This window comes from Streptomyces sp. PA03-1a, from assembly GCF_033792805.1.
Lineage (GTDB): Bacteria > Actinomycetota > Actinomycetes > Streptomycetales > Streptomycetaceae > Actinacidiphila.
Genome location: NZ_JARAVO010000052.1, coordinates 1 through 43162, shown reverse-complemented (window position 1 = coordinate 43162; position 43162 = coordinate 1). Strand labels below are relative to the sequence as shown.

Annotated in this window: 43 protein-coding genes and 2 pseudogenes; 25 read left to right on the top strand and 20 right to left on the bottom strand. The window is 73.3% G+C overall.

What is annotated here, in order from left to right; all coding sequences use genetic code 11:
- The first annotated feature begins 34 nt into the window (after nt 1-34).
- The 3 genes from PV341_RS14390 (at nt 35) to PV341_RS14380 (ending at nt 6664) form a co-directional block, all read left to right on the top strand.
- Nucleotides 35-1129: a twin-arginine translocation signal domain-containing protein gene (locus tag PV341_RS14390; protein ID WP_500357963.1), complete on the top strand. Its 1095-nt coding sequence runs from the start codon at nt 35-37 to the stop codon at nt 1127-1129.
- Between the two features lie 548 nt (nt 1130-1677).
- A complete protein-coding gene (locus PV341_RS14385) occupies nt 1678-3324 on the top strand; it encodes a glycosylhydrolase-like jelly roll fold domain-containing protein (RefSeq protein WP_500357967.1) in 1647 nt (548 codons plus the stop codon).
- 67 nt (nt 3325-3391) lie between these two features.
- On the top strand, nt 3392-6664 hold the full coding sequence (locus PV341_RS14380) for a family 78 glycoside hydrolase catalytic domain (RefSeq protein WP_500357961.1): 3273 nt from the start codon (nt 3392-3394) through the stop codon (nt 6662-6664).
- Nucleotides 6665-6730: 66 nt separating this feature from the next.
- On the opposite strand, the gene PV341_RS14375 is transcribed toward PV341_RS14380, so the two are convergent.
- Genes PV341_RS14375 through PV341_RS14365 form a run of 3 tightly spaced genes read right to left on the bottom strand, consistent with a single transcriptional unit; the run spans nt 6731 to nt 9098 of the window.
- Nucleotides 6731-7060, bottom strand: coding sequence for a hypothetical protein (locus tag PV341_RS14375; RefSeq protein ID WP_500357960.1), 330 nt, complete (start codon nt 7058-7060; stop codon nt 6731-6733).
- A gap of 20 nt (nt 7061-7080) precedes the next feature.
- Nucleotides 7081-8460 carry an MFS transporter gene (locus PV341_RS14370; RefSeq protein WP_500357958.1) on the bottom strand — a complete coding sequence of 460 codons (1380 nt, stop codon included), beginning with the start codon at nt 8458-8460 and terminating at the stop codon, nt 7081-7083.
- On the bottom strand, nt 8457-9098 hold the full coding sequence (locus PV341_RS14365; protein ID WP_500357957.1) for a TetR/AcrR family transcriptional regulator: 642 nt from the start codon (nt 9096-9098) through the stop codon (nt 8457-8459). Before PV341_RS14365 ends, PV341_RS14370 begins: the two co-directional genes overlap by 4 nt.
- A 112-nt stretch (nt 9099-9210) precedes the next feature.
- Here PV341_RS14365 and PV341_RS14360 point away from each other — a divergent pair, with 112 nt between their 5' ends.
- Nucleotides 9211-10017 carry a DUF6461 domain-containing protein gene (locus PV341_RS14360; protein WP_500328849.1) on the top strand — a complete coding sequence of 269 codons (807 nt, stop codon included), beginning with the start codon at nt 9211-9213 and terminating at the stop codon, nt 10015-10017.
- Nucleotides 10018-10097: 80 nt separating this feature from the next.
- Here the strand turns inward: PV341_RS14360 and PV341_RS14355 are convergent, their stop codons facing one another.
- Nucleotides 10098-11297: a CaiB/BaiF CoA transferase family protein gene (locus PV341_RS14355; protein ID WP_500328848.1), complete on the bottom strand. Its 1200-nt coding sequence runs from the start codon at nt 11295-11297 to the stop codon at nt 10098-10100.
- Nucleotides 11298-11480: 183 nt separating this feature from the next.
- Here PV341_RS14355 and PV341_RS14350 point away from each other — a divergent pair.
- Nucleotides 11481-12835: pseudogene (locus tag PV341_RS14350) on the top strand (RNA-guided endonuclease InsQ/TnpB family protein).
- Here PV341_RS14350 and PV341_RS14345 read toward each other — a convergent pair.
- Complete coding sequence (locus PV341_RS14345; RefSeq protein WP_500357955.1) at nt 12738-13688, bottom strand: ornithine cyclodeaminase family protein; 951 nt, start codon at nt 13686-13688, stop codon at nt 12738-12740. The pseudogene PV341_RS14350 and the gene PV341_RS14345 sit on opposite strands and share 98 nt — an antisense overlap.
- Entirely contained in the window at nt 13685-14443 is a 759-nt protein-coding gene (locus PV341_RS14340; protein WP_500357954.1) for an IclR family transcriptional regulator, read from the bottom strand. The genes PV341_RS14345 and PV341_RS14340 overlap by 4 nt, the downstream gene beginning before the upstream one ends.
- A gap of 99 nt (nt 14444-14542) precedes the next feature.
- Here PV341_RS14340 and PV341_RS14335 point away from each other — a divergent pair, with 99 nt between their 5' ends.
- The 5 genes and pseudogenes from PV341_RS14335 to PV341_RS14315 all read left to right on the top strand — a co-directional run bounded on the left by PV341_RS14335 (nt 14543) and on the right by PV341_RS14315 (nt 18571).
- Complete coding sequence (locus tag PV341_RS14335) at nt 14543-15850, top strand: amidohydrolase family protein (RefSeq protein WP_500357953.1); 1308 nt, start codon at nt 14543-14545, stop codon at nt 15848-15850.
- A 179-nt stretch (nt 15851-16029) separates the two neighbouring features.
- A pseudogene (locus tag PV341_RS14330) lies at nt 16030-16428 on the top strand (membrane dipeptidase); the annotation flags it as partial.
- A gap of 104 nt (nt 16429-16532) precedes the next feature.
- A complete protein-coding gene (locus PV341_RS14325) occupies nt 16533-16910 on the top strand; it encodes a membrane dipeptidase (RefSeq protein ID WP_500357951.1) in 378 nt (125 codons plus the stop codon).
- A 44-nt stretch (nt 16911-16954) separates the two neighbouring features.
- Nucleotides 16955-17698 carry a hypothetical protein gene (locus tag PV341_RS14320; protein WP_500357949.1) on the top strand — a complete coding sequence of 248 codons (744 nt, stop codon included), beginning with the start codon at nt 16955-16957 and terminating at the stop codon, nt 17696-17698.
- A gap of 162 nt (nt 17699-17860) precedes the next feature.
- Nucleotides 17861-18571 (top strand): hemerythrin domain-containing protein, encoded by a 711-nt coding sequence (locus PV341_RS14315; protein ID WP_500357948.1) that lies wholly within the window; start codon nt 17861-17863, stop codon nt 18569-18571.
- A 27-nt stretch (nt 18572-18598) separates the two neighbouring features.
- On the opposite strand, the gene PV341_RS14310 is transcribed toward PV341_RS14315, so the two are convergent.
- Complete coding sequence (locus PV341_RS14310) at nt 18599-19054, bottom strand: GNAT family N-acetyltransferase (protein WP_500328841.1); 456 nt, start codon at nt 19052-19054, stop codon at nt 18599-18601.
- 46 nt (nt 19055-19100) lie between these two features.
- Between PV341_RS14310 and PV341_RS14305 the strand changes: the two genes are divergently transcribed.
- Nucleotides 19101-19961 carry a phosphotransferase gene (locus PV341_RS14305; protein ID WP_500328840.1) on the top strand — a complete coding sequence of 287 codons (861 nt, stop codon included), beginning with the start codon at nt 19101-19103 and terminating at the stop codon, nt 19959-19961.
- Nucleotides 19962-19985: 24 nt separating this feature from the next.
- On the opposite strand, the gene PV341_RS14300 is transcribed toward PV341_RS14305, so the two are convergent.
- The 3 genes from PV341_RS14300 to PV341_RS14290 form a co-directional block, all read right to left on the bottom strand.
- A complete protein-coding gene (locus PV341_RS14300) occupies nt 19986-20780 on the bottom strand; it encodes an SDR family NAD(P)-dependent oxidoreductase (protein WP_500357946.1) in 795 nt (264 codons plus the stop codon).
- 101 nt (nt 20781-20881) lie between these two features.
- Nucleotides 20882-21460 (bottom strand): hypothetical protein, encoded by a 579-nt coding sequence (locus PV341_RS14295; RefSeq protein WP_500328838.1) that lies wholly within the window; start codon nt 21458-21460, stop codon nt 20882-20884.
- 75 nt (nt 21461-21535) lie between these two features.
- A complete protein-coding gene (locus tag PV341_RS14290) occupies nt 21536-22201 on the bottom strand; it encodes a maltokinase N-terminal cap-like domain-containing protein (RefSeq protein WP_500328837.1) in 666 nt (221 codons plus the stop codon).
- A 126-nt stretch (nt 22202-22327) separates the two neighbouring features.
- Between PV341_RS14290 and PV341_RS14285 the strand changes: the two genes are divergently transcribed.
- From PV341_RS14285 to PV341_RS14275, 3 genes are all read left to right on the top strand, one after another.
- Nucleotides 22328-22612 carry a ribbon-helix-helix domain-containing protein gene (locus PV341_RS14285; protein WP_499509169.1) on the top strand — a complete coding sequence of 95 codons (285 nt, stop codon included), beginning with the start codon at nt 22328-22330 and terminating at the stop codon, nt 22610-22612.
- The gene (locus PV341_RS14280) at nt 22609-22998 is read left to right on the top strand and encodes a hypothetical protein (RefSeq protein ID WP_500328836.1); all 390 of its coding nucleotides are present in this window, start codon (nt 22609-22611) and stop codon (nt 22996-22998) included. Before PV341_RS14285 ends, PV341_RS14280 begins: the two co-directional genes overlap by 4 nt.
- A gap of 141 nt (nt 22999-23139) precedes the next feature.
- Nucleotides 23140-23610, top strand: coding sequence for an SPW repeat protein (locus PV341_RS14275; protein WP_500328835.1), 471 nt, complete (start codon nt 23140-23142; stop codon nt 23608-23610).
- Between the two features lie 100 nt (nt 23611-23710).
- Here the strand turns inward: PV341_RS14275 and PV341_RS14270 are convergent, their stop codons facing one another.
- The gene (locus PV341_RS14270; protein WP_500328834.1) at nt 23711-24934 is read right to left on the bottom strand and encodes a cytochrome P450 family protein; all 1224 of its coding nucleotides are present in this window, start codon (nt 24932-24934) and stop codon (nt 23711-23713) included.
- 114 nt (nt 24935-25048) lie between these two features.
- Between PV341_RS14270 and PV341_RS14265 the strand changes: the two genes are divergently transcribed.
- On the top strand, nt 25049-26290 hold the full coding sequence (locus PV341_RS14265) for an FAD-dependent oxidoreductase (RefSeq protein ID WP_500328833.1): 1242 nt from the start codon (nt 25049-25051) through the stop codon (nt 26288-26290).
- Between the two features lie 73 nt (nt 26291-26363).
- Here PV341_RS14265 and PV341_RS14260 read toward each other — a convergent pair whose 3' ends face one another.
- Complete coding sequence (locus PV341_RS14260; RefSeq protein WP_500328832.1) at nt 26364-27248, bottom strand: alpha/beta fold hydrolase; 885 nt, start codon at nt 27246-27248, stop codon at nt 26364-26366.
- A 215-nt stretch (nt 27249-27463) separates the two neighbouring features.
- Between PV341_RS14260 and PV341_RS14255 the strand changes: the two genes are divergently transcribed.
- Nucleotides 27464-28132: a TetR/AcrR family transcriptional regulator gene (locus PV341_RS14255; protein ID WP_500328831.1), complete on the top strand. Its 669-nt coding sequence runs from the start codon at nt 27464-27466 to the stop codon at nt 28130-28132.
- Nucleotides 28133-28289: 157 nt separating this feature from the next.
- Nucleotides 28290-28946, top strand: a complete 657-nt coding sequence (locus tag PV341_RS14250; protein WP_500357945.1) for a nitroreductase family protein — start codon at nt 28290-28292, stop codon at nt 28944-28946.
- Between the two features lie 21 nt (nt 28947-28967).
- Here PV341_RS14250 and PV341_RS14245 read toward each other — a convergent pair whose 3' ends face one another.
- Nucleotides 28968-30131, bottom strand: coding sequence for a PP2C family protein-serine/threonine phosphatase (locus PV341_RS14245; protein ID WP_500357944.1), 1164 nt, complete (start codon nt 30129-30131; stop codon nt 28968-28970).
- A gap of 210 nt (nt 30132-30341) precedes the next feature.
- Between PV341_RS14245 and PV341_RS14240 the strand changes: the two genes are divergently transcribed.
- Nucleotides 30342-30854 carry a 4-hydroxylaminobenzoate lyase gene (locus tag PV341_RS14240; protein WP_500357942.1) on the top strand — a complete coding sequence of 171 codons (513 nt, stop codon included), beginning with the start codon at nt 30342-30344 and terminating at the stop codon, nt 30852-30854.
- Nucleotides 30855-31010: 156 nt separating this feature from the next.
- Here the strand turns inward: PV341_RS14240 and PV341_RS14235 are convergent, their stop codons facing one another.
- Nucleotides 31011-31787, bottom strand: coding sequence for an SDR family oxidoreductase (locus PV341_RS14235; RefSeq protein WP_500328826.1), 777 nt, complete (start codon nt 31785-31787; stop codon nt 31011-31013).
- A 133-nt stretch (nt 31788-31920) separates the two neighbouring features.
- On the opposite strand from PV341_RS14235, the gene PV341_RS14230 reads away from it, so the two are divergent.
- From PV341_RS14230 to PV341_RS14215, 4 genes are all read left to right on the top strand, one after another.
- Nucleotides 31921-32055 carry a hypothetical protein gene (locus tag PV341_RS14230; protein WP_500328825.1) on the top strand — a complete coding sequence of 45 codons (135 nt, stop codon included), beginning with the start codon at nt 31921-31923 and terminating at the stop codon, nt 32053-32055.
- Between the two features lie 119 nt (nt 32056-32174).
- Nucleotides 32175-33038, top strand: a complete 864-nt coding sequence (locus tag PV341_RS14225) for an acyl-CoA thioesterase (RefSeq protein WP_500357940.1) — start codon at nt 32175-32177, stop codon at nt 33036-33038.
- Between the two features lie 30 nt (nt 33039-33068).
- Nucleotides 33069-34448 (top strand): CoA transferase, encoded by a 1380-nt coding sequence (locus tag PV341_RS14220; RefSeq protein ID WP_500357938.1) that lies wholly within the window; start codon nt 33069-33071, stop codon nt 34446-34448.
- A gap of 118 nt (nt 34449-34566) precedes the next feature.
- On the top strand, nt 34567-35850 hold the full coding sequence (locus PV341_RS14215) for a M48 family metallopeptidase (protein ID WP_500357936.1): 1284 nt from the start codon (nt 34567-34569) through the stop codon (nt 35848-35850).
- A 13-nt stretch (nt 35851-35863) separates the two neighbouring features.
- Here PV341_RS14215 and PV341_RS14210 read toward each other — a convergent pair whose 3' ends face one another.
- Together PV341_RS14210 and PV341_RS14205 are read right to left on the bottom strand one after the other, a co-directional pair.
- Complete coding sequence (locus PV341_RS14210; protein ID WP_500328821.1) at nt 35864-36685, bottom strand: DUF1684 domain-containing protein; 822 nt, start codon at nt 36683-36685, stop codon at nt 35864-35866.
- A 309-nt stretch (nt 36686-36994) separates the two neighbouring features.
- The gene (locus PV341_RS14205; RefSeq protein WP_500328820.1) at nt 36995-37555 is read right to left on the bottom strand and encodes a TetR family transcriptional regulator; all 561 of its coding nucleotides are present in this window, start codon (nt 37553-37555) and stop codon (nt 36995-36997) included.
- 42 nt (nt 37556-37597) lie between these two features.
- Here PV341_RS14205 and PV341_RS14200 point away from each other — a divergent pair, with 42 nt between their 5' ends.
- Nucleotides 37598-38110 carry a class I SAM-dependent methyltransferase gene (locus PV341_RS14200; RefSeq protein ID WP_500357965.1) on the top strand — a complete coding sequence of 171 codons (513 nt, stop codon included), beginning with the start codon at nt 37598-37600 and terminating at the stop codon, nt 38108-38110.
- A 2-nt stretch (nt 38111-38112) separates the two neighbouring features.
- Here the strand turns inward: PV341_RS14200 and PV341_RS14195 are convergent, their stop codons facing one another.
- From PV341_RS14195 to PV341_RS14185, 3 genes are all read right to left on the bottom strand, one after another.
- Nucleotides 38113-38727, bottom strand: a complete 615-nt coding sequence (locus PV341_RS14195; protein WP_500357935.1) for a hypothetical protein — start codon at nt 38725-38727, stop codon at nt 38113-38115.
- A 134-nt stretch (nt 38728-38861) separates the two neighbouring features.
- The gene (locus PV341_RS14190; protein WP_500357934.1) at nt 38862-39524 is read right to left on the bottom strand and encodes an MBL fold metallo-hydrolase; all 663 of its coding nucleotides are present in this window, start codon (nt 39522-39524) and stop codon (nt 38862-38864) included.
- A 39-nt stretch (nt 39525-39563) separates the two neighbouring features.
- Nucleotides 39564-40511 carry an alpha/beta hydrolase gene (locus tag PV341_RS14185; protein WP_500328814.1) on the bottom strand — a complete coding sequence of 316 codons (948 nt, stop codon included), beginning with the start codon at nt 40509-40511 and terminating at the stop codon, nt 39564-39566.
- Nucleotides 40512-40693: 182 nt separating this feature from the next.
- On the opposite strand from PV341_RS14185, the gene PV341_RS14180 reads away from it, so the two are divergent.
- Nucleotides 40694-41611 carry a helix-turn-helix domain-containing protein gene (locus tag PV341_RS14180; RefSeq protein ID WP_500357933.1) on the top strand — a complete coding sequence of 306 codons (918 nt, stop codon included), beginning with the start codon at nt 40694-40696 and terminating at the stop codon, nt 41609-41611.
- Between the two features lie 7 nt (nt 41612-41618).
- On the opposite strand, the gene PV341_RS14175 is transcribed toward PV341_RS14180, so the two are convergent.
- The gene (locus PV341_RS14175; protein WP_500357932.1) at nt 41619-42020 is read right to left on the bottom strand and encodes a DUF1330 domain-containing protein; all 402 of its coding nucleotides are present in this window, start codon (nt 42018-42020) and stop codon (nt 41619-41621) included.
- A gap of 245 nt (nt 42021-42265) precedes the next feature.
- On the opposite strand from PV341_RS14175, the gene PV341_RS14170 reads away from it, so the two are divergent.
- Entirely contained in the window at nt 42266-43138 is an 873-nt protein-coding gene (locus PV341_RS14170; RefSeq protein ID WP_500357931.1) for an oxidoreductase, read from the top strand.
- Nucleotides 43139-43162: the final 24 nt, after the last annotated feature.

Sequence of the window (43162 nt, the reverse complement as noted above, 5' to 3'; positions counted from 1 at the left end):
GCTTGCACCCGCCCTCACCTCACGGAGTACCGCCATGCCTGAACTCCCCCTGTCCAGACGCCGTTTCGTGGCCGCCGCAGGGATGACCGGAGCCGCGCTCGCCTCCGGCCTGCCGCTCCCCGCGTACGCCGCGCAGCAGCACCACGGTGCGACGGGGACGACCTGGTCGCCCGCCCGCTTCGCCGACCCCGCCAGGGACAGCCGCCCGACGGTCTACTGGTACTGGAACGGCCCCGTCACCCCGGAGCTCGTCGACGCCCAGATGGCGGACCTGCGGGACAAGGGGATGTACGAGGTCGTGCTCTTCCCGTTCGACAACGCGGAGATGCAGCCGGTCTTCTTCAGCGAGGAATGGTTCGCGATCGTCGGCCACGTCCTGCGGACCGCCGAGAAGACCGGCATGCGGGTGTGGATCTTCAACGACGACCACTTCCCCAGCGGACGATCCGGCGAGTACATCGTCAAGGGCGGCCAGGTCGGCTCACGCACCTACGAGCCCCGCCCCGACCTGCGGCTGAAGGCCCTGTGGCGGTCCAGCACCGTCGTCTCCGGACCCGCCACCATCGACCTGCGCACCACCACCGGCGTCGGCGTGGACACCACCTCGCTGGTCGCCGACGCCGCGGTCCTGGGCGGCGCGGCCGTGCTGCGCGGGGGAGATGAGTGGCGCGACTACACCGTCACCGGCAGCGCCCGGGCCGACCAGGTGTCCGCCGGGCTCGTCGTACGCGCCGCCGCCGACGGCACCGCGGGCTACGCCGTCGAGTTCGACCAGACCGGCGTGGTCACCGTGTCGCTCCTCGCGGAGGACCGGGACCCCGTCGAGCTCGCCCGCTCCATGCGCACCGACGGCTTCAACAAGACCAAGTTCCACACCCTCGCCGTGACCGTCAGCGGCTCCACCCTGACCGTGACCCTCGACGGCAAGGCCAAGGGCACCGTCACCGACACCACGCACCCCGCCGGCGGCGTCGGCGTCCGTGCCACCGGGACGCAGCGCGCCCTGTGGGCGAGCCTGGTCGTGACCGCGGCCGCCCGGTCGGCGCCACCTCCAGCGACCAGGTCGTCGAACTCACCGGGGAACTCGGTGAAGGCCGCACCTGGCGCGTCCCCGAGGGCGACTGGCTGATCGACGTGTTCGGCGGCACCCCGCTGGTCGACGACTCCCAGGGCTACAGCCGCAGCTACGTCGACCTCCTCGACGACGAGCCGGTGGAGCTGTTCCTCGACATCGTGCCCGGCGAGTACCACCGCAGGTTCGCCCGCTACTTCGGCAACGTCATCCCCGGCTTCTGGGACGACGAGCCGTTCTTCGCCTCCGCCGAGGCGCACTTCAAGCGCCTCCCGTGGTCGCCCACCCTGGCCGCGGCCCTGCGGAAGGCCGGCACCGAGCCCGGCACCGCCTACGCGACGGCCTTCGACGACCTCGGCCGTACCGGCCGCATCACCCGGGGCCGCTACTGGCAGGCCGTCTCGGACCGCTTCGCCGGCTACTTCCGCAAGCAGTCCCAGTGGTACGCCGGGCGCGGCGTCGCACTCATCACCAACCCGCTGTACGACGAGACCTCGCCCTCCAAGCGGATCGTCTCCACCGGCGACCTGCACAAGGTCCACCAGTGGGCGCAGGTGCCCGGCGGCGACATCATCACCGCCGAGTACGTGGCGGGACAGCCCACCATGATCCCCCGCAACCCGGTCAGCGTCGCCCACCAGATGGGCCGCGACCGGGCCCTGCTGGAGTGCTTCGGCAACATGGGCTGGCAGGTCGCGCCCGACTTCGTACGGGCCCTGGTCGGCGCGAACGCCGCCCGCGGCGTCAACCTCACCGTGCTGCACGCCCTGTGGACCGACGAGCAACGTGTCTTCTTCCCGCCGCCGTTCGGGCCGCGCGCACCCTGGTGGTGGGCGATGGAGCCGATCGCCGACTGGATCGGCCGCGTCATGGAGGTCGCCCGCGGCACCTCCGGCGCCCGCACCGCCCTGATCCAGCCGCAGCGGGCCGCCGAGCAGTGGCGCGGCACCACCCGCCAGGGCGAGGTCGACGGCGCCTTCACCGACGCCGCGTACGCACTGGAGAGCGCCCAGGTCGACTTCGACCTCGTCCACGAGGGCGCCCTCTCCGGGGACCCGGAGCTGCTCGCCCACGCCCGCGTCCACCAGGGACGGCTCGTCGTCGGCGAGGCCGGCTACGACCTGGCCGTCCTCCCCGTCACCCCGACCCTCGACGCCGCCGCCGTCACCCGCCTCGAGGCCTTCGCCCGGCAGGGCGGCACCGTCGTCGCCGTCGGCACCCTGCCCCAGGAGGACGCCGGCGGGCGCGACCGCAGCCTGGAGCGCGCGCTGAACGGCCTCTTCGGCGACACCGTCCCCGGCAGCCACCGCGTCGGCGCGGGAACCGCCGTCCGCGTCGCGGACTCCGCCGCCCTCGGGGACGCGGCACGGGAGGCGGGAGTCGCCGCGGCCGTCCTCGAACCGCGGGCGCCGGCCGTACGGGTGCTGCGCACCACGCGCGGCAAGGACGTCGCCTTCCTCCTCAACAACGAGAGCGCCGCGCAGGTCGACACCGTCGCCGTGCTCCCCGCCACCGGCGCCCCCGAACTCTGGGACCCCGTCACCGGCACCGTGCGCCCCGCGCCCGTCCACCGGGAGCAGAAGCACGGTGGCATCCGCCTGCCGCTTCGGCTCGCCCCGTACGAGACCCTCGCCGTCGTCGTGCGCGCCGGCGCGAAGGAAGCTCCGCACCTCACGGACAGCACCCTGCCCGCAGCGTCCATCGCCTCCGTCAAGGCCGCCGGCCAGACCCTGCGCGTCACCGCCGTCCTCGACGCGCCCGGCGACCACGTCCTCACCGGCACCGACGGCGGCCGCACCTACCGGGGCACGGTACGCGTCACCGACCCGCTCGCCCCGCTCCCCGTGGCCGGCGACTGGACGCTCACCCTGCAGCGCGCCGGAGCCACGCCGGTCACGGGCCCGCTCGGCAGCTGGACGACCGTGGAACCGCTGTTCTCCGGCAGCGGCACCTACACCACCGAACTCGTCCTCGACGCCGGGACGCTCGACGGCCGGGGCTTCCGCCTCGACCTCGGCCAGGTCAGGGAGGCCGCCTCGGTCGCCGTCAACGGAACCGAACTGCCCCCGCTGCCATGGGCCCCGTACACCACCGACGTGACGGAGCTGCTGCGCCCGGGCCGGAACACCCTCACGGTGCGGGTGTCCAACACCCTGTCGAACGAGCGCAACAAGCCCCTGCCGTCCGGACTCCTCGGCCCGGTGACCCTGCGCCCGTACCGCGAGGTCACCACCACCCTGCGCCGGATCTGACGTGCCGTCCCCCGCAGCGACGGACCCGCAGCCCCCGCCCACAGCACCGCCGTCAAGGAGCACCCGCATGCCCCGACCCCCGCGCGCAGGCACCAGGCGTACCCCGGCCCTCGCCCTCGCGACCGGTCTCACCGCGCTCGTCACGATCCTGCCCACCGCCGTCACCGCGGAGGCCGGCGCCCCCGCGTCGCTGACCGCGACCGCCCTGCGCACCCAGAAGCTCACCCAGGCCCTGGGCATCGACGACACCACCCCCGAACTGAGCTGGGCCCTCACCGGCCGCTCACCGGGGCTCGTCCAGACCGCCTACCGGGTCCAGGCCGCCACCTCGCCCACCAGGCTCCGGCAGGGCCGCCCCGACCTGTGGGACTCCGGCAAGGTCGCCTCCGCCGTCCCGCAGACCGTCTACGCCGGCAAGCAGCTCGGCTCCCGCACCCGGGTCTACTGGCGCGTCATGCTCTGGTCCGCCACGGGCTCGCACGGCGCGGACCACACCGCCGACTGGAGCACGCCCGCGTCCTTCGAGACGGGCCTGACCAAGAGCGGCGACTGGCAGGCCGACTGGATCACCAACGCCGACTGGCAGCTCGGCAAACGCGACGTCACCCCCGTGGTCGTCACACTGCCCCGCACCACGGCCCGCTACCTCCGCCTCGACGTCACCCGCCTCGGCCTGCCCCTGCAGGAGGACTTCCCCGGCCGCACCTGGCGCCTGCAGCTCGGCGAGATCGACGTCCGCGACGCGGCCTCCGGCACCACGGGTCTCGCCAAGGGTGCCGCCGTCACCGCGTCCGAGTCCACCACCCTCCGCAAGACCTGGGAACCGGCCCTCGCCGTGGACGGCCTGCCCAACAGCGGCCTCCAGACCGCCGCCGGCTACTCCAGCGCGGCGCACACCGGACCGGACGTCTCCCAGCAGCCCGTCACGCTCACCCTCGACCTGAAGTCCGCGAAGACCTTCGATCAGGTCGCCCTCTACCCCCGCGCCGACGTCCTCACCGACGACGGCCGCGTCCCCGGCTTCCCCACCGACTACACCCTCGCCACCGCCGACACCCCCACCGGGCCCTTCACCCAGGCCGCGGCCGTCACCGGACGGCAGCCGCCGAAGCCCTGGCTGCCGTCCGGACTGCCCCTGTTCACCAAGGACTTCGCCCTGCCGAAGCACGTGCGCAGCGCCCGCCTGTACGTATCGGGCCTCGGCGTCTACGACGCCACCATCAACGGCAGGCAGGTCGGCGACGCCGTCCTCGAACCCGCCAACACCACCTTCACCAAGCGCGTCCAGTACGCCACCTACGACGTCACCGACCTGCTGCGCACCGGCGGCAACACCGTCGGCGTCTCCGTCGGCAACGGCATCTCGAACGTCGTCAGCACCGCGGACCGCTACCGCAAGCTCTACGGCAACATCAGCGACCCCAAGCTGATCGCCCAGTTGGAGGTCACCCTCGCCGACGGCACCGTCCGCCGCATCGGCAGCGGCGACGACTGGCGCACCACGCTCGGCCCCACCACGTCCTCCAACTGGTACGGCGGCGAGGACTACGACGCGCGCCGCGCCGTTCCGCACTGGGACGAACCCCGCGGCAGCCGCGCCGGCTGGGACAAGGCCGTGACCGTCGCCGGTCCCGGCACCGCGGACGCGCCCGCCCTGCTCAGCGCCCGCGAGACCGAGCCGATCCGGGTCGTCGAGACCCTCACCGGCAAGGAGGTGCCCGGCGCCGAGGGCAGCCGGGTCTTCGACCTGGGCCGCAACATCGCCGGCTGGCCCGAGATCACGGTGCGGGCACCCGCCGGCACCACCGTCCGCATCGTGCCCGCCGAGAGCCTGAAGGACGGTCACGCCTTCCAGTCCATCAGCAACGTCGGCGGGCCCCTGTGGGACAGCTACACCACGAGCGGCTCCGGTGCCGAGACCTGGCACCCCGAGTACGGCTACCACGGCTTCCGCTACCTGGAGCTGAAGGGCCTGCCCGCCGGGGCGACGGTGACCGTCCGCGGCAAGGTGCTGCACACCGACAACACCTCGGCCGGTGACTTCACCAGTTCCAACGACCTGGTCAACGGCATCCACTCCCTCATCCGCCGCTCCATCGAGGGCAACATGATGAGCGTCCTCACCGACTGCCCGAGCCGCGAGAAGCTCGGCTGGCTGGAGCAGGACCAGCTCGTCTTCCCCACCCTCGCCGCGAACTACGACATGGAGTCCCAGCTCCGCAAGATCGTCCGCGACATGGCCGACGGCCAGACCCCCGAGGGCCTGATCACCTCCACCACCCCGGAGTACACGGCCCTGCCCGGCGGCTACCGCAACGACTCCAACTGGGGCGGTGCCTTCGTCCTGGTGCCGTGGCAGCTCTACACCACCTACGGCGACCAGGAGACCCTCGCCACCTACTACCCGCAGATGCGGAAGTACGTGACCTTCCTGGAGGAGAAGGTCTCCGGCGGCATCCTCGACTACGGCCTCGGCGACTGGTTCACCCCGGACACCACCTTCCCCCGCGCGGTGGCCGGCACCTACGGCTACTGGCGCGTCGTCGACGCCATGAGCCGCATCGCCGCGCTCCTGGGCGACCAGGACGCCGCGGCCGGGTACCGCGCCAAGGCCGACGCGAGCGCCAAAGCCCTCGCGGACAAGTACTACGACCCCGCGCAGGGCACCTTCGGCGGCGGCGGGCACGGCGCGGAGGCGCTCGCCCTCGACATGGGAGCCGTCCCGGCCGACCAGCGCGACCGGCTGCTCGGCCACTTCGTCGCGAGCGTCGAGGCGGCGGACTTCCACCTGAACCTGGGGGAGATCTCGCTGCCCGCCGCCTTCCGGGTGCTCTCGGAGTCCGGGCACGACGACGTCGTCGGCCGGATCGCCACCCAGACCACCAGCCCCAGCTACGGCTACCAGGTGCTGCACGGCAACACCACGCTCGGCGAGAGCTGGGACGGCGGCCCCGGCCAGTCCCAGAACCACTTCATGCTGGGCGCCATCGACGCCTGGTTCACCGCCCGCCTCGCGGGCATCCAGCAGGCACCCGGCTCCATCGGCTACCGCGAACTCCTCGTCGACCCGGCCCTCGTCGCCGGCCTCACCTCCGCCTCCGGCTCGTACCGCACCCCGTACGGCACCGCCGGCACCTCCTGGCGCCTGGACGGGGACGCGTACCAGCTGCGGCTCACCGTACCCGCGGGCACCACGGCCGAGGTGCACGTGCCGGTGACCTCCGGTGACGTGGCCGCGCCCAAGGGCGCCCGCTTCGTCCGCTCCGCCGACGGGGAGCGGATCTACGAAGTCGGTTCCGGCGACTGGACGTTCACCTCGACCTACCGCGCCGGCGCCTGACCCCGGCCGGTACGACCCGCCCCGGCCGGCCGCACCTCCCCGTGCGGCCGGCCGGGGCGGCGGCGTTCAGTGGTCCTCAACGTAGACCATGCGGCGGCCCGCCCCGGTCCGGAACTCATGGGCCAGGTAGCGGCCGGTCGCCCAGGTCCCGCCGGGGCCCTTGTAAGCGCCCTTGACCAGGCTCCACAGCCCGGGACGTTCGGCCGCGGTGGTCGGACGGGGGCCGATGCCGCCCATGTCCCCCCAGACGAGGGGGATCGCCGCACCCCCGACGAGCCGGCGGACGGCGCGCAGATCCAGGCGCTTGCGGTGGAGCACCCAGCAGGTCCCCTCTTCGTCGACGAGCGTCACGGGGTCGTTCTTGAGGCTGTCGGGGTTCGAGGGGAAGTGCCGCATAGGCCAGGTCTCCCAGCCGGTCAGCCGGCTGGCGAGGCCGATGCCCGTGCGGGCCGGGGCAGCAGCGACGCCGGGAGCAGGCCGAGCGCGGCGAGCCCGGCGAGGAGGACGAGGGTGGTGCTCATCGTCGCGCCCGGCACCCCGGCCGTACCCGTGGTGCCGGCCGCGACCGCGATGCCGAGGGTGGGGCCGACGTTCATCGCCGTCTGCTTCAGGCCCCCGACGACCCCGGCGTACCCGGGCGGCGCGTCGCCGACCACGGAAGCGGTGGCGGTCACCATGACGGTGGCGAAGCCCGCGCCGAGCACGGCGAACGCGGCGGCCATGGCGGCCCACGCGCTGCCCGGCCCGGACCGCGAGAGCAGCGTGATGCCCAGGACGACCAGGAGCGTGCCGCACAGGGCGGTACGGCGCGGGCCGTAGCGGCGCAGCGCGGCACTCGCGACGGGTGCGCCGAGCACCATGAGCGCCGTCAGCGGGAGCACCCTCAGACCCGTGGCCAGCGGGTCGAGACGCAGCACGTCCTGCAGGTAGAACGTGGCCCGGAACAATGTGCCGAACAGCCCCGCGGTCGTCACCAGCAGGATGGCGACGGACGCCGTCACGGGCACAGAACGGGCCACCGCGCGGGGCACGTTGGGATGCTTCGCATGCCGCTCGTACGCGACGAGCAGCGCGAGGGCGCCCGCCACGGCGAGGACTTCGAGCACCGTACCGGCAGCCGTCCACCCCCGCTCGGGTATGCCCGCCAAGGCGTGGACGAGGGCCGCGAGCGCCAGCGCGAGCAGGGCCGCCCCGGCCATGCCGACCCTGCCTCCGCCGTCGTCCGGCCGCTGCGGCACGGGCACCCGGACGGCGAGCGTGAGCACGGCGATCGCCAGCGCGAGGGGGACATTGATCCAGAACACCGCGCGCCATCCCAGGTGCGCCACGACGAGGCCGCCGAGGACGGGACCGGCCCCCGCGGCCACCGCGAGCGCGCTCGTCCGGACGGCGATCGGCCGTCCCAGCCGGTCCTCGGGGTAGGCCAGCCGCAGCAGCGCCAGCGTCGCGGGTTGCAGGAGCGCGCCGAACACGCCCTGGGCCACGCGCAGGGCGATGACCCACCCGACGCCGCCCGCGACGGCGATCCCGGCCGACGCCGCCCCGAAACCCAGCACGCCGGCGCAGAGCAGGCGCCGGTGCCCGTAGCGGTCCCCGAGCCGGCCCGCGAGCACGAGCAGTGCCGCCACCGCCACCAGGTAGCCCGTGCTGGTCCACTGGACCTCGGCGACGCTCGCACCGAGATCCCGCTGCAGGCTGGGCTGCGCCACCAGCAGGACGCCACCGTCGAGGGCGACGACCGCGGCCCCTGCGACGCTCGCCGCCAGCGCGAGCCGCTGCCGCGCGGGGGAGATCACGCGGGCACCGGCCCGAGGTGGGCGTCGAGGACGGCAGTGAGGAGTTGCTCGTGGCGCAGCGACTCCTCGCCCGGGTCGTCGGCGCCCAGGACGACCTGGAGACTGCCCCAGGTCCACAGCTGGACGAGCCCGTGCAGGTTCGACCAGAGGGCGGCGGCCGTCACCGGGGCGGGCGGCGCGGTGGCCACCACGGCGGCGTCCTGCTCGGCCCGGCACCGGGTGACGAGCTCGACGAGGGCCTCGAAGAGGGGCAGCGACGTCTCCCTTAGCCGCGGACCGCCGTCCCCCTGCGGCGCGCCGTCCAGCAGGTCGTGGCGGAACATCAGCTCGAACATGCCGCGGTGGTCCAGCGCGTACCCGACGTACGCCCGTGCGGCGGCCGCCAGTTGGGCACGCGGTGCTGCCGCGTCCGCGGTGGCGGTCGCGGTCGCGAAGCGCGCGTGCAGGTCCTCGAATCCGCGCCGGGCGATCGCCGACAGCAGGGAATCGTGCGTGGGGAAGTGGCGCCGCGGCGCGCCGTGCGACACCCCCGCCCGCCGTGCGATCTCGCGCAGCCCCACCGACGCGGTGCCCCCGGCCAGTACGAGGTCCACGCCGGCATCGACAAGTCGCTCCCGCAGGGAGCCGCCATCGGTCATGGGGAGTGTCTACCAGCAGCCCGTAGACACTGTCTACGGCAAGGACCGCGAGCTGTGCCGACGCCGGGCCCCTTTCGCGGCCCTGTCGGTGGCGGCGGGCAGACTGTGATGCATGACCTCGGCGACCGCACATGACCATGCCTGGATACGTTCCTCTCCGTTGTTCGGCTACGCGCTGGAGTGTGGGTACACCCTGACCCTGGCGCGGGGTGTCACCCCGGGGGAGGTGCTGCGAGTGATGGGGGCGGAGCCCCAGGGGACATGTACGGGAGCCGACGCGCTGATCGAGCGGCAGGACGAACTGCGCGACCCGATGGACTACTGGGACGACTCCTTCGTCGCGGGCGCGTTCACCGTCCCGGGTGAAGGCGGCGACTGGACGCTCGTCCTGCACGTCGGAGAGGGGGGCACGGGGATGCAGCCGCGCTTCCTGGAGGCCCTGTCGGCGGGCGGGCGCGCCGTGGTGCACTCCAGCAACGGAGGCAAGCCCATGGACTTCTTCCACTGGTATGAGGACGGGGAACTCCGGACCACGTTCGAGCGGCCCACAGTCAGGGCAGGCAGTACCCCCGATGCCCTCAACGCGTCGATCCTCGAGGTCGGATGGGCGCTGTCGGACGACGAATACGGGACAGGCGGGGGCGTCGACACCAAGGCCGCGGCCTTTGCCCTCGCCGAGCGGCTGACCGGGGTCCGGGTGACCGAGGAACTGCTTCGGGAGGCCGAATACCAGCTCGGGCATGTACCCGAGGAGCCCGCCGAGGAGTGGACCGGCATCGTCATCGACATCACCGACGCCCATGGGGAACGCTTTTACATGGAAGTCACCCGTGACGAGGTCGAGAGCGCCACGGCTCGCGCCCGCGCCGAGGCCGCAGCACCGATGGTCATCCGCGGGCCTTCGTCACCTGCTCCCTGACCCGCAGCGCGACGTGCCTGGGCCCGTGAGCTCGGGCTGGGGGACGAGCCGTCGATCCGACGCGATCGCCGTGTGGTCGCTCACCGACCGCCCTCCGTCCCCTCCCGTGCGCCGCGGAACTCGGCGCGAACGGCGTCCGTGTGCTCGCCCAGCGCCGGGACAGGACCCATCAGGGCCTCGCGGCCGCGTACCGTCACCGGCGGCAGCAGCCCGCGCAGCGGGCCGGACGGCGTGCCGAACTCCCGCCAGCGGTCGCGGGCTTCGAGCTGCGGGTGGGCCGCGAACTCCGCGACCGACCGCAGCCGGGCGTTCGCGATCCCGGCGCCGTCCAGGCGTTCCAGGACCTCGTCGGCGGTGAAGGCGGCGAAGTGCTCCTCCAGGATCGCGGTGAGCTCGTCGTCGTGGGCGTGGCGCAGCGGATTGTCCGCGAACCGCGGATCACGGACCAGCCCGGGCCGCTCCAGCACCTTCTCGCACAGGGCGACCCAGTCGCGGTCGCTCTGCACGCTGACGAAGACCTCCCCGCCGTCGCCCGCCCGGTAGTGGCCGTACGGCGAGATCGACGGGTGCCGGGCGCCGCTGCGGGTCAGCGGCGCGCTCCCGTACAGGCCGTGGAAGAGGGGCTGCCCCAGCCACTCGCCGAGCGCGTCGAGCATCGCCACGTCGAACGCGCTGCCTTCGCCGGTGCGTTCACGCTCGTACAGCGCGGTCAGGACGCCGGTGTACGCGTACATCCCCGCCGCGATGTCGGCGATGGAGATCCCGGCCCGCGCGGGGCTGTCCGGCGTGCCCGTGAGCGACACCAGCCCCGACTCGCACTGCACCAGCAGGTCGAACGCCTTCTTCGCCGCGTAGGGCCCGTCGTTGCCGTAGCCCGACACACCGCACCAGATCAGCCGCGGATGCCGCGCGCGCAGCGCCTCCGCGCCCAGGCCCAGCCGCCCGGCGGCACCGGGGGCGAGGTTCTGCACGAAGACGTCCGCCTCCGCCAGGATCCGGTCGAGCAGCGCGCGGTCGCCCTCCTCCTTGAGGTCCAGGACCACGCTCTCCTTGCCGCGGTTGCACCAGACGAAGTACGCGGACTCACCCTTGGCGGCCTTGTCGTACTCCCGCGCGAAGTCGCCGCCGGGCCGCTCGACCTTGATCACCCGTGCGCCGAGGTCCGCCAGCTGACGGGTCGCGAACGGCGCGGCGACGGCCTGCTCCAGGGAGACGACGGTGACGCCGTCCAGTGGCTGCCGCTGTGCCCGGTGCTGTGACGGTTGCTGTGGCTGCTGCAAGGCTCGCGCTCCTGGTCTCTTGCGGTAGGAATCGTGCACCTGGTGTCTCCCAGGGTGCCCGGGCTTTCAGGCCGGGGAGGTGTTGGTGCTTGGGTGGGAGCCGTGAAGCGACGGAGTTCTCTGCGTCTCGGTTCTGAGCTGCGTTCTCTTTCGTTGTCAGTGGGCGCTGTTGGGTTCCGCAGCGTGACGACGACAGCGTTGACCGAGCAGGGGTGCGGGCATGCCCGGTACACCTACAGGTTGCGTGTGTCGTCCACGGCGCGTGCCGGTCTGGAGGCGGAGTGGGCGCGTTGCCGGTGGGTGTGGAACGAGTGCGTGGCGGTGTCCCGAAAGGTCCACAGCCTGAACAGGAGCGCCGAGCAGAAGATCACGTGTGGCCCCGCGCAGCTCGACAAGTTGCTGACCGAGGCCCGGCGGTCGATGGCGTGGCTGCGGGAGGGCAGCTCGGTGCCGCAGCAGCAGGTCATCCGGGACTTCGCCACGGCCCGGACCAAGGCGTTGAAGGACATCACGGCGAGGCCCCGATGGGGCAGCGGGCCGGGATGCCCCGGATGAAGCGCAAGCGCGAGGCCGCACCGTCGCTGAACTACACCGCCCGGGGTTTTCGACTGAAGGACGGACGTCTGCACCTGGCCGGTGGCATCGTTCTGACCGTGGTGTGGTCCCGCGACCTGCCCGACCATCCCACGTCGGTACGCGTGTACCGGGACAGCCTCGGCCACTGGTACGCCTCGTTCGTTGTGTCCGTCGAGGTGCAGCCGCTGCCCGCCACCGGCGCGGTGATCGGTATCGACTGGGGCGTCAAGGAGACCGCGACCACGACCAGCGACATCCACGACCTGCCCCACGCCCAGCACGGGAGGACCGCTGCGGCGAAGCTGGCCCGCTACCAGAAGATGATGGCCCGTCGGCGTACGCCGAGGAACAAGCCCGACACCGGTGGCTACGGCAAGGCCCGCCGGGCCGCCGCGAAGGTGTCCAGGAAGATCGCTCGCCGGCGGCAGGACACTGCCCGCAAGTGGGCCAAGCGCGTGGTGACCGACCACGATGTCATCGCGGTGGAGGACTTCCGGCCGAGGTTCCTCGCGAAGACCACGATGGCGCGCAAGGCGGCGGACGCTGCGATCGGCGCGACGAAGACGGCGCTGATCGAGATGGGCCGCAAGCACGGGCGGGACGTCCGCCTGGTGCATGCCACGCACACCACCATGGACTGCGCGTCGTGCGGAGCGAGAACCAAGCACGCACTTCCTCTTTCGGAACGTACCTACACCTGCACCGCGTGCGGAGCCGTGTCTCCCAGGGACAAGAACTCCGCCCGCGTGATGCTGGTCCGGGCTGGTCTCAACCCGGCTGGTGCTGATCGTGTAAGCGCTGGCGGACCGCTGGTCCCCAGCCCACGTGAGCCAGGAATCCCCGTCCTGTGGGACGGGGAGGATGTCAAATGTCCACGGTCGTGCCCAGTCCCTCCGCACGCGCGACGGCGTGGACGACATGGGCGGCGGCCACGTCGAGCGCCGCGTGCCCCGTGGACTTGAAGACGGTCAGCCCGCCGGCCTCGCCGCGTCCGGGGTGGTCACCGGCGAGCACGGAGCCGAGCAGGACGACCGCCCGGCCGGGGGAGAGACCCTGCAGTTCGTGGGCCCCGGCCGGGGGAGGGGAGCCGGCGGCGCCGGGCCACTCGGCGAACAGCGCGGCGTCCCGAACGGTCTCCGCGTCGAGTTCGGGGCCGTGGGAACCGCCGACGGAGCTCACGTGCGTGCCCGGCGCGAGCCACGAGCGGCGTACGACCGGACGCGTCGCCCCGGTGCAGCAGAAGACGACGTCGGCCCCGCGCACCGCCTCCTCGATGCCCTCCGCCACGCGCGCCCCCGGGTGGCGGGCCGCGGCCTCACGGGCGCCCCGCGGGTCACGGCCGGCGACGACGACCTCCGCGGCCGGGTGGAGTTCCGCCAGCAGGTCGATCTGGGCGCGGGCCTGGGCCCCGGTGCCGACCACGGTGTGACGCAGCGCCCCGGGGCGGGCCAGCGCCCGCGCCCCGAGCGTGGCCGCCGCGGCGGTGCGCACGCCCGTCAGCGACTCGGCGTCCATCAGGGCCAGCGGGCGCCCGTCGTGCTCGTCGAACAACGCGACCATGCCCCGGTGCGCACTGCGCCCGGGCAGCGCCGGATCGCCGAAGACCGACACCAGCTTCGCCGCCAGGCCCAGCCCCGGAACATGGCCCGGCATCGCGCCCAGCAACCCGGCCGGGGTGCGCGCCGCGATCCGCGGCGGCGCCGACACCTCGCCGCGGCTGATCGCGACGAGGGCCGTGGCCACGGCGTCGACGACGCGGCGGGCGTCGAGCGCGGCCCGGGTCTGCGCCCGGTCGAGGACGAGGAGACCGCTCATGACGTGGCTCCCTGAGGATCGGTCAGAATGCGCCGGAGCTCGTCGGTGGCGTCACGCAGCGCCCGCTCCAGGGCGGGCAGCCGGGCCTGACCGAACTCCGCGTCCGGCCCGACGACGGTGAGCGCGCAGACGGGGGCGCCCGGGACCGGCGTCACGGCGCGGCTGATCGAGGCGACCAGCTTCTCGTTGCGTCCGCGCTCCACGGCCACCCCCGTCCGCTCCGTACGCGCGATGTCGGCCAGCAGTCCGTCGTCCCCGTCGAGCGGGTGCCCTTCGGCCTCGGCGGGACGCAAGTAGGGCGCGCGCGCCGCCGGGTCGAGTGCCGCGACCAGCGCCAGCGGCCCGGCGAAGCGGTGCACCGGCAGCGCCTCGCCCAGCAAGTGGCTGATCATAGCCAGGCGTTCCGGCCGGACGACGTCGATCACCCGGGCCCGGTCGGCCTCCAGTACCTGCAGGTTGACCATCATCCCCGTGAGGTCGGACAGCTCCTGCAGCACCGGGCGGGCCAGGGCGTTCAGGGAGTTCCCCGCCGCGGCCGCCGACATCCGCAGCACCGCGGTGCCGGGCAGATAACGGTCACCCGCCCGCAGCACCCAGCCCCTGCGCACCAGGTCCAGCAGGATCCGGTAGGCCGTCGCGCGGTGCAGGCCGACCTCGCCGGCCAGGTCCGTCAGGCGGACGGGACGCGGCGCACGGGTGACGGCCTCGACGAGGTCGAGCGCCTTGTCCACCGCGGTACGCGGGGCCTCGGGCATCGCGGCCACTCCTTCTCGATCTCCGGCGGCTGCAGTACAGTACCGAGCGTTTCCCCAGACGATACAGATGTTACGCAGGTTGCAACAGTCGAGGTGAGCATGGCCGACCAGTCCCGGGGCGCCCCCACCCCCTACGCGGCGCCCGCCGCGGGCACGACCGCGGTCTACCGCGGCGCGACCCTCTTCGACGGCACCGGCCGGCCGCCCCGGCCCGCGACCATCGTCACCGACGGGCAGAAGGTCACCGCGGTCGCGCCCGACGCCGACCTCGCCTCCCGGCTCCCCGAGGGCGCCCGGGTTTTCGACCTCGACGGACGCTTCGTCATCCCCGGGCTGATCGACACCCACCAGCACCTCGCCACCCCGCCCGACCGTCCCGCGGCCGAGGCGGCGTTGCGCCGTCACGTCCACAGCGGCATCACCGCCGTCCGGGACATGGCCGACGACCTGCGGCAGATCGGCGACCTCGCCCGTGCCACCCTCGTCGGCGAGATCCCCGGCCCCGACATCCGCTACGCCGCCCTGATGGCGGGCCCCGGGTTCTTCGACGACCCGCGCACCCACCAGGTCTCCCAGGGCGCCGTGCCCGGCGAGGTGCCCTGGATGCAGGCCGTCACCGCCGCCACCGACCTGCCCCTCGCGGTCGCCATGGCCCGCGGTACGTACGCCGCGGCCATCAAGGTCTACGCGGACCTCGACGCGGACCTGGTCGCCGCCGTCACCGCCGAGGCCCACCGCCAGGGCATCCCCGTCTGGGCGCACGCCACCGTGTTCCCGGCGACGCCCGGCCAGGTCGTCGCCGCCGGTGTCGACACGGTCTCCCACGTCACCCTGCTCGCCTTCGAGGGCGCCCCCGACGGGCTCACCAGCTACAAGAGCAAACCCCCCGTCGACCACGCCCGGTTCACCGCCGGGGACGACCCGCACCTGGACCGGCTCTTCGCCCTCATGCGCCGGCGCGGCACCGTCCTGGACGCCACCGCCTGCATGTGGGAGAGCGACGACCTGGCCGGCGGGGGACCCGAGGACGCCGCCCGGGCCCGCGCGAACACCGCGCTCGCCGCCGCCGTCACCGCCCAGGCCCACCGGGCGGGCGTGGCCATCTCCACCGGCACCGACCACGAGACCGCCCCCGGGGCCGCCTTCCCGGCCCTCCACGACGAACTGGCCTTCCTCGTCGAACGCTGCGGCATCCCCATCGCGGACGTCCTGCGCTCGGCCACGCTCATCGGCGCCCGTGCCGCCGGCACCGAGGACTCCATGGGCAGCGTCGAACCCGGAAAGCTGGCCAACTTCGTCGTCCTGGACGAGGATCCGCTGCGCGACATCGCCAACCTGCGCAGCGTCACCCTGACCGTCAAGCGCGGACACCGCTTCGACCGCGCCGAGTCCGAGGAGCGCCGGTGAACCCCACCCCCGTGATCGTCAACGCGCTGGGTCAGCTCGACAACCCCAACGCCCCCGCGTCCGCCGAAGCCGCGGCCCACCTCAACCCCTCCAGCGACCAGCTCACCATCGACGCCCGCGCCCTCGCCGACGCCCACGCCTCCGGCCTCACCGCCGTCAACATCACCCTCGGCTACACGATGGGTGACCTGCCCCCGTACGAGCACACCCTGCGCGAGATCGACGTCTGGGACGCCATCATCGGCGACCACCCGGCCGACCTCACCAAGGTCCGCACCGTCGCCGACGTCCACCGCGACCACGCCGACGGCAGGATCGGCGTCATCTACGGCTTCCAGAACGCCGTGGCCGTCGGCGAGGACCCCGGACGCGTCGCCACCTTCGCCGAGGCGGGCGTCCGCGTCATCCAGCTGACGTACAACCAGGCCAACCACATCGGCGACGGATCGATGGCCCCCGCCAACCGAGGGCTGACCCCCTTCGGCCACGAGGTCGTCGAGGCGCTCAACGACCAGCAGGTGATGGTCGACCTCTCCCACAGCGGCGAACGCACCTGCCTGGAGGCCGCCAAGACCTCCCGGCAGCCCGTCTCCGTCAACCACACCGGCTGCCGGGCCCTCACCGACCTGCCCCGCAACAAGACGACGAGGAACTCCGCCTCGTCGCCTCCCGCGGCGGCTTCGTGGGCATCTACTTCATGCCCTTCCTCAACCCGTCCGGCCACGCCCGCGCCGCCGACGTCGTGGAGCACATCGACCACGCGGTCAACGTCTGCGGCGAGGACCACGTCGGCATCGGCACCGACGGCACCATCACCCCCGTCGACGACCTCGACGCCTACCGCACCGCCCTCGCCGAACACGTCGGCCGGCGCCGCGAGGCGGGCGTCGGCGCCGCGGGCGAACGCGCCGACACCTACCCGTTCGTCGTCGACCTCCGTGGCGTCGACCAGTTCCGGGAACTCGTCCGCCTCCTGGAACGCCGCGGGTACCGTTCCGAGCGCATCGAGAAGATCCTCGGCCGCAACTTCCTCGACTACGCGTCCCGCGTCTGGGCGTAACCGGCCAGGCCCGGGCACACCTTTCTCACCCCCGGAGCGAGTGAGTGACCTCTCGGCAGCCCCTCACCTACGAAGCGTTCGTCGACATCGCGACCGCCGACCCGGCTGTCGTCGGACTCGTCCTCAAAGGCTCACGGGCCCACGAGGGCATGACCACCGAACACTCCGACCACGACCTGTACGTCGTCGTCGCTGACGGAGCGACGACGGCTCTCACGCGCTTCGCAGGACACCGCACACCGGAGCTGGACCTCGTCATCGTCTCCCTCGAGGAGTTCCGCGCGGCCGGAATGCCGGGGTTCGAGCGGTACGCCCTCGCGCGCGCCCGGACCGTGCTCGACCGGCTCGGGGGCGGGATCGCCCGGATCGTGGCCGCCAAGGCGCGGCTCGACGCCGTCGAGGCGTCCCGGGACGCGGGCCGGTGGCTCGACGCCTACGCCAACTCCCTCTACCGCTCGCTCAAGAACGACCGCGACGGACACGTGCTCGCGGCGCGGCTCGACGCCGCCGACAGCATCGGGTTCCTGCTGGAACTGCTCTTCGCCCTCGACCGGCGCCCCCGCCCGTACAACAAGTACCTGGAGTGGGAACTCGCCAGGTTCCCCCTGCCTGGCTGGGACGCCCGCATGCTGCTCGACGCCGCGGACACCATTGCGGCGACCGGGGACGTGTCCGCGCAGCGGGAGCTCTTCGCCCGCGTCGAGACGGCGGCCCGCCGGGCCGGGCACGGCGCCGTGCTGGACGCGTGGGGCGCGGACCTGGCACTGATGCGACCGCAGGAGGCCTGACCACGGCGGCGCACGGAGCAGGGCCGGGACGGTCGTGGCCGGGTTGACATGCGCGGCAGGCCGGTTATGTACTTGACGAAGCAAGTATCTGGCTTCCGGGTGATGCGGGCCTTCGCCGTGCCCGGGGCCGCCGTGCAACGTGTCTCCGACCGGGAAGAGCAGATGAGCACCGACAACGCCGTGCCGATGGCCAACGTCCAGGAGATGCACGTCGTGCACACGATGTTCCGGCGGGAGTTCGGGCTGACGCCCGCGCTGGTGCGGGGCGTCGCCGACGGCGACCTGGCGCGGGCCGGCGTCGTGGCCGAGCACGTCGACATCATGCTCTCCGCGCTCATCGGGCACCACGAAGGCGAGGACATCGGGCTGTGGCCCCGGCTCCTGGAGCGTGTCAGCGACGAGCTCGCCCCGCTGGTACACGTGATGGAGGAGCAGCACGAGCAGCTGCACGCCGTCTGCGACGAACTGGCCGGGGCGGTCCGGAGCTGGCGCGTCAACGGTTCCTCCACGCAGGGGACGATGGTCGCCAGGATCGCCGACCGGCTGAACCGCATCGCGTTCGAGCACATGCGGCTGGAGGAGGAGACGATCCTGCCGCTGGCCGAGCGGCACATCACGGCCGCGGAGTGGGCCGAACTCGGGGGCCACGGCGCGTCCGTGACGCCGCGCAACCACCTGGACCTGCAGTTCGGGATGACCCTCTACGAGGGCGACCCCGTCGTCATGAAGGGGCTCCTGAAGGGCGCCCCGCTGCGCGTCCGTGTGCTCATGCCGATGCGGTCCCGCAGGCGGTACCGCGCCTACGCCAAGAAGCTGCACGGAACGGCCAGGCCGCCCCGCGCCGGCCGGCGCGACGAGCGCCCGCGCGGCTGACCGGATCGTTCCGGCGACCCCCAGGGGTCAACCGCCGCACACGGCGGCGGGCTCGCGGACCATGAACACGTCGACCGGATCCTCGGTGTCGACGGTGAACCCGTGCCGCTCGTACAGCCGCCGGGCCGCACTGCCCCGCAGCACGTTCAGCCTGACCGGGACGCCGTCCCGGTCGCACCGCTCCAGCAGCTCCCGCAGTACGGCCGTGCCGATGCCGCCGCCCTGCAGGCGCGGATCCACGTAGAAGTGCTCCAGCCAGTGGGCGTCCCCGGCAGGCCGCAGGGCGACGCAGCCGGCGAGACCGCCGCCCACGTCGATGACCCAGGTGTGCTCCGGCGCGAAGGCGTCCCGCAGGCGCTGCCGCACGCGGTGCTCGTCGTACCGCCCGAGCCGCTCCAGGTCGGCCCGCATCGCCACGGCGCGCAGCTCCGCCACCGCCTCGACGTCCGTGGCCGCAGCCGGCCGTATGTTCCAGTCCGCCATGATCGAAAGGCTATCGCGTCACGTGCCGGGGCCCTACGCTGCGGTGATGGTCGATCACGTGCCCGAGGAACTGCTGAGCGTGGCCGCGGCCCTGCTGCCAGGACGCGACCTGCGCGGCGCGACCCTCGCGGTCGGTGGCTCGCACCATGTGGTGCTGCTTCCGGGCGTAGCGGTCGTGCGCGTCGCCAGGAACCCCACCGCGGTCGCGGCGCTGTCGCGGCGCATGGAGCTGCTGCGCCGCCTGGGCGCCCTGGACCTGCCCTTCGCCGTGCCGCGCCCGCTGTCCGACGTGGTCCGGGTGGCGGGGCACACCGCTGTCGCGCTGTCCTGGCTGGGAGGAACGCCCGCACCCCGGGGCGGGGGTGGCGGACCGGAACACCTCGCAGGGCTGCTGCGGGCGCTGAAGGGCGTGGACTGCCGCGACCTCCAGGGCCTGCTGGGCGCCGCGCACGAATACGCGGGCGGTGACCGGTGGGCCGAGATGATGGAGCGCGACGTCGTCCCCCGGCTGCCGCGCACGTGGCGGGCCGAGGCGCGCCGCCGCGTGGGCGCCGCCCTGGACCTTCCCCCGGTCGAACCGTCCCTGGTCCACGGCGACCTGGCCGGCGGCAACCTGCACTGGAGCGACGACGGCCGCGTGGTCGGCGTGCTGGACTGGGACCTCGCCCAGCCGTTCGACCCGGCCGTCGACGCCGCCTGCCTGGCCTGGCACGGCTGGGACAAGGTGGCGGCGGCGGTCGACCGGCCGACCCTGCACCGCGCGTGGACGTGGTATCTCACCTTCGGCCTGGAGCAGGTGGCCTTCGCCCTGCTCAACGGGGAACCGGAGGACGTCGTCGAGCGACACAGCTCGGTCACGGCCGCCTGGCTGGAGCGCACGGCACGGATGACGCGACCCGGCGACTGACGCGACCCGGCGCCTGACGCCACCTCAGGGGACGATGGCGTCCACGCATCCCCCGTCGACACGCACGGCGCCGCCGGTGGTGGCCGACGCGAGGTCGGAGCTGAGGTACACCACCATGTTGGCGATCTCCGCCGGCTCGATGAGGCGTTGCAGCAGTGACTGCGGGCGGTGCTCGCGCATGAAGACGCGCTGCGCCTCCTCCCAGGGCAACTCGCTGCCGACGAGCCTTTGGACGAACTCCTCCACGCCCGCGGTACGGGTCGGACCGACCAGGACCGAGTTCACCGTGACGCCCGAACCCGCGGCCTTCTTCGCGAAGCCGCGCCCGAGGGCGAGCATCGCCGTCTTCGTCATCCCGTACTGGATCATCTCGACGGGGATGGCCACGCCGGACTCGCTGGAGATGTACTGGATGCGGCCCCAGTCCCGCTCCAGCATCCGCGGCATGTACATCCGGGTCAGGCGGACGGCGGACAGGACGTTGACCTCGAAGTACCGGCGCCACTCGGCGTCGTCGATCTCGAGGGCGTCCCTGGCGCCGTAGACGCCGAGGTTGTTGATGAGGATGTCGACGTCCGGCACGGCCTCGCGGGCCCGTTCGGCGCCCTCGTCGGTGGCCACGTCGGCGCCGACGGCGACGAACTCGCCGTCCGGCACCTCGTCCCGCAGCTCCTTGAGGGCCTGGTCCACGCGGTCCGGGTCGCGGCCGTTGACGCCCACGCGGGCTCCGGCCCGTGCGAGCCCGGCCGCGATGGCCGCTCCGATGCCCTGCGTCGATGCCGTCACCAAGGCGGTCCGTCCGGTGAGGTCGATGCGCATGTCCGCTCCCTGGGGCGACCCGTTCGACGATCACGGCGGCACGACCGTGCTCTCCCCAGTCTCCGCCAGGCGGCCTCCCCCCGCTCGGTGAGCAGGGGCCGTCACCCGGTCCTGACGGCACGCCGCTCGGCGAGGAAGCGGTGGACGGCCCACGCCGCGCCTGCCGCCGCGGCCGTCCAGACCAGGGCCTCGGCCACGGCGATCGCCGGGGTCACCGTCATATGCGGCCGGGGCGGCAGTACGACCATCTGGACGGCGGCACCGACCGGCACCGTCAACGCGGCCAGGAGGCCGGTCAGGCCGGGCCGCCGGACGGCCGCGCCGGCGATGCCCAGCATCGGACCGAAGAACACCGCGACCACCGCCCAGAGGAGGACGTCGCTGCCCGCGTCCACGAGGAGGCGGTCGGTCAGGTAGTACGTCGCCGTGGCGGCGATCAGCGCCAGCGGTCCGGCCAGCATGCCGCGGGCGTTGGTCCCGGCGAGCAGGCCCGCGGCCACCGCGAGCGCGGCCCAGGACCAGCCCGCGTCCAGCAGCAGGCTCAGCACCTTGGCCGCGCCGCCCCAGAGGGTGCCGGTGACCGGGGCCCCGAGTTCGGTGTACGGCGACGACAGCGCGTTGACGAGCGAGGTGACCGTCCCGAAGACGGCTCCCACCGCCACACCCCCCATGATCTTCATGGCGGGAGATTACCGAAAGCGCCCTGCGCGCACGGCAGTTCGGCGATCGTCGCCGTGGCTCAGTCGCCCCGCCGCTCAGCCGGCGGCGGCCTTCCGGAGGGCGGCGAAGACCGCTCGGGCCTCGGTGCCGTCCGGCTGCTGCCAGCGGGCGTCGACGTGACCGAGCGCGCCGCCCGCGGTGCCGTCGACAGCGCCGGGGCGCAGCGCCCGCGTCACGCGGAGGACCAGGCGCCCGGCCGGGCCCGCGTCGAGGGTGACGTCGGTCGTGGCCTCCGGGCCGTCGGTCACGGATCCAGCGCCGGACACGGCGGCGTCCACCGGGCCGGCGTAGTGGCGGGCGACGGTCGGGTCGGGCGTGTCGCTGAGGCTCTGGGCCTGCGCCTCGGCCTCACCTCGTACCAGGGCGGTCAACTGGGCCACCACAACCGGGTCGTGCGCGCCGTCGTAGATCCAGCGCTTGCCCAGTACCCCGTGCTCCGTGGTGCCGATGAGCGCGTCCTCGGCGCCGGCCAGCGGCGCGCCGCGGTAGGCCATGGGCACGTGGTACGCGGCGCCGTCCTGGTCGGTGACCACCATGAACTCCACCCCGACCTCGCCCAGGGGGTCGTCCAGGCGGAAACCGCCTGCCTTCACGAGCTCCGGCGCCCGTCCCGTGCCCGCGTACCAGGGCTGCCGGGGGAGCCACTGCGTGAGCAGCTCCAGCTTGGTCGGCGTCAGCGTCGTGTGGTGGATGAGCGACATGGCCGGTACAGCCTTCCCCTGAGTCCGTAACTGCGGGGGACATCGTCCCATCCGGGTCCGACACGCGGTCGTCCGGTCGGGTGACGATCGTCCCCCCGTGCGGCCATACATCGGTATGGTGACCGTATGGCGAAGCAGAAGGTCACCATCACCCTCGACGAGGACACTGTCGCCGCGGTCGACAAGCTGGCCGGTGGCCCCGGCGGCAACCGGTCCGCGTTCATCGAGGCGGCCGTCACCGAACGGCTCCAGCGCACCGAACGCGCCCTGCGCGCCGTCGACTGGCTCGCCGCACGGGCCCGCCAGGACCACCCCGGCGAGTGGGAGGCCGCCCTCGAGGCCGTCGCCTCCGCCGACGCGCGGCGCGGCTTCGAGACCGCTCCGCCCGCGGACCCGGGTCAGGCGGCGTGAGCGGCGGGTACATCCTCGACCACACCGCCGTCCGGGCTCTCGCCCTGGGGCGGCCGTACATGGTCGCCCGGGTCATCCGCTCGGCCCAGACCGCGGTGCCGCTGTACGTCCCGGCGGTGCCCTTCGCGCAGGGCCTGACCGAGTCGGTCCTCGGTGAGGTGTACGAACGCCTCCAGGACGCCCTGGCGGCGCCCTGCTTCGTCTTCCGGGCGCTCGGCGAGGCCACCTGCTGGTCCGTCGCGCAGATCGCCCACGAGCGCGCGACGGACATCGCCACCGCGCACGCCGCGCACCTGGCGCTGTCCACCGGTCTTCCGGTGCTCACCCAGCAGCCGGACGCCTACAAGCGCGTGGACGCCCGGATCGACACCGAGCAGATCGTCTGACCGCCCCGTCGCACGCTCCTGGACCCCGTGACCAGGGCGTTCCGGGCCGCTCGTACCGTCCCGCGCGAATCTCCACGTCTCGACCGCCGCATCATGGGTAAGTGTGGGGTGAAACGTCCGAAATGAGTGGGGATGGTTTAGATGGCCTCTACGCGACCGAGTATCGAGCAGCACCCCGACCTGCTGGCGCTGCGCGCGGAGTACGAACGGACGACCGCCACCAACCGGGGCCAGGCGATCGAGGCCATGGGCCTGGTGACCGGCACCTACCTGGCGGCGTCCCCCTGGATCGTGGGCTTCAACGGCCTGTCGACGATTGCCGTCGGCAACCTGATAGCCGGCATCGCGTACGCCATGCTCATGGGCGGCGTGGGCAGGGCGTTCGAGCGCACGCACTCCATGGCGTGGGCCGCCGCCATCATCGGCCTGTGGACGATCATCTCGCCGTGGTGCATCGCGGGGAACGTCGACACGACGCGCACGATCGTCAACAACGTGGTGGTCGGCGTCATCGCTCTGGCACTCGCGCTGGCGGCGTCCTCGATGCGGCCGGGCACGGGCCGGGGGAAGTCCTCGGACATGAGGGGCCCCACCGGAGGCTCACGCATCTGACCGGCTCCCGCCGAATCCGCCCGCCGGGCGAGCCCCCTGTACGGCTCGCCCGGCGGTACGCGTGCGGACACGGCCGGCGCCCGGTCCGGGCGCCCCGGCCTCAGCTGTCGGTGGAACCGAAGGTGACGGGCAACCGCGAGGGGCCGCGCAGCACCCGCGGCCGCCAGCGCAGCTCCCCGGGCGGAACGGCCAGCGCGAGTCCGGGCAGCCGGCGCAGGGCGGTGCCGATGGCGATCCTGCCCTCCAGCCGGGCCAGCGGCGCCCCCAGGCAGTAGTGGATGCCGTGCCCGAAGGCGAGGTGGGCGTTGTCCCCCCGGGTGATGTCCAGGCGGTCCGGGTCGCCGAACCGCGCCGGGTCGCGGTCGGCGATGGCGGAGGCGACCACCACCGTCGCGCCCCGCGGGATCGCCACCCCCGCGATGGTCAGGTCCTCGCGGGCGAAGCGCGCGATGCCGGGGTTGACCGGCCCGTCGTACCGCAGGAACTCCTCGATCGCGCCGGGCAGCAGCCCAGGGTCCTCGCGCAGCATGCGCAGCTGGTCCGGGTGGGTGAGCAGCGCCGCGATGCCGTTGCCGATGAGGTTGACGGTGGTGATGTACCCGGCGACCAGGAGCAGGAAGGCCATCGCGATCAGTTCGTGCCGGTCCAGCCGCTGCTCGTCGTCGTGGGTGGCGATCAGCGCGCTCAGCAGGTCGTCCCCGGGGTGCGCCCGCTTGGCGTCCAGCAGGGCCGTGAGGTAGCCGTGCATCTGCTTCCAGGCCGCCTCGATCTTGGCCGGGTCCGGCGGCTGGGGGCCCTGGAGGACCATGTCGTCGGTCCACCGCTGGAAGTCGTAGCGGTCGGAGACGGGCACGCCGAGCAGTTCGCTGATGACCGTGACCGGCAGCGGCAGCGCGAAGTCCTCGACCAGGTCGGCGCGCCCGGCCGGGACGATCGCGTCGAGGAGCTCGTCGGTGACGGCCTGGACCCGCGGCTCCAGCTCGGCCACCCGGCGGGCGGTGAACGCCTTGGAGACCAGCCGGCGCAGCCGGGTGTGGTCGGGCGGGTCGGCGCGCAGCATCGTGCGGATCATCGACTCGCGCTCGGTGGTGGGCAGCCGCGCCATGAGCCGCGGGTCCGCGGCGTCGCGGACGTCGCTGCTCAGCCGTGGATCGGTCAGGGCCGCCAGGCCGTCCTCGTACCGGGTGACCAGCCAGGCCTCCAGCTCGCCCTGGATGACCGCGCGGCGCACCGGGCCCTCCTGGCGTAGCTCCTGGTAGAGGGGGAAGGGATCGGCGACGAAGGCCGGATCGGTGAAGGGCAGGGTGACCGGCTGCTGGCTCATCAGGCCTCCGGGAGTGCGTGGCACCTCATGACGGCATCAATGTGCACCGTTCAAGGATAATATGTCCCGTTATATCGGGGCCGGGATGCGGATGACGGCGGAGGGTGGGCTGCGATGGAACGGACCACCTGCTGCGTGGTGGGCGGCGGCCCGGCGGGCATGGTGCTCGCCCTGCTGCTGGCCAGGGCGGGGGTGGAGGTCACCGTCCTGGAGAAGCACGGCGACTTCCTGCGCGACTTCCGCGGCGACACCGTGCACCCCTCGACCCTCGCCCTGCTGGACGAACTCGGCCTCGCCGAGCGCTTCGCCGCCCTGCCGCAACGCCGCGTCACCACCGTCCAGTTGCCGATCGGGCCCGGGCGGTCCCTGGTCACCGTCTCGGACGTCTCCACCCTGCGGGGCCCGTACAACTACGTGGCGATGGTGCCGCAGTGGGACCTGCTCGCGCTCCTGGCGGACGAGGCCCGCCGCGAGCCGACGTTCACCCTGCGCATGGGCACCGAGGCGACCTCCTTCCTGGAGGAGCGCGGCCGGATCACCGGCGTGCGCTACCGCACCGCGGAGGGCGGTGGCGGCGAACTGCGGGCCACCCTGACCGTGGCCTGCGACGGCCGCGGGTCACTGGCACGGTCGCGGCCGGAACTGGGCCTGCGGGAATTCGGCTGTCCGATGGACGCGTGGTGGTTCCGGGTGCCGCGGCACCCGGGCGACCCGCAGGGGCTGGTGGCCGGAGTCGGCGACCGCTTCCTCACCGCGATGATCGACCGGGGGGAGTACTGGCAGTGCGCCGCGCTGATCCCCAAGGGCAGCGACGCCGACCGCCGGGCCGCGGGCCTGGACCGCTTCCTCGCCGCGTACTCGGCCGCGGTGCCGTGGCTGGGCGACCGCGTGCGCGCGGTGCGCTCCTGGGGCGAGGTGAAGCTCCTCGACGTGCGTTGCGACCGGCTGGAGCGCTGGCACCGCCCGGGGCTGCTGTGCATCGGCGACGCCGCCCACGCGATGTCGCCGGTCTTCGGGATCGGCATCAACCTCGCCGTCGAGGACGCCGTCGCCACCGCGCGCCACCTCGTGGAGCCGCTGCGCCGCGGCAGCGTCGGATTGCGGGACGTACGCGCCGTCCAGTTCCGCCGGTGGCCGACCACGGCCGCCACGCAGGCCCTGCAGCGCCTGGCCCACCGCCGCTTCGTCGCCCCGGTGCTGGCCGGACGCTCCCCGCTCGGCGACGCGGATCGCGCGGGGCGGCTCGCCGGCCTGCTCAACTCCACACCCTGGCTCAAGCGGGTGCCCGCGTACTTCATCGGCTACGGCGCCCTGCGCGAGCGTCCGCCGGCGGCGTCGGTGCGGCGGCTGCGGTAGGTGGCGGTGTCCGGGCCGGCTCCGGCAGGCCGGGCCGGACACCGCCATGCACGACCGGACCGGGTGTCCGGGCTCAGGCGGCGGTGGCCCTGGCGGCGTTGCGGGCGATCGCGTCGACGACCGCCGGCCACACCTGCTCCGGCAAGTCGTGACCCATGCCCGGGATCAGCAGCAGTTCGCTGCCGGGGACCGCGGCCGCCGTCGCCCGGCCGCCGCTGTGGTCGATCAGGGGGTCCTGCTCGCCGTGCACGACCACCGTCGGTACCGCCACCGACCGCAGGCCCGGCGTGCGGTCCGGGGAGGCGAGGATCGCCGCGTACTGGCGCACGTAGCCCTCCGGGCGGTACGCCCGGTCGTAGGCGGCGGTCACGCGCTCGCGCAGCTCCTGCGGAGCCGGCGGGTAGGCGGGGGAGCCGATCACGGCCGACCTGCGGACCCCGTCGTCGATGACGGCCTCGCGCGTCAAGGGGACGCCGTTCGAGCCGGGCATCGCCGCGATGGCCTCCGCCGAGGCGCGGCCGACCGACCGGTCGCCGGTGGTGGACATGATCGAGCACAGCGACAGCACCCGGCCGGGGTGGTCGATCGTCAGCTGCTGGGCGATCATGCCCCCCATCGAGGCGCCGACGACGTGCGCGGCCGGGATGTCCAGCGCGTCCAGCAGCCCCACGGCGTCGTCCGCCATGTCGGCCAGCAGATAGGGGACGCTGGAGGGGTCGCCCGACAGCACGGCGCCGATGTCCGGGACAGGGTGCTCGTCGAGACCGGTCGACAGGCCGGCGTCGCGGTTGTCATAGCGCACCACGAAGAAACCGCGGTCCGCGAGCGCGGAGCAGAACTCCGGACGCCACAGCGTCATTTGCGCACCGAGGCCCATGACGAGCAGCAGCGCCGGATCGCCGGCGCTGCCGAAGGTGTCGTACTCGAGCTCTATACCGTTGGACTTCGCGCGCGGCATGCGGGGCTCCTTGGGGGCTCGCGGGGGATCGGCTCATACCGTCCAGTCGGTACGATAGCTGCGCCGCCCGCGCTCGGCACCCCCACCGGCGCGGCGCCCGCACCCCGCGAGAGGCGTCCGCGTGGTGAAGTGAGGGGCCGTTACATTACACTTATGTAATGTAACGCCCGCAATCGATGGCATGTGGCCGTGTCCGGGCACAGAGAGGACCGCGGATGAGCGGCGACGACCGCACCGGAAGCGCCAAGGACGACAAGGGGGCCGACCGCGGCGCCGGCTCGCGGGCCGGTGGCCGGCCGCGGGACCCGGCGATCGAGGAGGCGATCATCCGGGCGACGCGCAAGCGGCTGGTCGCCGACGGGTATGCGCAGATGACCATCGGGGACATCGTCGCCGACGCCGGGGTCACGCGGCCCACGCTGTACCGGCGTTGGGCGAACAAGTACGACCTGGTCGTCGACGCCCTCCAGTACGGACTGCGCGCCCAGCGCGAGGCGTACCCGGACGTCGACATGGACGCGCTGTCCGGAGTCGAGGCGTTCCGTGAGGCCGTGCGCCGCCTCGATCCGCGGTACCACAACAAGGGCGCGATGGCCCTGCACGGCAACTTCATGGCGGAGGTCGAACGTGCACCCGGCCTGCTGGAGCAGCTGCGCGAGCACGGGGTCGGGCCGCGGTGCGACGAGTTGGCGCAGACCCTGCGGCGGCTCCGCGAGCGCGGCGAGGTCCGTGAGGACGTCGACCTCGACACCGTCGTGACCCTCTGCTTCGGCAGCTACTTCGCGGACTACCTGCGCACCGGGGGATCCGGTGCGGACATCCCGGACCGCCTCGTCGACACCGTCTGGCCCGCCATCGCGGTGCGCCCCGCCGGCTCCGGCTGATCCGGCCGGGCGCGGCGCAGGCCGGGGCGGTCCAGGGCGCGGGCAGGCGACTTCCGTTGGTGTTACGGTGAATATTTGTAACGTAACCGCCGCTCGCGCCCTGGGAGTTGACCGGTGGACGTCTACGAAGCGCTCTACACGACCCGGATCATGCGCCATGAAGCCGGATCCCCTCCCGATGGAGAGCCGGTGCCGGATCCTGGACGCCGCCATCCGGGCGCCCAACGGCGGCAACACGCAACGCTGGCACTTCCTCGCCGTGGACGACCCCGGGCTCAAGGCGAGGCTCGCCGAGCTCTACGCGTCCTGCCGGCAGCGGGAGTACGCCGACATCGAGGCCGGCCGGCTCGGTACGGCACCGCACGAGGACCCCGCACGGCGGGCGAAGTCCCTGGGGCGCATCAAGAGCTCCGGGGACCACTTCGTCGAGCACTTCGCCGAGATCCCCCTGCTGGTCTTCGTCTTCGCGGTGGACGACCACGGCGGCGCGAACATCTACCCGGCCATCTGGAGTTCGCTGCTGGCCGCGGGAGCCGAGGGCATCGGCGGCGTGCTGACCACGGTCCTGCGCTACGAGGCCGACACCGTCCGCGACCTGCTGGGCGTGCCCACCGCGGACGGCTGGCGGATGATCGCGATGCTGGCGTTCGGGTATCCACTGGGCCGCTGGGGGGTCGCCGCCAACCGGCGTCCGGTCCACGAGGTCTCGTCGCGCAACCGGTGGGGCGCGTCGTTCGGGGCGCGGGTGCCCGAGCCCCTGTGGCCGCCGGACGCTGACGGTGCCCGCATCGAGCTGGACGACCCGGCTGCCTGAGCGGGACGGCGCAGCCTCGCGTCAGCCCGCGGGCGGACACTGCACGGCCACCAGCGCCACGTCGTCGTTGAGCCGCCCGTCCGTGTGGCGGAGCAGGTCCGCCAGGACTTCCTGGAGCAGGGATTCCGGGTCGCACACGGCCGTGTCCCGGGGGATCCCGAGGTCGGCCACGGAGTAGAAGGCGCCCGAGCGGTCCCGGGCCTCGGCGAGGCCGTCGGTGTAGAGCAGGAGCAGGTCGCCCGGGGCGAGCGGGAAGCGGTCCACGCGGTACGCGGCGGGGTCGAGGCCGGCCAGGCCGAGCGGCGGCGCGGGCGCCGGGCCCGCGAGGGCGGTGATGCGGCCGTCGCGCAGCAGCAGCGGCAACGGGTGCCCGCAGCTGACCGTGCGCACGAGGCCCCCGCCGGCCGGGAACTCCACCAGCAGTGCGGTGATGAACCGCTCCGGCGCGTCGGCGTCGGCCTCGGACGCCTCGACCACGTGCCGGCGCACGCTGCCCTCCAGCGCCGCGGCCAGGCCGGGCAGGGTGGGGTGCTGGTGCACCGCCTCGCGGAAGGCGCCGAGCAGCGCCGCCGTGTCGTCGAGCGCCTGCAGGCCCTTGCCCTTGACGTCACCGATGAGGAGCCGGGTGCCGTACGGCGTCCGTGCCGCGGCGTACAGGTCGCCTCCGACCTCGGCCATCGTCTCGGCCGCCCGGTACACCGAGGCGACCCGCAGGCCCTCGATCCGCCGGGGGAGGGGCCGCAGGACGACCTGCTGCGCCGCCTCGGAGATCGCCCGCAGCTGGCTCGCCTCCCGGCGGTTGCGGTCGCGGGTGCTGCAGAACGCGATGAGGAAGACGGAGACCACCAGCAGGGCCGCGACATGCGTCGGCAGGACGGGGGAGCGGAGCAGCCCGTCGTGGACGTCGCAGGTCACCGCGGCCACCAGTGACAGCGCGGCCACCCCGGTGGTGGCGCGCGCCGTCGAGATCGCCGCCGTCAGGGCGGGCGCGGCGATGAGCAGGGACGCCAGGTGCACGTCGGAGGGCGCGACGAAACCGATCGTCGTGATGATCAGCACGAGTGCGACGGGGGTGCCGGCCTCGGACAGCCGCCATGCCCGCCAGGACCTGGACCGCTTCAGCCCGCGGAGCGCCGTACGGCCATGGGTGTGATGACTCCCCGCACGCTTGATGGGCTCGTGCACGGGCCTCGCCTCCTCGACCGGCCCGCCGCCCCACGACGGGGGAGACGAGTCAGAGCGGACAATTCATTACAGATAGGAACTGTAACGCTGATCGGCGTGCGGGGACTCCGTCCGGTCGTTTAGTTACAACCATTGACGATAACGAAATCCGCTGTCACCCTGGCACCGACGGGGTGCGACGGCCACCCCGGGTGCCGAGGAGGACGGACGATGGATCACCGACGGGAGCTCATCGAGCGCAGCATCCCCTTCCTGGAAGCGGTCAGGAACCGCACCGCGGGCAAGGAACTCGAGGACTGGCTGAACGGCACCCACGGCCCGCGCAGCGAGCTGTACGGGCACCTCTCGCGCCTGATCAAGCTCGGCGTCGAGGAGGGCTGGGCCGCGAACGCCGAGGTCGACGGCCCGAACTACCGGCGCAGCCTCATCGCACCGCCCTCGGCGGAGACGCAGTACTTCAGCATCACCGCGGTGTACATGAACAGCCATGCCCGCTACCGGGGCCAGTACCACGCCCACCCCTACGGCGAGATCAACCTCGTGGCGCCCGTCGACCGTGACGCGCAGCTCGCCGGCCCCAGCGGCTGGCAGGGGCCGGGCTGGACCGCCCCCGCCCCCGGCAGCCACCACTACCCCGAGGTCCGCGGCGGCGCCCTCATCGCGCTGTTCTACCTGCCCGCGGGGCGCATCTCGTACGACATCACCGCACCGCGCGGCCACTGACCGATCGTTTCAGGATGACATGCGGGGTCGTCGGAGGCAGATGATGCCGCAGCACTCGGCGGTACGTGTCGTAGTACGGGATCGTTGCTCGGGTTCCCGCGGCGGGCATTGCGTCCTCGACCTGCCGCCGTCCCCGCAGTGACGCCTGACGACAGCTCAGCTCGGCTGGCCGGTGGGCATGATCGTGACCTGCTGGAGGTTGACGTGCGCCGGCTGGGAGACGAGGAAACCGACGGTACGGGCGATGTCCTGGGCCGTCAGCCACTCGATCGTCTCCTTGGAGCCCGCCAGCCACTCCAGGGCACCGGAATCGGTCACATGGCTCTGCAACTCCGTGCCGACGATGCCAGGCTCGATGGCCGACACTCGCACGTTCTTCGGACCGAGCTCCGTGCGCAGGTGGCGCGACAAGTGCGTGACGTAGGCCTTTGTACCCGAGTAGACGGCGAAGTTGGGGAAGATGTTCTGCGCGGCGATCGACGAAGTGTTGACCAGGTCGCTGACGCCACGCTCGGCAGCCGTCTCGACCAGCTGCGGAACAAACGCTCCGATGATGTGCATCAGGCCGGTGATGTTCAGATCGATCTGCTGCTGCCACTGGTCGGTGGCGAGCTCCTCGATCGGGGCCGGCAGCATCACACCCGCGTTGTTGAACAACAGGTCGGCGCCGCCGAAGTCGTTCTTCACCTTGTTGGCAGCGGCACGCACCGCCTGCGCGTCGGTCACGTCCACCGGGATCGCCAGGGCGGTGCCGCCTTGACCCTCGATCCGCGAAGCCAGGACGGCAAGCCGGTCCTCGCGGCGGGCCAGTACTGCCACCTTCGCACCCAGTGACGCCAGGTGCTCGGCAGTCGCTTCCCCGATGCCGCTGGAAGCGCCGGTGACGACGGCGACACGGCCGGCCAGGGGCACGGCAGAGGATTTCGAGGTCATAGCGGTACCTTCCCGTGATCGTTTAGGAGCGGCAAGCCGACATGCCGCGGCACTTCCCCCTTGCGCGCCCACTCATCGACGACGTCACCGCCGTCCTCGTCCTGCGCGCCCACGACTGCGAGGTGCCCGTCGTATGGGCCGCCATCGGCACGGTCCTCCGCGTCGCCAGGGGTGCGGTGCGCTCCCCGTCGCGCTCGGCGACGGCACCTGGCTCACCCTGGCCGCGGACGGCACCACCCTCAACCGCTGGGCCCCGCACCGCCGGTGACCAGCGGGGCCGGTCCGACCCCGCCGGGTCCGCGCAGGTCGGCGGCCCTACCATGTGCGTCATGCACAGAAGTGGGCGAGCGGTGAGCGCCCGGCCGTACGCACCCTGGCGGTGAACCCATGCAGCAGAACGTCCCGGACCCGGCCGAGACGGCCACGTCGTTCACGGAACTGCTGACCCTGGAGCGGCTGGAGGAGAACCTCTACCGCGGCTTCTGCCACGCCGGGATGCCGTTGCGGGCCTTCGGCGGCCAGGTCGCGGCGCAGTCGCTGATCGCGGCGGGCTCGACCCTGCCCGCCCCCGACCTGCTCGTCCACTCCCTGCACGGCTACTTCATCCGCGCGGGCCGTACCGACCGGCCCATCGTCTACGAGGTCGACCGGACCCGGGACGGACGCTCCTTCGCCACCCGGCGGGTGGTCGCGATCCAGGACGGCGAGGCGATCTTCAGCCTCTCCGCCTCCTTCCACCGCCCGGAGGACAGCGACGAGCACCAGGCGGACGCGCCCGAGGCGCCCGGGCCCGAGGGACTACCCGAGCTGTGGGAGCTCGGACGTGCCCGGCGGGGAGCGTCCGTCTTCGAGGCCGTCCTGGAGTCCCGCTGCGTGGGCGACCCCGACAAGGGACTGCCCAGCATCGGGCAGGGGCCGCGCCAGCAGTTGTGGGTCCGCACCCGCGACGCCCTGCCCGGAGGGCCGTTGCTGCACGCCTGCGCCCTGACCTACTTCTCCGACATCCGGCTGCTCGCGACGGCCGGCCTGCCCTACGCCGACCACCCCGGCGTGCGGCAGGCCGCATCGCTCGACCACGCCGTGTGGTTCCACCGGCCGTTCCGCGCCGACGAGTGGCTGCTGTTCGCCATGGAGAGCCCGACGTACGCGTCGTCCCGGGGCCTGGCCCGGGGTCAGTTCTTCACCCGGGACGGCCGCCTGGTCGCCTCCGTCGTGCAGGAGGTGCTGTACCGGCGGCGCCCGCCCCGCTGAACGGCCGCCCTCCGAGGAAGGAACGACACGATGCAGCAGCCGCCCGACCGTCCGACCGTCGAGGCCTGGGAGGCCCTCGGCGGCGTCCCCGAGCGGGCGGAACACGTGGCGTACCGGGAGGTGGCCGGGGTGCTGCCCGCCCGGCTGCCGGTACGCCGGATGGCCCGGGCCACGGTCGGGGTCTGCTCGCTCGCCGCGGCCGAACTGCTCGCGCTGCGCTCCGGCGGGCCGCCGCCTGCGGTGCTGGTCGACGAGGGGGCGGTGGCCACCGCGTTCGTGAGCGAGCGGCACCTGCGGATCGACGGCCGGGCGGCCACGTCCTTCGCTGCGCTGTCCGGCTTCTGGCGCACCGCGGACGGCTGGGTGCGCACCCATGCCAACTACCCGCACCACCGAGCCCGGTTGACCGCCGCCCTCGGCCTTCCCGACGGTGGTGACGGCGGCGACGAGGACGCACTGGCCCGACGGCTGGCGGAGGAGCTGGCCGGGCGCAAGGCCGCGGAGGTCGAGGAGACCGTCTACGCGGCGGGCGGGCTGGCCGTCGCCGTACGGGATCCGGGCCCGGCGGCGCGGCCGCTCGTGGAGACCGAGCGCACCGACGACGCTCCGGTGCGCCCCCTGCCTCCGGCGGGGCTGCCCGCGGCGGATGTCCGCGTGCTCGACCTGACGCGGGTCATCGCCGGACCGGTCGCCACGCGCACGCTGGCGCTGCTGGGCGCGGACGTCCTGCGGGTGGACAGCCCCCGTCTGCCGGAGGACGAGTCGGCCCACGCCGACACCGGCTTCGGGAAGCGGTCGGCGCGGCTCGACCTCTCCGGTCCCGACCGGACGGTCCTCGAGGACCTCCTCGCCTCCGCCGACGTGGTCGTGACCGGCTACCGCCCCGGCGCACTGGACCGCTTCGGCCTCTCGGCGGAGGCGCTGCGCGAGCGGCGGCCGGGGCTGGTCGTCGCCCAGCTCCGCGCCTGGGAACGGTCAGGTCCCTGGGCGGGGCGGCGCGGCTTCGACAGCCTGGTGCAGGCGCGCTGCGGCATCGCCTCGATCGAGGCCGGACCGGACGGCCGTCCGGGCGTCCTCCCCGCGCAGGCCCTCGACCACGGCACCGGCTACCTGCTGGCCGCGGCGGTCCTGCGCGCCCTGGCCGACGCCCGCCGCCACGGCGGCGGAAGGCTGCTGCGGCTGTCGCTGACGGCCACGGCCTCCTGGCTGACGCACGGCATCGGCCCGGGCGACGCGCAGACCGGAACCGGAACCGGTGGGGACCACGACCCCACGAGCCGGCTCGCCGTCGCCGACTCCGCCTACGGATGCCTGGTCCACGCCCTCCCGCCCCTGGGCTACCACGGCGCCCCGGCCGACTGGACCCGCCCCCCGGGGCGCTGGGGCACGGATCTTCCGGTCTGGCGGTGAACCACCCGGACCCCGGGTGAACCCTTCGCCCGGGGGCGGGCGGTGGCCCCCGGGCGCGCGGAGCATCCGCACCGCCACTACGATGCCCCGGCTCGAGATGATCAAGGGGAGGGGCGACATGCGGACAGGCCGAGGAAGACCGTGCCCGCAGTGCGGGCAGCGGCTGACGGAGGACGACCGGTTCGTCGTCTGGTGCGCGGCGTGCGACTGGAACGTGCGGGGCGGGAACGAGGACGACGAGGAGCACGACGGACCCGTCGACGCGTTGCGCCGGCGCCTGTCGCGGGCGTACGGCGAGGAACTGTTCGCCAGGATGACGTCGGAACGGCCGCCGAGGCCCGGCCGGGGCGCGGCGTACGTCGGCGCCTACGCGATCGCCGGCCTCGTGCACCTGCTGACGCTGGCCGTGGCCGCCGCAGGTGTGTGGCTGCTGGTGACGGGCTGGCGGGCGATCATCCCCGCCGTGCTGGGCGTCCTGTTGCTGGGCCTGGCATGGCTGATGCGTCCACGGCTGGGGCGGAGGCCGCGGCACGGGGACCAGCTGCACCGGGCGGACGCGCCCGCGCTCTACGCGCTGCTGGACGAGGTGGCCGACGCCCTCGGAGCGCCACGGGCGGACGTCGTCGTGGTGGACACCCAGGTCAACGCCTCTGTCCAGGCGGTCGGCCTGCGCCGTCGCAAGGTGCTGACGATCGGCCTCGGGCTGTGGGAGGTGCTGACCCCGCAGCAGCGGGTCGGCCTGCTCGGCCACGAGTTCGGTCACTTCGTCAACGGCGACACCAGCCAGACGCTCGTCATAGGCTCCGCTCACCGCACGCTCGTCGAGTGGTACGTGCTGCTGCGTCCGCAGCAGGACACCAGCGGCCTGGGAATGATCGAGATCGCCGCACGACTGTTCATGTTCGTACCCGCCTCCGCCGTGCTGCTGCTCCTGCACGTCCTGGCACACCTGACCCTGCGCGCCAGTCAGCAGGCCGAGTACCTCGCGGACGACCTCGAAGCGCGGATCGGTTCGACGGAGGCTGCCATCGGGGGGCTCGACGTCCTGCTGCTCGCCGACGCCATCTCCTTCTGGCTCGACCAGCAGTACGTCACCGCAGGCACCGTGCACCGCGCCACACGGGGCGCCGACAGGGAACCCGACGAGGCGGTCTGGAAACGGCTCAAGGAGTACGTGGGGTCGATTCCCGCGCATGAGCTGGAGCGGCGGCGCCGGCTGTCCGCCCTGACCGCCCACGTCGAGGACCAGACGCACCCGCCGACCCACCTGCGCCGCGCCGCAGTCGAGCGCCGGGAGCACCATCCGGCCGCCGTCGTGCTGGACGTCGCGCGGAACAAGGAGGTCGACGCCGCGCTGGACCCGGCCCGCCGCCGGCTCGGCCGGGAGGTCCTGCGCGGCTGAGCGACCCCCGGGTTCAGGCCCGGCCGCCCCGCTCCAGGGGGATCCTCTCGCCCGCCTCGACGGCGAACGGCAGCCGGTTGCCGGCGGGCGGGAGGGGGCAGGTGGCGAGGTCGGTGTACGCGCAGGGCAGGTTGGCCGCACGGTTGAAGTCCAGGCTCACCCCGCCCCCGGCGTCCGGCGGGTCGATCTGCAGGGAGCGGTTCGCCGCGTAGGTGGTCACCCCGGACGTCGCGTCGGTGAACAGCGCCATCAGGCCGCCCGGCCGCGAGCCGTTGAAGACGGTGAGCCGGTACGTCGCGCCGTCCACGTCGAACTCCACCTGGCCGGGGGAGTCGTAGACATGCTCCAGGCCCTCGACCGTCGCGCCCACGGTCACCGGACGCGGGGCGTCGTAGGGCACGAATCGGCCCTCGCGGACCCAGCGGGGATCGGGCGCGTAGGCGGGCGTCCCGGTGAAGCCGGTGCGCAGCGGGTTGCCGGGGTGGCGTGGGCGCAGGATGTCGTGTCCGCCGCGCTTGGCGACCTCGACGACGGCGTCGCCGAAGCCGGCGTGGACACCGTCGCGCTCGCCGATGACGCCGAAGTCGTACCGGCCTCGTACCGGCGTGCCGTCGACGGTCAACTCCTCGCCGTCGCCGAGCTCGACCACCACATGGCCGTCGGCGACCGACCAGGTGCCGGGGGCGTCCTCGAAGCGTTCCGGTCGCGGTCCCAGCCAGCGCAGGCTCGTGATCGCCAGGAAACCGTGCGGACCGGCGAGCACCTCCTCCTTGCCGCGGTGCCAGCGCTCCCACTGCTCGGTGAAGCCGGTGCGTTCGACGTCCTGAGCGGTCATGTCCGCTGCTCCCTCGCGTGGCGGTGTACTTCTCCTCCCCGTACAACCGCCGCGGCCCGCGGAGTCATCCCGGTGCCCCCGACGCAGCGGCCCGCCCGGTCGGCGTGCGAGGACGACCGGGCGGGCTCCGCTTCCCAGGCTGCCCCGTGGGTGATCGCCGCGCAGGCCGGAGGCCGTCGCGATTGCGCCGGACGGGGTGGGGGCGCCGCGTGTCGGGAGCGCGGCGTCAGGACGGGCGGGGGTCAACCTCCCTGCCGCGTAGGGAGGGTGCGCGCGGCGGACTCGTGCCCCTCGCGTACGGACGTCGGATCAGGGCGTGACGAGCTGCCGCACCGACTCCACGACGACCCGCCTGCGCTCCGGTGCCGGGACCAGGGAGCGGACGTCCTCCCCTTGGCGCTGCCACATGTTGGCCACGACGAGGACGAGGGCGAGGAGTTCGCCCGCGCCCATGCGGTCGGTGACGGTGCCGCGCCGCTGCGCGTCCTCGACCGCGGCGACCTTGTCGGCCATGGACGCGGCCACGACGGGCCGGACCTCGCGGCCGTCGCCGCGTTCGAGGGCGTACCAGGCCACGAAGCGCATGACCTCGGGGTGGTCGAGGGCCGCGTCGTGGAGGCGGCCGGCGTAGCCGGGCAGGTCGTCGGCGTCGATGGGGATGCCGGCCACGGCCTGTTCGACGACGGCGTCGTAGACGGCCTCGAACAGGCCCTCCTTCCCGTCGAAGAAGGAGTAGGTCAGGCCGGGGCTCACCCCGGCGCGTCCGGCGATCCGGTCGACCCGCGCCCCGGCGACGCCGTACTCGGCGAACTCGGTCAGCGCCGCCTCCAGCAGCAGCCGCCGCTTCAGCTCCGGATCACGTGTGCGCATGCACGCATCCTCGGCTATTGAACGTTCGCGCTCTTCGCCGACCTGGTCAGGAGCAGTGGCGGAGGGCCGGTCGCGGACGTCGGATGCGGACCCGGGAGGATCACGGCCCACCTGAACGGACTGGGTGCGGACGCCTTCGGGATCGACCTGTCGCCCGCGATGATCCAGGTGGCCACGCGCGAGCACCCCGGCGTGCGGTTCGACGTCGGTTCCATGACGGACCTTGACCTCCCCGACGGCTCGGTGGCGGCCCTGGTCGCGTGGTATTCCCTGATCCACGTCCCCGACGACGCGGTCGGCGCCGTCCTCACGCACTTCCGGCGGGCCCTGCGGCCGGGCGGCCCGCTGCTGCTGGCCTTCCACGCAGGCGAGGGGACGCGACTGAAGACGCAGGGCTACGGCGGCCACCCGATGAAGGTCCGGGTCCACCTGCGGCGGCCCGACCGGATGGCCGCGTGGCTCGGCGACGCCGGTTTCACCGTGGAGGCCCAGATGACGCTCGCCTCGGCCGAGAGCAGGCTCGGGGGGATCCTCTTCGCACGCCGCGACGGGTGAGTTCAGTGCTCGCGGTTTCCGCACTCGGCGTCGTAGAGGACGCCCCCCGGCGACAGCACGCCGTACGGCGCGTGCGCCAGTCGTACGTAGGCCGCGCCGGAAGCATCCGCCGTCAGCGACTCGATACGCACGGGCGGAAACGTCTTCGCCGGCTCCGTCGTGTGCACTTCTGCTTCGGCCGGTGTGTCGAAGGGCTCGCCTTCGAGGACCGCCAAGGCGGTCGTGGTGCCGTCGGGTTGCGGCTCGGACTCCTCGACGGCCAGCCGCCAGTGCAGTGCGGCCTGCGCCAGTAGGTGCTTCCCGTGGATGCCGTGGGCGAGGAGGGCGCCGGCACGGCTGCGGATCTGCCGCGCGATGGCGCAGCAGAGCGGGACGTCGGTGCCGTAGGGCGTGTCCACGCGGTTGTGGCCGGCGAGCGGGGAGAAGCACAGTGCGTCGAACACAAGCGAGAGGGCCACGTCCTTGATGCGCGGGCGCCGGCCGTGCTCGACGAGGTCCAGCAGGACCGCCGTGGCGGGGTAGGCCGCGGGGAACACCATGGCGGCGTGCCCGCAGGTGAAGCCGCGGTCCCCCAGTGCCGCCGCCGCACTCCCCGTCTCGTTGGCCGTGGTCGACACGGTCAGCCGCCGCAGCGCGTGGCGACCCGTGCGGGTTCGTCGCCCGGTTACGACGTCGGGTTGGGTATCGCCGACCAGTCCACGGCGTCGATGGCGTCCAGGATCACGTCCGCATTGTGCCGGACCAGGTGAGGTCAGAGGGTCAGCGCACGCTCCAGCGCGGCCCGGTCCGCCGGTGCGCCGTGTGCGGGGAGCACGAGCTCGACCGGGAGGGCGAGCAGCGGCCGCAGGCGCTGGACCACCTGCTCGCGCGTGACGCCGTCCCGCAGCCGGTCGTTGATCTGCAGCCCGCGGCCGAAGTCGACCAGGGTGTCGCTGGGGATGACGGCCCGCACACGGCCGTCCCACAGAACCATGTCGTTGTGCTCCCTCCCGGCGAACGCCTCGATCCCCGCCGGGAGTCGGTCGCCCGCGGCGTACAAGTGGCCATGGCCGCCGTCACCGGTGTGCAGCCAGGCGAGGTCGGGGCTGCCGTCACCGGCCTGTTCGCGCGTGACGCCGAACTTCCGTACGAGGTCGTCGGCGGTGTCGGGCGGGGGAGTGAACACCGGTGCGTCGAGGCCCTCGACCAGACCCCGTGCGTCGCGCTCGTGCCAGGGAGCGGTGAGCACCACGACCGGATCCCGTTCGGCGGCGAGCGCGAGCAGCCCGGCCGGAACGGACAGCGGGTCGAGGAGGAGCAGCCGGGTGCCGTCGTCGACGGCGTACGACGACACCTCCCGCGGCCACGGCTCGTCCGGCGTCCATTCCGGATGCGGCGTCTGCCAGTGCCAGACGCCGGTTGCGACGTCACGCATGCGCGGACCCTACCGGCACACCCCGCCCGGGCGCCGGGGTCAGTGGCCCGCGGCCGGGTCCAGGTTGCGGGTGAAGAAGCCGGCGAGCTTCTGGACCGCGGGGTCGACGTACCGCTCCCGGTCGTAGAGGTCGACGTGGCCGGCGCCGTCGATCCAGTGCAACTCCTTGGGGCCGGTGGCGCGCTGGAACGCGTCGACGCTCATCCAGGCGGTGACCGCGCGGGACCCCACGACCATCAGCAGGGGGCGCGGGCCCATGAGCGGCACGGGGGCGAAGGCGTCGAAGGCCGCCATCCTGTCGATGCTCGACCAGGTGAAGAAGTCGGCGGCCCGGGGGTGCCGGGCGCGCGGGGTGCGGTAGTAGTCGAAGCCCTCGACGCCGTGCTCCCCGCCCAGTGCGCGGGCCTGGTCCGCGGTGTCGGGGAACAGGGTCAGGACGGGCGGCTCCTCGCCGCGGGCCTCGGCGGTACGTGCGCCGGCAGCGGCCTCCAGCATGCCCTGGAACACGGCCGCGTCCTGGGTCCCGTCCGCCCCCAGGCGGAACTGGCGGGAGACGTCGACCGCGCTGACGGTGCCGACGGCCTTGATCCGCCGGTCACCGGCCGCCGCGGGAAGGACGTAGCCGCCGGAGGCGCAGATGCCCAGGGCGCCGATGCGTCCGGCGTCGACGTCGTCGCGGGTGGTGAGGTAGGAGACGGCCGCCTTGAGGTCCTCCACCCGCTGGGCGGGGTCCTCCAGGCCGCGGGGTTCGCCGCCGCTCTCGCCCTGGTGCGCCGCGTCGAAGGCGAGCGTGACGAAGCCCTTCTCGGCCAGGCGCCGCGCGTAGAGACCGGCGGCCTGCTCCTTCACGCCGGTGCCGGGGTGGCCGACGACGACCGCGGGCCGCGGGCCCCGCGCGGCGGGGGCGTCGTGGGAGTGGTCGGGGGTGTAGAGGTGGCCGGCGAGCGGGATGCCGGCGCTGTCGAAGGTGACGGTGGTCTTGGCCACAGGGTTCTCCGTGTTCGCTGTCGTGGCGGGCCGCGCCCGTTCGGCGGGCCCTCTGCCGCCCGGGACCGTGCCGGGCACTTTCGACCCTCCGTCCTGGCCGGGGTGGGCAAAAGAGGCGGGTTCCTGCCGGGGAAGAAACGTGCCCCCTCACAGCAGGGGGAGTGCGCGGGAGAATGGGGCACATGACTGCGGCATCTGGTCCTCGCGAACTCGGAGCCTTCCTGAAAGCCCGCCGGGCGCAGCTGGCACCGGACGAATGCGGTCTGCCGCCGGCGGATTCCGGGCGCAAGGTCGCGGGTCTGCGCCGTGAGGAGGTCGCGCAGCTCGCCGCGATCAGCGTCGACTACTACACGCGGCTCGAGCAGGGCCGCGTCCGGGCGTCGGCTTCGGTCCTCGCCCCGCTGGCCCGTGCGTTGCGCCTCGACGAGGACCAGCAGAGGTACCTGTACGAGCTCGCCGGCAAGGCCGACGCGCAGCCGCGGCGCCGCCGTCCCGCGCAGGGCGTGAGGCCCGCGATGCGGCGTCTGCTCGACCAGCTCTCGGCGACGCCCGCCGTCGTCCTCGGCAAGCGGCTGGACGTCCTGGCCTGGAACGACGCCGCCGCGGCCCTGTACACCGACTTCTCGGCGGTCCCGCCGGGCCGGCGCAACTACGTGCACCTGCTCTTCACGCACCCGACCGTCCGCGGCATGCACCGGCAGTGGGAGCACGACGCCCGCGACGCCGTCGCCGCCCTGCGCATGCAGGCCGCCGCTGAGTCCGACGATCCCGAACTGGCGCGTCTCGTCGGTGAGTTGTCGGTCCAGGACACCGACTTCCGCACCTGGTGGGCGGAGCACCGCGTCATCACCACCAGCTACGGCACCAAGCACTACCGGCACCGGATGGTCGGTGACCTCACGCTCGACTGCGACACGTGGAGCAGCCCCGACGGCTCGGGTCAGCGCCTCATGGTGCTGACCGCAGAGCCCGGCAGCCCGTCGTACGACGCCCTGCGCATCCTGGCCTCGTGGACGGCCGGGCAGCCGGTCGCGGACGAGGCCGGGGACCGGGCAGGCCGGCGGGGCGGGATCGACCCGCCCCGGCCAGGGTGTCTCTGAGCCTGCGTCAGCCGTCCGCACCGGACGCACCGGAAGCACCGGATACACCCGACGCGCCGGACGCACCGGCGAGCGACGCCCGGACCTGCCGGGCGAAGCCGGCGACGGTGTAGTCCGCGGGAAGACCGTCGATCAGCACGAGGTCGGAGATCGCGTTGCGGGTGCGCAGCGGCAGGATCTCCTGGTACTCGGGGGAGTTGTACCAGTCCTGGGCCGCGGCCCGGTCGGGGAACTCCAGGAGGACGACCAGGCCGGGCCATGCGCCCTCCACCACGGTCGGCTCGCCGTTCGCGAGCCACGTGCCGCCGTAGGGCCGCAAGGTGGCGTCGACGCGCTCCAGGTAGGTCAGGCCCTCGTCGTTCGGGATGCCGCCGGGGATGCGCAGGTGGTTGATCAGGTACGTGCTCATGTCTGGCCTTCCGGGGTGGGTGCCGTCGCCGGTCGTCGTGACCAGGCGACGTGACGGACCGGCCGGATCGCCGTGCGACGCGCCGCACGGACGCCGGGATGCGTCCCCGCGGGTGAGGCGACTGGTCCCCTCACCCCCAGGAACAGTGGGGCACTGCCACCGGCGCCCCACGCCGCGCACAGTGGAGGGCGGCCGGAGCCGACCGGTTCGTCACCCCCCACACCAATGCGCGAAAGGTGCGACACATGAGCAACGCCCGGAATCTCCCCGGTGGTGCGCTGCGGCTCGCGGACGACCTCGTCATCAGCCGCATGGGCTACGGCGCCATGCAGCTGGCTGGTCCCGGGGTCTTCGGCCCGCCGAAGGACCGCGACCAGGCCCTCGCCGTGCTGCGGGAGGCGGTCGAGCTGGGGATCACCCACATCGACACCAGCGACTTCTACGGTCCCGCGGTGGTCAACGAGCTGATCAGGGAGGCGCTGCACCCCTATCCGGACGCCCTGCGCATCGCCACCAAGGTCGGCGCACGCCGCGACGCCACCGGCGGCTGGATCCCCTCCCTGGAGCCCGACGACCTGAAGGCCCAGGTGCACGAGAACCTCCGCCGCCTGCGACTCGACGCACTCGATGTGGTGTACCTGCGCCTCGGCTCCGTGGGGGGCACCGGCGACGACCCGATCGCCGAGGAGTTCGGCGCCCTCGCGGAACTGCGCGAGCAGGGCCTGATCCGGCACCTCGGTCTCAGCGGGGTCTCCGACGGCCAGCTGACCGAGGCGCAGTCCATCGCCCCCGTCGTGGCCGTGCAGAACCTCTACAACCTCGTCAAGCGGCAGGACGACGCCCTCGTCGACCGGTGCGCGGCCGAAGGCATCGCCTTCGCCTCCTTCTTCCCGCTCGGGGGCTTCACCACGTTCCAGTCGGACGGACTCGCCGGCGTGGCGGCCCGGTTGGGTGCCTCGCCGCAGCAGGTCGCCCTCGCCTGGCTGCTCCGGCGGTCGGCGACCACCGTCCTGATCCCGGGTACGTCCTCGCTCGCCCACCTGCGCGAGAACGTGGCCGCGGCCGCCCTGGAGCTGCCTGCCGACGCCGTCGCGGAACTCGACGGCATCGCCGGCTGAACGGCGCCCCACTCGCGCCACCCC

Excerpts from the sequence above, each read along its gene's own strand:
- PV341_RS14220 (WP_500357938.1), top strand. The coding sequence starts at position 33,069 with ATGCAGCAGCCGCCCGACCGTCCGACCGTCGAGGCCTGGGAGGCCCTC.
- PV341_RS14230 (WP_500328825.1), top strand. The coding sequence starts at position 31,921 with ATGGGCCGCCATCGGCACGGTCCTCCGCGTCGCCAGGGGTGCGGTGCG.
- PV341_RS14315 (WP_500357948.1), top strand. The coding sequence starts at position 17,861 with ATGAGCACCGACAACGCCGTGCCGATGGCCAACGTCCAGGAGATGCAC.
- PV341_RS14390 (WP_500357963.1), top strand. The coding sequence starts at position 35 with ATGCCTGAACTCCCCCTGTCCAGACGCCGTTTCGTGGCCGCCGCAGGG.
- PV341_RS14205 (WP_500328820.1), bottom strand. The coding sequence starts at position 37,555 with ATGCGCACACGTGATCCGGAGCTGAAGCGGCGGCTGCTGCTGGAGGCG.
- PV341_RS14365 (WP_500357957.1), bottom strand. The coding sequence starts at position 9,098 with ATGACCGATGGCGGCTCCCTGCGGGAGCGACTTGTCGATGCCGGCGTG.
- PV341_RS14260 (WP_500328832.1), bottom strand. The coding sequence starts at position 27,248 with ATGCCGCGCGCGAAGTCCAACGGTATAGAGCTCGAGTACGACACCTTC.
- PV341_RS14290 (WP_500328837.1), bottom strand. The coding sequence starts at position 22,201 with ATGTCGCTCATCCACCACACGACGCTGACGCCGACCAAGCTGGAGCTG.
- PV341_RS14385 (WP_500357967.1), top strand. The coding sequence starts at position 1,678 with ATGATCCCCCGCAACCCGGTCAGCGTCGCCCACCAGATGGGCCGCGAC.
- PV341_RS14170 (WP_500357931.1), top strand. The coding sequence starts at position 42,266 with ATGAGCAACGCCCGGAATCTCCCCGGTGGTGCGCTGCGGCTCGCGGAC.
- PV341_RS14310 (WP_500328841.1), bottom strand. The coding sequence starts at position 19,054 with ATGGCGGACTGGAACATACGGCCGGCTGCGGCCACGGACGTCGAGGCG.
- PV341_RS14270 (WP_500328834.1), bottom strand. The coding sequence starts at position 24,934 with ATGAGCCAGCAGCCGGTCACCCTGCCCTTCACCGATCCGGCCTTCGTC.
- PV341_RS14375 (WP_500357960.1), bottom strand. The coding sequence starts at position 7,060 with ATGCGGCACTTCCCCTCGAACCCCGACAGCCTCAAGAACGACCCCGTG.
- PV341_RS14285 (WP_499509169.1), top strand. The coding sequence starts at position 22,328 with ATGGCGAAGCAGAAGGTCACCATCACCCTCGACGAGGACACTGTCGCC.
- PV341_RS14295 (WP_500328838.1), bottom strand. The coding sequence starts at position 21,460 with ATGAAGATCATGGGGGGTGTGGCGGTGGGAGCCGTCTTCGGGACGGTC.
- PV341_RS14345 (WP_500357955.1), bottom strand. The coding sequence starts at position 13,688 with ATGAGCGGTCTCCTCGTCCTCGACCGGGCGCAGACCCGGGCCGCGCTC.
- PV341_RS14255 (WP_500328831.1), top strand. The coding sequence starts at position 27,464 with ATGAGCGGCGACGACCGCACCGGAAGCGCCAAGGACGACAAGGGGGCC.
- PV341_RS14380 (WP_500357961.1), top strand. The coding sequence starts at position 3,392 with ATGCCCCGACCCCCGCGCGCAGGCACCAGGCGTACCCCGGCCCTCGCC.
- PV341_RS14335 (WP_500357953.1), top strand. The coding sequence starts at position 14,543 with ATGGCCGACCAGTCCCGGGGCGCCCCCACCCCCTACGCGGCGCCCGCC.
- PV341_RS14275 (WP_500328835.1), top strand. The coding sequence starts at position 23,140 with ATGGCCTCTACGCGACCGAGTATCGAGCAGCACCCCGACCTGCTGGCG.
- PV341_RS14210 (WP_500328821.1), bottom strand. The coding sequence starts at position 36,685 with ATGACCGCTCAGGACGTCGAACGCACCGGCTTCACCGAGCAGTGGGAG.
- PV341_RS14300 (WP_500357946.1), bottom strand. The coding sequence starts at position 20,780 with ATGCGCATCGACCTCACCGGACGGACCGCCTTGGTGACGGCATCGACG.
- PV341_RS14235 (WP_500328826.1), bottom strand. The coding sequence starts at position 31,787 with ATGACCTCGAAATCCTCTGCCGTGCCCCTGGCCGGCCGTGTCGCCGTC.
- PV341_RS14360 (WP_500328849.1), top strand. The coding sequence starts at position 9,211 with ATGACCTCGGCGACCGCACATGACCATGCCTGGATACGTTCCTCTCCG.
- PV341_RS14180 (WP_500357933.1), top strand. The coding sequence starts at position 40,694 with ATGACTGCGGCATCTGGTCCTCGCGAACTCGGAGCCTTCCTGAAAGCC.
- PV341_RS14240 (WP_500357942.1), top strand. The coding sequence starts at position 30,342 with ATGGATCACCGACGGGAGCTCATCGAGCGCAGCATCCCCTTCCTGGAA.
- PV341_RS14250 (WP_500357945.1), top strand. The coding sequence starts at position 28,290 with ATGAAGCCGGATCCCCTCCCGATGGAGAGCCGGTGCCGGATCCTGGAC.
- PV341_RS14190 (WP_500357934.1), bottom strand. The coding sequence starts at position 39,524 with ATGCGTGACGTCGCAACCGGCGTCTGGCACTGGCAGACGCCGCATCCG.
- PV341_RS14305 (WP_500328840.1), top strand. The coding sequence starts at position 19,101 with ATGGTCGATCACGTGCCCGAGGAACTGCTGAGCGTGGCCGCGGCCCTG.
- PV341_RS14175 (WP_500357932.1), bottom strand. The coding sequence starts at position 42,020 with ATGAGCACGTACCTGATCAACCACCTGCGCATCCCCGGCGGCATCCCG.
- PV341_RS14265 (WP_500328833.1), top strand. The coding sequence starts at position 25,049 with ATGGAACGGACCACCTGCTGCGTGGTGGGCGGCGGCCCGGCGGGCATG.
- PV341_RS14340 (WP_500357954.1), bottom strand. The coding sequence starts at position 14,443 with ATGCCCGAGGCCCCGCGTACCGCGGTGGACAAGGCGCTCGACCTCGTC.
- PV341_RS14215 (WP_500357936.1), top strand. The coding sequence starts at position 34,567 with ATGCGGACAGGCCGAGGAAGACCGTGCCCGCAGTGCGGGCAGCGGCTG.
- PV341_RS14225 (WP_500357940.1), top strand. The coding sequence starts at position 32,175 with ATGCAGCAGAACGTCCCGGACCCGGCCGAGACGGCCACGTCGTTCACG.